The sequence below is a fragment of the Flavobacterium pectinovorum genome, assembly GCF_022802975.1.
Classification (GTDB): domain Bacteria; phylum Bacteroidota; class Bacteroidia; order Flavobacteriales; family Flavobacteriaceae; genus Flavobacterium; species Flavobacterium pectinovorum_B.
In genome coordinates, this window is the sequence record NZ_JAFEVZ010000005.1 from 57,672 (window position 1) to 115,342 (window position 57,671).

Annotated in this window: 55 protein-coding genes and 1 pseudogene (1 of these 56 only partly in view); 33 read left to right on the forward strand and 23 right to left on the reverse strand. The window is 33.6% G+C overall.

The features are described from left to right. Positions 1-303: the final stretch of a polysaccharide deacetylase family protein gene (locus FLV_RS08715; protein ID WP_243232959.1), read on the forward strand. It extends 474 nt beyond the left edge of the window; 303 of the gene's 777 nt are visible here — the last part of the coding sequence; its start codon lies off the left edge, out of view; the stop codon is at positions 301-303. Positions 304-605: 302 nt separating this feature from the next. Here the strand turns inward: FLV_RS08715 and FLV_RS08720 are convergent, their stop codons facing one another. Next, positions 606-1,061: a hypothetical protein gene (locus tag FLV_RS08720; RefSeq protein ID WP_243232960.1), complete on the reverse strand. Its 456-nt coding sequence runs from the start codon at positions 1,059-1,061 to the stop codon at positions 606-608. A 501-nt stretch (positions 1,062-1,562) separates the two neighbouring features. Continuing rightward, a complete protein-coding gene (locus tag FLV_RS08725; protein WP_243232961.1) occupies positions 1,563-2,477 on the reverse strand; it encodes a hypothetical protein in 915 nt (304 codons plus the stop codon). A gap of 603 nt (positions 2,478-3,080) precedes the next feature. Here FLV_RS08725 and FLV_RS08730 point away from each other — a divergent pair. From FLV_RS08730 to FLV_RS08755, 5 genes are all read left to right on the forward strand, one after another. Continuing rightward, positions 3,081-4,079 (forward strand): T9SS type A sorting domain-containing protein, encoded by a 999-nt coding sequence (locus FLV_RS08730; protein WP_243232962.1) that lies wholly within the window; start codon positions 3,081-3,083, stop codon positions 4,077-4,079. A gap of 322 nt (positions 4,080-4,401) precedes the next feature. Beyond that, positions 4,402-5,085, forward strand: a complete 684-nt coding sequence (locus FLV_RS08740; protein ID WP_243232963.1) for a YiiX family permuted papain-like enzyme — start codon at positions 4,402-4,404, stop codon at positions 5,083-5,085. 229 nt (positions 5,086-5,314) lie between these two features. Further along, entirely contained in the window at positions 5,315-5,650 is a 336-nt protein-coding gene (locus FLV_RS08745; protein ID WP_243232964.1) for a hypothetical protein, read from the forward strand. Beyond that, complete coding sequence (locus FLV_RS08750; RefSeq protein WP_243232966.1) at positions 5,631-6,020, forward strand: hypothetical protein; 390 nt, start codon at positions 5,631-5,633, stop codon at positions 6,018-6,020. The genes FLV_RS08745 and FLV_RS08750 overlap by 20 nt, the downstream gene beginning before the upstream one ends. Beyond that, positions 6,017-6,574 carry a hypothetical protein gene (locus FLV_RS08755; RefSeq protein ID WP_243232968.1) on the forward strand — a complete coding sequence of 186 codons (558 nt, stop codon included), beginning with the start codon at positions 6,017-6,019 and terminating at the stop codon, positions 6,572-6,574. The genes FLV_RS08750 and FLV_RS08755 overlap by 4 nt, the downstream gene beginning before the upstream one ends. Before the next feature lie 46 nt (positions 6,575-6,620). Here FLV_RS08755 and FLV_RS08760 read toward each other — a convergent pair whose 3' ends face one another. After that, positions 6,621-7,061, reverse strand: a complete 441-nt coding sequence (locus FLV_RS08760; RefSeq protein WP_243232969.1) for a cupin domain-containing protein — start codon at positions 7,059-7,061, stop codon at positions 6,621-6,623. Positions 7,062-7,370: 309 nt separating this feature from the next. Here FLV_RS08760 and FLV_RS08765 point away from each other — a divergent pair, with 309 nt between their 5' ends. The 11 genes from FLV_RS08765 (at position 7,371) to FLV_RS08815 (ending at position 22,550) form a co-directional block, all read left to right on the forward strand. Further along, entirely contained in the window at positions 7,371-7,646 is a 276-nt protein-coding gene (locus FLV_RS08765) for a GIY-YIG nuclease family protein (RefSeq protein WP_243233447.1), read from the forward strand. 385 nt (positions 7,647-8,031) lie between these two features. Beyond that, the gene (locus FLV_RS08770) at positions 8,032-8,625 is read left to right on the forward strand and encodes a TetR/AcrR family transcriptional regulator (RefSeq protein WP_243232970.1); all 594 of its coding nucleotides are present in this window, start codon (positions 8,032-8,034) and stop codon (positions 8,623-8,625) included. 316 nt (positions 8,626-8,941) lie between these two features. Next, entirely contained in the window at positions 8,942-10,084 is a 1,143-nt protein-coding gene (locus FLV_RS08775) for an efflux RND transporter periplasmic adaptor subunit (RefSeq protein WP_410745952.1), read from the forward strand. A gap of 11 nt (positions 10,085-10,095) precedes the next feature. Continuing rightward, a complete protein-coding gene (locus FLV_RS08780) occupies positions 10,096-13,260 on the forward strand; it encodes an efflux RND transporter permease subunit (RefSeq protein WP_243232972.1) in 3,165 nt (1,054 codons plus the stop codon). 130 nt (positions 13,261-13,390) lie between these two features. Continuing rightward, positions 13,391-14,809, forward strand: coding sequence for a TolC family protein (locus tag FLV_RS08785; RefSeq protein WP_243232973.1), 1,419 nt, complete (start codon positions 13,391-13,393; stop codon positions 14,807-14,809). Between the two features lie 790 nt (positions 14,810-15,599). After that, positions 15,600-17,873: a glycosyltransferase gene (locus FLV_RS08790; protein WP_243232974.1), complete on the forward strand. Its 2,274-nt coding sequence runs from the start codon at positions 15,600-15,602 to the stop codon at positions 17,871-17,873. 408 nt (positions 17,874-18,281) lie between these two features. Beyond that, positions 18,282-19,040, forward strand: coding sequence for an MlaE family ABC transporter permease (locus FLV_RS08795; protein WP_243232975.1), 759 nt, complete (start codon positions 18,282-18,284; stop codon positions 19,038-19,040). A gap of 1 nt (position 19,041) precedes the next feature. Continuing rightward, a complete protein-coding gene (locus FLV_RS08800; RefSeq protein WP_243232976.1) occupies positions 19,042-19,821 on the forward strand; it encodes an ABC transporter ATP-binding protein in 780 nt (259 codons plus the stop codon). A gap of 18 nt (positions 19,822-19,839) precedes the next feature. Further along, entirely contained in the window at positions 19,840-20,601 is a 762-nt protein-coding gene (locus FLV_RS08805; protein WP_243232978.1) for an MlaD family protein, read from the forward strand. A 38-nt stretch (positions 20,602-20,639) separates the two neighbouring features. Beyond that, positions 20,640-21,839, forward strand: a complete 1,200-nt coding sequence (locus tag FLV_RS08810) for an NAD(P)/FAD-dependent oxidoreductase (protein WP_243232979.1) — start codon at positions 20,640-20,642, stop codon at positions 21,837-21,839. A 207-nt stretch (positions 21,840-22,046) separates the two neighbouring features. Further along, a complete protein-coding gene (locus FLV_RS08815; RefSeq protein ID WP_243232980.1) occupies positions 22,047-22,550 on the forward strand; it encodes a hypothetical protein in 504 nt (167 codons plus the stop codon). Positions 22,551-22,812: 262 nt separating this feature from the next. Here the strand turns inward: FLV_RS08815 and FLV_RS08820 are convergent, their stop codons facing one another. After that, complete coding sequence (locus FLV_RS08820; RefSeq protein ID WP_243232981.1) at positions 22,813-23,433, reverse strand: NAD(P)H-dependent oxidoreductase; 621 nt, start codon at positions 23,431-23,433, stop codon at positions 22,813-22,815. 80 nt (positions 23,434-23,513) lie between these two features. Here FLV_RS08820 and FLV_RS08825 point away from each other — a divergent pair, with 80 nt between their 5' ends. Further along, positions 23,514-24,404, forward strand: coding sequence for a LysR family transcriptional regulator (locus FLV_RS08825; RefSeq protein WP_243232982.1), 891 nt, complete (start codon positions 23,514-23,516; stop codon positions 24,402-24,404). A gap of 41 nt (positions 24,405-24,445) precedes the next feature. On the opposite strand, the gene FLV_RS08830 is transcribed toward FLV_RS08825, so the two are convergent. Further along, the gene (locus FLV_RS08830) at positions 24,446-25,471 is read right to left on the reverse strand and encodes a helix-turn-helix domain-containing protein (RefSeq protein ID WP_243232983.1); all 1,026 of its coding nucleotides are present in this window, start codon (positions 25,469-25,471) and stop codon (positions 24,446-24,448) included. Positions 25,472-25,645: 174 nt separating this feature from the next. Between FLV_RS08830 and FLV_RS08835 the strand changes: the two genes are divergently transcribed. Further along, positions 25,646-26,140, forward strand: coding sequence for a DNA-deoxyinosine glycosylase (locus FLV_RS08835; RefSeq protein ID WP_243232984.1), 495 nt, complete (start codon positions 25,646-25,648; stop codon positions 26,138-26,140). 271 nt (positions 26,141-26,411) lie between these two features. Here FLV_RS08835 and FLV_RS08840 read toward each other — a convergent pair whose 3' ends face one another. The 4 genes from FLV_RS08840 to FLV_RS08855 all read right to left on the reverse strand — a co-directional run bounded on the left by FLV_RS08840 (position 26,412) and on the right by FLV_RS08855 (position 31,585). After that, complete coding sequence (locus FLV_RS08840) at positions 26,412-27,635, reverse strand: sterol desaturase family protein (RefSeq protein WP_243232985.1); 1,224 nt, start codon at positions 27,633-27,635, stop codon at positions 26,412-26,414. 325 nt (positions 27,636-27,960) lie between these two features. After that, positions 27,961-29,247: a Glu/Leu/Phe/Val family dehydrogenase gene (locus tag FLV_RS08845; RefSeq protein WP_243232986.1), complete on the reverse strand. Its 1,287-nt coding sequence runs from the start codon at positions 29,245-29,247 to the stop codon at positions 27,961-27,963. 471 nt (positions 29,248-29,718) lie between these two features. Beyond that, positions 29,719-30,573, reverse strand: a complete 855-nt coding sequence (locus FLV_RS08850; RefSeq protein WP_243232988.1) for an EamA family transporter — start codon at positions 30,571-30,573, stop codon at positions 29,719-29,721. A gap of 100 nt (positions 30,574-30,673) precedes the next feature. Further along, on the reverse strand, positions 30,674-31,585 hold the full coding sequence (locus FLV_RS08855) for an EamA family transporter (RefSeq protein WP_243233003.1): 912 nt from the start codon (positions 31,583-31,585) through the stop codon (positions 30,674-30,676). 100 nt (positions 31,586-31,685) lie between these two features. Between FLV_RS08855 and FLV_RS08860 the strand changes: the two genes are divergently transcribed. Then, a complete protein-coding gene (locus FLV_RS08860) occupies positions 31,686-33,113 on the forward strand; it encodes a PLP-dependent aminotransferase family protein (RefSeq protein WP_243233004.1) in 1,428 nt (475 codons plus the stop codon). Between the two features lie 87 nt (positions 33,114-33,200). Here the strand turns inward: FLV_RS08860 and FLV_RS08865 are convergent, their stop codons facing one another. The 11 genes from FLV_RS08865 to FLV_RS08915 all read right to left on the reverse strand — a co-directional run bounded on the left by FLV_RS08865 (position 33,201) and on the right by FLV_RS08915 (position 42,396). After that, complete coding sequence (locus FLV_RS08865) at positions 33,201-34,148, reverse strand: bestrophin family protein (protein WP_243233005.1); 948 nt, start codon at positions 34,146-34,148, stop codon at positions 33,201-33,203. A gap of 176 nt (positions 34,149-34,324) precedes the next feature. Further along, on the reverse strand, positions 34,325-35,041 hold the full coding sequence (locus FLV_RS08870; RefSeq protein ID WP_243233006.1) for a hypothetical protein: 717 nt from the start codon (positions 35,039-35,041) through the stop codon (positions 34,325-34,327). Positions 35,042-35,118: 77 nt separating this feature from the next. Then, positions 35,119-36,522 carry a sensor histidine kinase gene (locus FLV_RS08875; RefSeq protein WP_243233008.1) on the reverse strand — a complete coding sequence of 468 codons (1,404 nt, stop codon included), beginning with the start codon at positions 36,520-36,522 and terminating at the stop codon, positions 35,119-35,121. Position 36,523: 1 nt separating this feature from the next. Beyond that, the gene (locus tag FLV_RS08880) at positions 36,524-37,198 is read right to left on the reverse strand and encodes a response regulator transcription factor (RefSeq protein WP_243233010.1); all 675 of its coding nucleotides are present in this window, start codon (positions 37,196-37,198) and stop codon (positions 36,524-36,526) included. 183 nt (positions 37,199-37,381) lie between these two features. Then, positions 37,382-38,137: a hypothetical protein gene (locus FLV_RS08885; RefSeq protein WP_243233012.1), complete on the reverse strand. Its 756-nt coding sequence runs from the start codon at positions 38,135-38,137 to the stop codon at positions 37,382-37,384. A 9-nt stretch (positions 38,138-38,146) separates the two neighbouring features. Further along, positions 38,147-39,613, reverse strand: a complete 1,467-nt coding sequence (locus FLV_RS08890; protein ID WP_243233014.1) for an AAA family ATPase — start codon at positions 39,611-39,613, stop codon at positions 38,147-38,149. Positions 39,614-39,792: 179 nt separating this feature from the next. Beyond that, positions 39,793-40,911, reverse strand: a complete 1,119-nt coding sequence (locus FLV_RS08895; RefSeq protein WP_243233016.1) for a vWA domain-containing protein — start codon at positions 40,909-40,911, stop codon at positions 39,793-39,795. Between the two features lie 107 nt (positions 40,912-41,018). Then, the gene (locus FLV_RS08900) at positions 41,019-41,417 is read right to left on the reverse strand and encodes a YchJ family protein (RefSeq protein WP_243233017.1); all 399 of its coding nucleotides are present in this window, start codon (positions 41,415-41,417) and stop codon (positions 41,019-41,021) included. After that, entirely contained in the window at positions 41,389-41,622 is a 234-nt protein-coding gene (locus FLV_RS08905) for a hypothetical protein (RefSeq protein WP_243233018.1), read from the reverse strand. The genes FLV_RS08900 and FLV_RS08905 overlap by 29 nt, the downstream gene beginning before the upstream one ends. A 91-nt stretch (positions 41,623-41,713) precedes the next feature. Next, positions 41,714-41,854, reverse strand: coding sequence for a hypothetical protein (locus FLV_RS08910; RefSeq protein WP_243233019.1), 141 nt, complete (start codon positions 41,852-41,854; stop codon positions 41,714-41,716). Next, on the reverse strand, positions 41,854-42,396 hold the full coding sequence (locus FLV_RS08915) for a hypothetical protein (protein ID WP_243233020.1): 543 nt from the start codon (positions 42,394-42,396) through the stop codon (positions 41,854-41,856). Before FLV_RS08915 ends, FLV_RS08910 begins: the two co-directional genes overlap by 1 nt. Positions 42,397-42,480: 84 nt before the next feature. Between FLV_RS08915 and FLV_RS08920 the strand changes: the two genes are divergently transcribed. The 4 genes and pseudogenes from FLV_RS08920 to FLV_RS08935 form a co-directional block, all read left to right on the forward strand. Continuing rightward, positions 42,481-42,726, forward strand: a complete 246-nt coding sequence (locus tag FLV_RS08920; protein ID WP_243233022.1) for a hypothetical protein — start codon at positions 42,481-42,483, stop codon at positions 42,724-42,726. A gap of 318 nt (positions 42,727-43,044) precedes the next feature. Continuing rightward, positions 43,045-43,485, forward strand: coding sequence for a KTSC domain-containing protein (locus tag FLV_RS08925; protein ID WP_243233023.1), 441 nt, complete (start codon positions 43,045-43,047; stop codon positions 43,483-43,485). A gap of 261 nt (positions 43,486-43,746) precedes the next feature. Next, positions 43,747-44,508 (forward strand): DUF4369 domain-containing protein, encoded by a 762-nt coding sequence (locus FLV_RS08930; RefSeq protein ID WP_243233026.1) that lies wholly within the window; start codon positions 43,747-43,749, stop codon positions 44,506-44,508. Between the two features lie 18 nt (positions 44,509-44,526). Beyond that, positions 44,527-44,916: pseudogene (locus FLV_RS08935) on the forward strand (peroxiredoxin family protein); the annotation flags it as partial. A gap of 62 nt (positions 44,917-44,978) precedes the next feature. On the opposite strand, the gene FLV_RS08940 reads toward FLV_RS08935, so the two are convergent. After that, positions 44,979-46,019 carry a PLP-dependent cysteine synthase family protein gene (locus tag FLV_RS08940; protein WP_243233028.1) on the reverse strand — a complete coding sequence of 347 codons (1,041 nt, stop codon included), beginning with the start codon at positions 46,017-46,019 and terminating at the stop codon, positions 44,979-44,981. A 69-nt stretch (positions 46,020-46,088) separates the two neighbouring features. Beyond that, complete coding sequence (locus FLV_RS08945; RefSeq protein WP_410745953.1) at positions 46,089-48,224, reverse strand: S9 family peptidase; 2,136 nt, start codon at positions 48,222-48,224, stop codon at positions 46,089-46,091. Between the two features lie 65 nt (positions 48,225-48,289). On the opposite strand from FLV_RS08945, the gene FLV_RS08950 reads away from it, so the two are divergent. Beyond that, positions 48,290-48,610, forward strand: coding sequence for a YbaB/EbfC family nucleoid-associated protein (locus FLV_RS08950; protein WP_110348202.1), 321 nt, complete (start codon positions 48,290-48,292; stop codon positions 48,608-48,610). An 85-nt stretch (positions 48,611-48,695) separates the two neighbouring features. Here FLV_RS08950 and FLV_RS08955 read toward each other — a convergent pair whose 3' ends face one another. After that, the gene (locus FLV_RS08955; RefSeq protein ID WP_243233031.1) at positions 48,696-49,715 is read right to left on the reverse strand and encodes a threonine aldolase family protein; all 1,020 of its coding nucleotides are present in this window, start codon (positions 49,713-49,715) and stop codon (positions 48,696-48,698) included. Between the two features lie 151 nt (positions 49,716-49,866). On the opposite strand from FLV_RS08955, the gene prfB reads away from it, so the two are divergent. The 8 genes from prfB (at position 49,867) to hemN (ending at position 57,670) form a co-directional block, all read left to right on the forward strand. Further along, positions 49,867-50,965, forward strand: a protein-coding gene (gene prfB / locus FLV_RS08960) for a peptide chain release factor 2 (protein ID WP_110348204.1) whose coding sequence is annotated in 2 segments (ribosomal slippage) — positions 49,867-49,929 and positions 49,931-50,965 — 1,098 coding nt in all. Because the reading frame shifts where the segments join, the coding sequence is not laid out codon by codon here. Between the two features lie 103 nt (positions 50,966-51,068). Further along, positions 51,069-51,515: a peptide-methionine (R)-S-oxide reductase MsrB gene (gene msrB, locus FLV_RS08965; RefSeq protein WP_243233032.1), complete on the forward strand. Its 447-nt coding sequence runs from the start codon at positions 51,069-51,071 to the stop codon at positions 51,513-51,515. 331 nt (positions 51,516-51,846) lie between these two features. After that, on the forward strand, positions 51,847-52,845 hold the full coding sequence (lpxD, locus tag FLV_RS08970) for a UDP-3-O-(3-hydroxymyristoyl)glucosamine N-acyltransferase (RefSeq protein WP_243233033.1): 999 nt from the start codon (positions 51,847-51,849) through the stop codon (positions 52,843-52,845). 134 nt (positions 52,846-52,979) lie between these two features. Then, the gene (locus FLV_RS08975) at positions 52,980-54,608 is read left to right on the forward strand and encodes an acyl-CoA carboxylase subunit beta (protein ID WP_243233035.1); all 1,629 of its coding nucleotides are present in this window, start codon (positions 52,980-52,982) and stop codon (positions 54,606-54,608) included. A gap of 119 nt (positions 54,609-54,727) precedes the next feature. Further along, entirely contained in the window at positions 54,728-55,150 is a 423-nt protein-coding gene (locus FLV_RS08980) for a DoxX family protein (protein ID WP_243233036.1), read from the forward strand. 101 nt (positions 55,151-55,251) lie between these two features. After that, on the forward strand, positions 55,252-55,599 hold the full coding sequence (locus FLV_RS08985) for a hypothetical protein (protein WP_243233038.1): 348 nt from the start codon (positions 55,252-55,254) through the stop codon (positions 55,597-55,599). Between the two features lie 110 nt (positions 55,600-55,709). Next, entirely contained in the window at positions 55,710-56,186 is a 477-nt protein-coding gene (locus tag FLV_RS08990) for a hypothetical protein (protein ID WP_243233040.1), read from the forward strand. Positions 56,187-56,305: 119 nt separating this feature from the next. Then, complete coding sequence (gene hemN, locus FLV_RS08995; RefSeq protein WP_243233042.1) at positions 56,306-57,670, forward strand: oxygen-independent coproporphyrinogen III oxidase; 1,365 nt, start codon at positions 56,306-56,308, stop codon at positions 57,668-57,670. Position 57,671 lies beyond the last annotated feature (1 nt).

The following is a 57,671-nucleotide window of genomic DNA, read 5'->3' on the forward strand; positions in this document are numbered from 1 at the left end:
ACTTATGGCAAATCTGCTCCGTCTTCGCAAAATTGTTTTTATAATTATGACAGAATTGTGTATGGATTGGGAATTGATAAAAGTTATCCGCATTTTAGCATTCCATATTTTTTATCGCTTTTGGAATATGCAAAAAACAAAAATAAAATAGTTATTTTTTATGCTCATAAACCAGTTACTGTTTGTCAAAATAATTATGAAACAGAATATCAAACACTAGTTGAAATTTGTAAATATGTAAAAGATAACAATATGAAATTTTATACAATATCCGAATTGTATAATTTACAAAATGGCGTTTAAATGACTATTGTTAATAGCAAAAAAGTATTGAAAGTGAGGCTGGAGGAATTTGAAAATGGCTAACATAAAACCCTCTGGTGCTCGTTTGCAACGAGTACCTACATAAATTAAAAGATATATTGTAGCGTTTGTAACGCGGCTATTAAAACAAAAGTTCCTTATAAATTATTGTAGGCAATCTATCTGAAAAGCCGCGTTGCAAACGCTTTATCCTGTTTTCATAAACAATTAGGTACTCGTTGCAAACGAGCACCAGAGGGAATGTGCAGAGACATGAATTTTTCTTTACTGTTTTTTATTTATTAGCCTTTCTTAGAAACTATAAAATAACTAATATCACTGGTATAACTAGAAAGTGTTCGAATAGAATGAGTTGAATTTTCATATACTCTTTCTGTATTATCTCCATTGGGTTGTGACGAAATCAAATTGAATTTATTGGCTAAAAGAGTTTTTTTGTACTCATTATAAACTGCTTTAGTTATTGCGGCAACTGTAACTTCAATACCATAAGCCGGATCGTCTTTGTACGTGAAATAATTCTCTGCATTTCCTGAACTGTCAGGATGAAAAGCAAATGTATATTCAAAGTTTTTTTTATTGTAATCTAGAAATTCCCAACCGTTTGCTGTTAATACCTTTTTTGCATTGTTTAAATCTTTACTTTGAATATCAATCAATTGATTTAATGTCAAATTTTGAGCATACGTTGCAATACCAGTAAAAAAAATAAATAATAAAAATAATTTTTGCTTCATGTTAATTGAATTTAGGTTAATTTTTTTAAAATCTTTTGAGTCTTGCCAATGAACATCTTTTTTTTATTCAATACTACAAAAGTAATTTTTTTATTGATATTACAATTACATTGTACAGATCTACAAAACGTTAGTAAAAAATTACATTTTATATCTGTAAACTAAACATCTAAATTGTCAATACATCAATTACAGAAACATCTCTATTGAATGCGAATAATAAACTTGTTTATAATCATAAATTTCTCGCTTAGCCCCGATTGTAGTGGAAATCCTTGTTTGCCGGGGTTCGGCAAATAAGATTGCAGCGAAAAGCGGGACTGTCTGTGTTATGAAAATGAATTTTCTGCTTCTAAAAAGCACAAACATCCCTCCCGCTCTCCCTAAGAGTTCCTTATAAAAAACTGCGTAAATTTCTCTAACTCAAATCTGTAATGATGCTACACGGGCGATAGCAAATTAACGAAGCAATCAGCACTGTTTTTTTGGAGAATTTCTGTATCACAGACCTAAATTAGGCAATACAAAAGATTTAGTATTAGGATGTAATCTTATCCATAACCCCGGATTTGTATTTAATTGCTGTAAGGCTTCCTCTTTATTTGAACTCAGGTTTGTTTTAAGCACATTGGCATACGTTTGAATTTTGGCAGGGGCAGAATCGGCATCTACAACAGACTGAACGATCTTTTTGGCTTTTAATATTGCAGCCGGTCCTAAAGTGAGAATGTACTCAGCAGATCGGCATTCCTTTTCATCGCTTTCATTCACCAGGCTTCCACCGGCTTTAAACTTGCTAATGTGATGCTCCAGAATACTGCTTGATATTGGAATTATTCCTGCTATATGATGACGCTGCGCTCCGGAGAAAGGTTTAATATAGGCAAGATGTGATGCCTGATTTTCTTCCGGGCCGTGACCAATAAAAAATATATCCAGCCCCCCTAATGTTTCCAGTTTAGTCAAATATTCTACAAGTGCCAACTCCAGATCTTTTGTATCTGTTTGCATTGGTGTAAAACTTTTTATTTTTTTGAAAAAGGCATCACCTAAAATACGTTCAAAATCCCTGACAAAACTAAAGCCGTTATTCATACTCAAAGGAGCAAGCGCATCCTGAGTAAAAACATTGAGCCTCGCAAGCAGTTCATCCTGTTGCGTTGACTTTGCTAACTCTCCAAGTAAACGGTGTAACTCCTGAGCCCCTCTGCCGCCCAGAAGAGCGATATTAATATCTCCTTCTTTTGATTTCGCGGTGCTGTAAAGCTCGTTTAACATTGCCTGACCAACCTCAGCTTCACTCCTAAGAACTGTAGGTGTTACACCATAATCGGTTAAATTAAATTCCTGATTGTTTTTTTGAGACAACCAGATGTTATTGTTGTCCTCATATCTTTCAAATTGTGATTTATTCATATAGCTTTAATTACTTATACGTGTTGTGGATTTTAATTTAGTAAAACAAAAGCTACGCAAGCTATTAAACGTGTTTTTTTACACAAATAATTCAGTGCACAACTTTAAAGCAAATTACGAGAAAATTTTAAAAGTATCAGGCATGTTGGCTTCAGAAAATATTTTACCTTATCAGGGACGAACGCAATACTATTAAGTTAAGGTTTGAATATAAAATGATTGCCGAATTTTGATATACATCCAAAATATTGAAAGCAGAAGAAATGTTTCAAAAAATCATACAGTTTTAGGAAATCAATTATTAATTTCTAAATAATAACAGCAAAATCAAGAATAAAATTACAGAAAAAACATCTGTAATTTGTTCAACAAACCGTATTTTATCAGAACAAATTACTTTTATTGATTCTTTTTATGTCATAAAATCAATCATTTATTTAATTCAAAGAGTAAATCCTTGTTTGCAAAAAAAATCCTATCTAATTCATTTTCAAAAGCATAACTTATTGTAAGATATTTTTGTACAAATAGTATAAGCAATATTTTTTAATAATGGTAAATTGTATAACTTGCGCTACAAAATATAACCTTAAATCTTTTAAAATGAAAATGAAAATTACTCTTTCTACATTTCTTTTACTATTACTTACTACAATTGCACAATCACAAAACATTACGATTCCGGATACTAAATTTAAAGACTATTTAGTTGCTAACACTTCAATTAATACAAATGGTGATGCTGAAATAAGTAAAACCGAAGCTGAAGCTTTTACCGGATCCATAGGCTGTAGCTGGAAATCAATTACAAATTTATCCGGAATTGAAGCTTTTATAAATCTTACCTCACTTGATTGTGAGTATAATTCTTTAACTTCACTGGATTTGAGTGCCAATGTAAAATTGCAAAGTTTATATACTGTTGGAAATAATCTAACAGCATTAAATTTAAGCTCACTTGTAGATTTAAAAACCCTCGAATGTAATTCTAATAAAATTACCTCATTAGATCTTTCAAAAAACACTAAATTAGAAAGATTAAGAACTGCAAATAATAAATTAACAGCACTGAACGTATCTAAAAACCTGGAACTTTACGATATTGGCTGTGAAAACAATCTGATTGAACATATAGACATAAGTTTAAACGTAAAACTGACCTCTTTAGACTGCAGATTTAATAAACTTAAATCTTTGAATCTGAATAATGGAAAAACCTTATTCTTTAATTTGATGAAAGCCAGTGGAAATACAGGTTTAACTTGTATCCAGGTTGATGATATGAATAGTGTTCGTACAGGAACATGGGTTTATGACAATAGTGCAAGTTTCAGTACAAATTGTCAATATAATTTAGGTGTAAATGATGTTATCTTAGATAAAAACACTGTCAAAGTTTATCCTAACCCTGCAAATCAGGTTGTCACAATTAATTCTCCAAATCCGGTTGATTCAGTAAAAATTTATTCGATTAGCGGCGCCTTAGTAAAAACGATAACAAATCCTTCTCAAGTAGAGGTATCAAACTGGTCAAAAGGATTATACTTTTTTGTTCTCCAAATTGGAAATCAATACATTACAAAAGAAATCCTTGTAAACTAATTAATCTTAAAAAAACTCTTTTTTAATCTTGTAAACATGCCAACCTCAATTTGAAGTTGGCATGTTTGTTTATATCACATTTTTTCGGAACATTAATTTTTATGCAACAGGGTTGCAAAAAAATATAATGAATAACCCGTTAGGTGTAATTCGTTTTTGATACACATCCTAACGGATAGCTTCAAATTAAACCCTGCGGACAAAAAGATTTTGCGTTGCCTGATCCTGACAATAATCTGCTTACTTTTGGACAGCGTATATTAGGATAACACTCTTAGCGATAATTATCAATACTTTTAAGCTTTAAAAATTCAAAATGAAAATGAAAAAATACCTCCTGCCCGGAATTACCTTTTTACTAAGCTTTTGTTGTGCTCTGTATGTAACGATGCAGGTTTTTCCGAAAAATCAGAATCCGTTTTTAACATCCGGAATAAAAGATGAAATAAATTTACCGTACAAGATTCAGGATGGCGACATTATTTTTCAGACTTCAGAGTCCAGCCAGTGTGAAGCAGTACGAATTGCTACCAATTCGAAGTTTTCGCATTGCGGAATCATCTATGAAATAAACGGAAACTTATTTGTTTTTGAAGCCGTACAACCTGTAAAACTAACGCCTTTGAATGATTGGATTACTTATGGAAGAGATAAAAAATATCTTGTAAAAAGATTAAAAAATGCTGCTGAAGTATTAAATGAAAATACGCTTCAAAAAATGAAAGACTACAGCCAGCAGTTTATGGGGAAACAATACGACGCTTTTTTTGAATGGACCGATACCCGAATTTACTGCTCAGAATTAGTCTGGAAAATCTATAAAAACGGAGCCAACATCGAATTATCTAAACTACAGCAACTTAAAGATTTTAATTTAAAGGATGAAAGAGTTCAAAAAATCCTTAAAGAGAGATACGGTAATAACATTCCATTGGAAGAAAAAGTGGTTTCACCTTCCAATCTGGTTGATTCTGATTTATTGGTAACGGTTGTGGATACTTATTAAACTTAAACCCGTTGGGTAAAATTGATTAAAAAGATTGATTTGATTATAAAAAGTATAAAAATTGGGAGTGAAACATCATCTTTAACAATCTAAAAACACTTTGACACATATTGATAATGAATTAAAAATTAACGTTTTAATTCGTATTTTCGTTTAGTAAAAATATACAGCACCAATTATTAAACTCCCCAAAAATCAGGAACGCCTGATATTTATTAAAAAGACGCACATGAAAATGTACATTATCGTAAAAGACAGTATCCCTGATAAATTAGTTCCGGTAATAACTGCACACGCTTCATTGGCTTGTTACAAAAAATATGAATCGAATGAGGATATGATAAAATGGATTACTGGAATATTTAAAAAAGTGGTTTGCATAGCTAACGAAATTGAATTTGAAAGACTTAAAAGCGAAACTGACTTTGTATTGCTTACAGAATCTTCCCTTGACAACAAAGAGGTTTGCCTTGCGTTTTCTCCAAGAGAGGAGTACTCAAAAATATTTAAATTTTTAAAAATGTGGACCCCTCAAAACATTCAGCATGGAAAATCAGATTTATAATTGGTTTGTTAAGAATGGAAATATTCAAATTCAAAAAAATGGAGATTGTATTTCTCTACAAGTCAGCTATAAAAATGGAGATTGTTGTTTGTTAACCCATTCAGATGCCGATGAAATTATCGAAATATTAATCAGCATCTCAAGACAAATTTGGGAAGATCCCAATTATGTAAGAAAAGCATATTCAGGTCAGCTTTTTAAAAAAATTGAAGATAAATTTTTATGGGAAATAGGCACATCAGAACTTTTCATAAAATATAATGAGACTGAAGATGCAATAGAAATTAAATGCAATGGAAATAGCACGCTGAATTTAGAGATAAACTATATTGTAGAAATCATACAGATTTTAGAACACTTACAATTATGAAAAAAAAGATGCTTCTCGGTTTGATCATTCTCGTTACTACAGGATTAACTTATACCCTTGTATTATATATTGGAGTTCTGGGTTTTCAATTTGCATGGATTTTAAACTTTATGTTGATGATGTGCGTTTTGATGTTCACCGAAACTTTAAAATCAAAAGGTGACTCAGGTTATTATAAAACGAAAGATTGGGAAAATAAGGGAAAAATATATGAGACCTTTGGGATAAATCTTTTTAGGAAACTACTGGTTCTTGTTGGCTGGGAAAAACTTAATAAAAAAGCAAATCCTGTTAAAAATGATTTGGAAAGTTTAATTCATTTGGAGTATCGCACCAAACAATCAGAATTAGGGCATCTGATTATCTTTTTTATTGTTTTAGGCTTCACCATTTATGTTGCCTTAAAATTCACATTTGCAAAATCCTTATGGTTATTAGTTTTAAACGTAATTTTCAACCTTTATCCAATTCTTCTGCAGCGTTACAATCGGCCAAGACTTCAGAGAGCATTAAAATTATTTCGGTATAAAGCAGAACAATCAGGTACTGCATAGATTTGAAATCTGCAGATTCCGTATAGTTTTTTTTACAAAAAAGTTTTTACTTCAAATCTTTCTTAATGACCAAATATTTCAAATCTGTTTTTCCTACATTACTGATACCGTGTTCCGCATTGGGCGGGCAATAAAAACTGGTATTTGGACCTGCGACCACTGTTTTTCCGTCAAGAAAGAATTCGGCAGTGCCTTCCAGGATATAGAAGAATTCTTCTTCGGGATGATGATGTGGCGCGTGAGTTGATTTTCCGGGTTCGACGATACTCATTTTGAGCGTGTTTTCCTGAGTGAAATTTTTATCGGCAAACCAATATTGATAACCTACTTTTGTTTTTGTGGCTTTGTCTAACTCAAAATGATTGACACAGTTCTCGATTGAATATTTTATTTCAGCAGGAACTGTTTCTTTTTTTGTTTCCTGAGCTTGTGCTGATTGAATAATTAAAGTAACAATCGCAATTTTTATAATGGATACTGGCTTCATTTTTTTTTAGCAATGTTACAAAAAAATTTGATGTGTGTTAGAAATCGTGATATGAAGTTTGGTTTGTCATTTCGACCGGAGGGAGAAATCACACTAGAAACTCCGCAAAGTTAGTCGTCAATCTTTGTTAGTTTACTATTGTGTTTTTTCTCTTGATAAAGTATTGTTTCAATCTTTATCGAATCCCGCGTGTGATTTCTCGTTCCTCGAAATGACATACCCTTACATAAACAAAAAAAACACGTATATTCGTACAAAAAAAATAAAGTACTAAACCCTCAAACTGGTTTTCATAGTTACTACGTCTACATTATAACAAATGAACATCGAACCTCTTTTTACATTGGTGTTACTAACAACTTAAAACAAAGACTTGCAAAGCATAAAGAAAACATAGATTTAAATGTTAGTAGCTTTGCAGCAAAATATAATATTCAGTTTTTAGTTTACTACGAAAAATTCACCTGGATACAGGAAGCAATCTCACGGGAAAAAGAACTGAAGAAATGGCGAAGAGACAAAAAAATTGAATTGATAAGGAGTTCCAATGAAACTTTTGCGTTTCTTAATTTTCATTTTGAATAACTTTGCTAATCTTTGTCGATCTTCTAGTGTGATTTCTCCCTCCGGTCGAAATGACAAACTATGTGCAAAATAAACAAACCACAATCTATAGGAAATTATAAATATAACACCTCCTCGCCTAGCCCTGATCGAAATGGCATCCTTTTGTGGTGGGGTTCACCACAAAAGATATAATGGAGAGCGGGACAAAACGTCTTAAAAACACCAAAATCCTTCTGCTTCAAAAAAAAATAAAATCCTAAACCTCAAATAATTCAAGACCTCACAAGCTTTTTCAAGATCACTTATTGTACGATAAGAAAAAATTATGACAAAATTATGGCGTAATTCGAAAAACCGTCCTACATTTGCCTAACGGTGTTAAACAATTTAATACTTATTCAAAATGGCTAGTAAAGATCGTATTTTAAGACAAAAAGAAGAGACAAGAAACAATATTCTTGGCGCTGCTTATGATATTGTAAAAGAAGAAGGCTGGACTGGTTTGAGTATGCGTAAAATTGCTGACAGAATCGAATATACTGCTCCCATCATATATGAGTACTTTTCTAATAAAGATGCCATTCTAAGAGAGTTAACAGGTAAAGGTTTCCTTAAATTAGGTAAAGAGCTGGAAGATGCCAAAGCGAAATTTGATAAACCGGAAGACCAGATCGAAGCGATGTGGATGGCTTATTGGGATTTTGCCTTTACAGATACCGAAATGTATCAGGTAATGTTTGGTGTGCAGATGAATTGTTGCTCTGAACAATGTGATGCTGCAAAAACACCTTATAAATTATTTACTTCGGTCATTGCTGAGATTATGAAAAACAGCAACCCGACTGAAGAGGTCATTAAACAAAAATATTTTACTTTCTTTTCGGTCATTCATGGTTTGATTGCGATTAATATTATCAACAAAAGTATTTCGCTGGATACTATTAACGGACAGATTCTCAAAGATGCAATTGGAGGTATCATAAAATCAATACAATAAAAAAATTTCATTTTAACTTAACAGTGGTAAATGATTTAATAGGTAATTTAGCAAATCCTTTTTTTTACTCTTTTACTTAACAGTGATAAATAATTTAATTAACATAAAAAGAGGTTTTTTTAGCCCATTACTTAACACCGATAAATAATTTAATACCGATTTATGAAATAGAATTGGAGCCATTATTATTTGAATTTTTGCATCAATTTACTTAACAGCGTTAGAAAATTTAATACATATAGAAATGAATCTACAGCATACCGGAAATAAAAATTTTAAAAACGAGAATGTCCAACAAATTAAAACCAATATGAAAATGAAAAATGTAATTATAACCAGCTTTATTCTGGCACTAGTACTAAGCAGTTGTGCAGATAAACAACAAGCTCCTGCCCCACCACCACCTGTTTTACCAGTAGCAGCCATAACAAGCGAAAACACTACTACTGATAATGAATATCCTGCTTCGATACAAGGAACTGTAGATGTGGAAATTCGCCCACAAGTAAGCGGAAACCTTGACCGTGTTTTGGTAGATGAAGGTGCTTATGTAAGTAAAGGTCAAACTTTATTCAAAATAAACGAACGTCCTTTTCGTGAGCAATTAAACAATGCTTTAGCCAGTCTTCATGCTGCTGAAGCTGCTTTAATCAACGCTCAGTTAGAAGTTGATAAATTAACTCCTTTAGTGCAAAACAAAGTGGTTTCTGATTATCAGCTAAAAACTGCCAAAGCTTCTCAAAAAATCGCTGCTGCAAATATTGAACAGGCTAAAGCAATGGTAGCATCGGCCAGAATTAATTTAGGATACACTAATGTTACGGCTCCCGTTAGCGGTTACATCGGCAGATTGCCTAAAAAACAAGGAAGTCTGGTTTCAGCAACTGATATTGAACCCTTAACGACACTTTCTGATGTTCATGAAGTTTTTGCTTATTTCTCTTTGGGAGAAACCGATTTCATCAATTTTAAATCGCAATACGCAGGAAATTCACTGATTGATAAAATAAAACACCTGCCTCCGGTTTCTTTAATATTAGCAGATAACAACGCTTATCCGCAAACAGGAAAAATTGATATGGTTGATGGTCAATTCGATAAAACTACCGGTGCAATTACGCTTAGAGCGACTTTCCCTAACAAAAACGGAACGTTACGTTCCGGAAATACAGGAAGAATCCGATTAGGAATTCAGCATGACGATGCGATTTTGGTTCCACAATCGGCTACAATAGAAATGCAGGATAAGATTTTTGTTTTCACTGTTGGAAAAGCAAACAAAGTGAACAAAATGCCCATTACCGTTATCGGAAAAAGCGGAACAAACTACCTGATTAAAGATGGAGTACACTCCGGTGACCAAATTGTGTTAAGTGGTATTGATAAACTTCAGGAAGGTCAGGTTATTCAGCCTGAAAAATCGGCTACGAAAGTTGCCCAAATAACTAACAAAAAATAATTTTTACGAAAATGTTCAAAATATTTATACAAAGACCTGTACTGGCAACCGTTATCTCCATTTTATTGGTGATTCTGGGAGTACTTGGACTTACGAAATTGCCTTTACAACAGTTTCCTGATATTGCACCGCCATCGGTTTTGGTAACGGCGGTATATCCTGGAGCTAACGCCGAAACGGTTTTACGTTCGGTTGCACCCTCCCTGGAAGAATCTATAAATGGTGTTGAGAATATGACGTACATGAGCTCGACTGCCAGTAATGACGGAACTTTAGCGATTACTGTTTTCTTTAAATTAGGAACTGATGCAGATCAGGCTGCTGTAAACGTACAAAACAGAGTTGCTCAGGCTACAAGCCAGTTGCCTGCAGAAGTTGTTCAGCAAGGTGTTACAACTGCAAAACAGCAAAATAGTTTCATCATGGCGATTGGTATGTACACAGAAGATGAATCGAAATACGATCAGACTTTTGTTGCCAATTATGCTCAAATTAATATTATTCCGGAAATTAAACGTATTCCTGGAGTTGGTGCCGCCAGTATTTTTGGCGGAGTTAAAGATTATTCGATGAGAGTTTGGTTAAACCCAACTCAAATGTCTGCTTATCAGGTTACGCCAAACGAAGTAATGGCAGCCATTCAGGATAAAAGTTTAGAAGCTGCTCCGGGTAAATTTGGAGAAAGAAGCACTGAAGTTTTTGAATATGTAATTAAATACAAAGGAAAACTAACCAAACCGGAAGATTATCAAAATATTGCGATTCGTTCGAATGCCGATGGTTCTGTCCTTCGCTTAAAAGATGTGGCAAGAGTTGAACTTGGTGCTTATTCTTATAACAGTTTAACTCGTTTAAATGGTAAAAAAGGAATCGTAATTGGAGTTATTCAGTTAGCAGGTTCTAACTCAAATGATATTCAGGTTGCAATTAACAAACTGATGGTGAAAGCCTCTAAAGATTTTCCTCCCGGCATCAAACACAATATTTTCTACAGTACAAAAGTATCTTTAGACCAATCAATCGATCAGGTAAAACATACTCTAATTGAAGCTTTTATATTGGTATTTATAGTTGTTTTCATCTTCCTTCAAGATTTTAGATCAACCTTAATTCCGGCTATTGCTGTACCAGTAGCAATTTTAGGAACGTTCTTCTTTATGCAGCTATTTGGGTTTTCGATTAACCTTTTAACACTTTTCGCATTAATTCTGGCGATTGGTATTGTGGTAGATGACGCCATTGTGGTTGTCGAAGCTGTGCATGCGAAAATGGAGCATAAACACTTATCTCCAAAAGTAGCCACACATGAAGCAATGCACGAAATAACGGGTGCTATTATCTCGATTACGCTGGTAATGGCTGCTGTATTCCTGCCGGTTGGTTTTATGGAAGGCTCAACTGGGGTTTTCTATCGTCAGTTTGCTTTTACGATGGCCATTGCAATTGTAATTTCAGCAGTAAACGCTTTGACATTGAGTCCTGCCCTTGCCGCTTTATTCCTAAAAGATAATCACGCAGCGTACGACGGAAATACGCCTTATGTGAAACAAGGATTTAAAGAGAAATTCTTTAACGGATTCAATAAAAGTTTTGACTCATTAACAAACCGTTATGTGGGCGGATTAAAATTCTTAATTCGTAACAAATGGGTTAGTTTAGGCGGATTAGCTCTAATTACTTTTGCTACAGTTGTAATGGTTAAAACAACTCCTGCAGGATTTATCCCAACAGAAGATCAGGGATTTATCGCGATTGCAGTAAATACGCCATCAGGAACATCTCTTGACGGAACTCAGAAAGTAATGACTGAGGCCGAAAATACTTTAAGAGGTTTAGATGCTTCCCGATTTGTAACGGCAATTTCAGGTTTTAACTTGCTAACGAATTCTACAAGTCCGTCATCAGCAGTAGTTTTTGTATTGCTTAAACCAAATGAAGAGCGTGGTAATATTAAAAATATTGATGAAATCATGAGTCAGGTTCGTGGTAAATTAGGTGCGATTTCCGGCGGAAGTTTCTTTGTATTTAGTTTCCCGACTGTTCCCGGATTTAGTAACGTTGAGGCATTGGATTTGGTTCTTCAGGACAAAACCGGCGGTAAACTGGATAAGTTTAGCGGAGTCTCTCAAAACTTTATTGGAGAATTGATGAAACGCCCTGAAATAGCAGTTGCTTTTACCAGTTTCAAAGCTGATTATCCTCAATTACAATTGGATATTAATGATGCAAAAGCAGATCAGTTAGGCGTAAAAGTCAAAGATATTCTGCAAACCATGCAGGCTTATTTTGGTAGTGCTCAGGCATCAGATTTTAACCGATTTGGTAAATATTACAGAGTGGTTGTTCAGGCTGACATTGCCGACAGAGCAGATCCATCAGCAATTGATCGTGTATTTGTAAAAAACAAAAATGGCGAAATGGTTCCAATCAACACCTTGGTAAAACTAAGCCGTATTTATGGTTCTGAAACGGCTTCGAGATATAATCTATTTAACTCAATTGGTATAAATGCGATTCCGAAACCAGGGTTTAGTTCCGGAGATGCCATTAAAGCAATTGAAGAAGTGGCTGCACAACAATTACCTGCAGGCTATGGATTTGAATTTTCTGGACAAACCCGTGAAGAAATTTCTTCGGGAGGTCAATCGGCTACCATTTTCTTATTGTGCCTGATATTTATCTATTTCTTACTTGCTGCACAGTATGAAAGTTACATTTTGCCTTTAGCAGTAATTCTATCAATCCCTGCGGGTATATTTGGAGTATTTGTGGCAATCGGTTTAACCGGAATTGAAAATAACATTTATGTACAGGTTGCGCTGGTAATGCTTATTGGACTGCTCGCCAAAAACGCTATTCTGATTGTCGAATTTGCAGTCCAAAAACGAAAATCAGGTCAGGCATTGGTTAAAGCATCAATTGATGCAGCCAAATTACGTTTACGACCAATTATCATGACATCGCTGGCTTTCGTAGTAGGATTAATCCCGATGATGAGCGCAACAGGGCCATCAGCACAAGGTAACCATTCGATTAGTATTGGTGCTGCGGGAGGTATGATCTCTGGAGTAATTCTTGGACTGTTAATCATTCCGGTTTTATTTATCGTATTCCAGCATTTACAAGAAAAGGTTTCGGGAAAACCAATAGCCGTAATTCATAACGAAGAAAAATAAATATGGAAAATTATATAACGACAATTCTGGTGGCCATTCTATTGGGCATTGGCTATATATCGTACAGAATTTCAAGAGATCTTGATACTAAAAAAGATACTTGTACAGAAATTTAATGACAACTTATAAAATGAAAAAATATATAACCAAAATCGTGATGGTCGCTATTTTGATCACCACTATACTATCCTGTAAAGTTTCTAAGGATATTGAAACTCCAAAAGATGCACTTCCTGAGAATTTCAGGGGTGTGTCGGTTTCAAAAGATACGGCCAGTATTGCCGATCTGGAGTGGAAAAACTTCTTTACGGAGAAAGACATTATCAAGCTAATTGACAGCGCAGTAGTCCGAAATAACGATTTACAAATCGCTGCAAAAAACATCGAAATTGCGCAGTACCGATTTTCGCAATCAAAATGGGGAAATGTTCCTCAGGTGAATTTGGGTGTTACCGCCAGTACCAGCAATCCGTCAGACAATAGTTTTACAGGAAAAAACCTGGGTCAGGCTTTAGGTCAAAACCATATTAATGATTTCACTGCAGGTGCAACACTTTCATGGGAAGCTGATATTTGGGGGAAAATCAAAAATCAGAAAAAAGGTGCTTTTGCTGAATATCTTCAATCTGAAGAGGTAAAAAAAGCAGTACAGACCACAATTGTTGCCAATGTTTCTAAAGGTTATTACAACCTTTTGATGCTGGACGCACAATTGGACATTGCCAGACAAAATCTGAAACTGAATGACAGTACGACCAATATTATCAAACTGAAATATGATGCGGGTCAGGTGACTTCATTGGCTATTCAGCAATCTGAAGCACAGAAATTAAACTCAGCACAATTGATTCCGCTATTGGAACAAAACATCGCTATTCAGGAAAATGCTTTAAGTGTACTGACAGGATCTTTTCCGGATTCAAAAGAAAGAACTATAAAATTAAACGCTATTGAAGTAAAGCAAAATACAGCAATTGGAATTCCGTCTTCATTAATAAGCAGAAGACCGGATGTAAAAAGTGCCGAACTGGCTTTAAAAGCAGCCAATGCGAATGTCGGAATCACAAAAGCAGACCTGTATCCGGCCTTGAGAATTACAGCACAAGGTGGATTAAATTCATTTGAAACCAGCAATTGGTTCAATATTCCGGCTTCCTTATTTGGAACTGTTGCGGGAGGTTTAACCCAGCCTTTACTAAACAATAAAAAAGTAAGAACACAATATAATATTGCGGTTGCCGAAAGAGGAAAAGCCGTTATCCGTTTCAGACAATCTGTTTTAGTGGCAGTAAGTGAAGTTGCCGATGCTTTGGTTGCCGTTGAAAAATTACAGCAACAGGAAACATTTTTGCAGGAACGTGTAAAAACACTGCAGCAAGCGATTAAAAATGCTAATCTGTTATTCAAAAACGGAATGGCAGAATACCTTGAGGTACTTTCTGCTCAGGCAAGTTTATTGCAAAGCGAATTAGAATTAGCAGACATTAAAAGAGCACAGCTTTCTGCCAATACCGAATTATACCGTGCATTGGGCGGAGGCTGGAGATAATACCCGTTTTTAATTATTTATTTCTAAAAACGCTGTGAAACTTAGTTTTCATGGCGTTTTTTGATTTTCATAAAATATAAACTCTGAAAATATTTTTATGCAAATCCTGAAATAACAAATTCCTAAGAGACAATTACTATTAACCAAACTACTATGAAATGAAAGGTGGCAAGGCTAAAAGCTTAATTTTATCCACAAATTTTCACGAATTAATTTGTATCAACTTGTCTAATTATGGTTAAAAAAAGCTAGAAGCTGAAAACGAAATGCACTAACGTACCTAATTTTAAATATTAGTAAAATATAAAAAAATGAACGCATTGGTTGTAATCATTAAAAACGTCAGTTCGAGGTTTAATTTTTTTTACAAAAAAAGCAATATAAGATGACGTTACAACATCTCCTCAGTTCGAGTGAATTTTCTGAAAATGCAATAGCTTTTTCAGAAAATTTGTATCGAGAACTATTTTTAATCATAATTTTTCTGTTCTGGATACCATTTTCTATCGAAAATCATTCAGACTGACGAAAAATTATCATCAAAAACGAATTACCAACAAATAAATGGGGTAACTTTAAAACACTTTTACAAACCGGTCTCCTTATATCATTTTTATATAAATCTTTTGAGTTAATTTTTTAATGGATTGGATTAATTTTCAACGTATTAAGTTTATAATTTTAAAAAATAAATTTAAACAGCTGTCCTGTTATTAAGGTTCTGCAGATAAATAACTGCGACAACCCATTTGAGCCTAAGGATTTATTAACAAACTAAAAAATAATCCCGATGAAAACGCTACAAAAAATTAAATCAAAAATAGTTTTCCTGTCAACTTATCCACCAACACAATGTGGCATTGCTACTTATACAGAAGATACCATAAAAGGAATTATGAATGTGTATGGAAAATCCATAAGCTGTGAAATTTGCGAACTGGTAAAATCTCCAAAAGAGAATCCAACACAGGCCTTTACATTAAACACAAAAGACAAAGATGATTACGCAAGAGTTGCCGAAGAAATCAACAAAGATAATTTGATAAAACTGGTACATATTCAGCATGAATTTGGCTTGTTTGGCGGGAATTACGGTGACCATTTATTAGGTTTTTTAAATGTGATAAAAAAACCGGTAACTTTTACTTTTCATAGTGTTATTCAAAATCCTGATAAAGAATTGAAAACTTTTGTCAAATTACTTTTGAGTTACAGTAATTCAGTTTTTGTAATGACAAACCAATCTCAGGAAATCCTTATAAGAGATTACGACATTCAAAAGGAAATTATTACCTGCACAGCGCACGGAACACACGTTGTAATTTATGAAACTCCTGCTCAGGCAAAACAAAAATTTAATATTGAAGACAGAAAAGTACTTGCTACTTTCGGGCTTTTAGGCGAAGGAAAAAATATTGAAACCGGTTTACAGGCTTTATCCAAAATTGTAGAAAAAGAACCCAATGTACTTTATTTGATTATTGGCAGAACACACCCTAATCTGATTTTCAATGGTGTAGATGAATACCGCGATAAATTAGAAACACTTGTTAAGGAATTAAATTTACACAACAACGTTCATTTCATCAATGAATTTTTAGAAACAAATGAGCTGTTAGATTATCTAAAAGCAACTGATATTTATTTGTTTACTTCAAAAGACCCTAATCAGGCTGTGAGCGGCACTTTTGCGTATGCAATGAGTTGTGCGTGTCCGCTTGTAGCTTCAAAAATCCCTCATACAGTAGAAGTTTTAAGTTCAGATTGCGGTATTTTAGTCGATATTGGAAATGTTGACCAGTTTGCCGAAGCTGCCATCAAACTACTTTCTGATGACGATCTAAGAGAAGAAATGGGTAAAAATGCTTTCCGTAAAATGAGAGCATCTTCCTGGGAAAACGTAGCTATAATTCACATGAATACCTACACCGGGCTAATTGAAAATGATACTGTAATTGATTTTGATTATCCGGAAATTCAATTGTCACACGTCAAAAAAATGACTACCGAATTAGGAATGATCCAATTTAGTAATATTTCTATTCCGGATTTTTCTTCCGGTTATACTTTGGATGACAATGCCAGAGCATTGGTGGCTGTTGGTATGCACTATAAACTAACCGGAGACAAGGATGATTTGCCTTATATATTGATTTATTTGGATTTTATTATTCGCTGTCAAAAAGAGACCGGAAATTTCATTAATTATATTGATGAAAACAACAGAGAGCATATTGAACAAAATGCTGAAGTTAATCTGGAAGATTCAAATGCAAGAGGAATCTGGGCTTTAGGAAGTGTTGTTGCCTTAAAAGATATTTTACCTGAAGCCATTGTATATAAGGCCTCTGAAAGTTTTCTAAAAAGTCTGCCCTGGGCAGAAACAATACAGTCGCCTCGTTCAATAGGGTTTGCGACAAAAGGGTTGTATTTGTATAATTCGGTTACTCCAAATTTATATGTTACAGCAATTATCAATAAGCTCAATGCCAAATTGGTTTCTAATTATGAAATTCATGCTACTAAAGACTGGAAATGGTTTGAAAATTATTTAACCTACGGAAATGGTATCCTACCGGAATCTATGCTGTATGCTTATTTGGTAACCAATAAACCTATTTTTAAAAAAATTGCATTAGAATCTCTTGACTTTCTTCTTTCGAAAATGTTCACAAAAAATGGTTTCAGGGTCATTTCAAATAATGGATGGTATCATAAAAATTCACAGCCACAGGAATATGGAGAACAGCCGATAGACGTTTCATACATTATTCAGACTTTAAATTCTTTCTATACTGCTTTCAAAAATCCGCTGTACAAAGAGTATATGAAAACAGCCTTTAATTGGTTCTTAGGCAAAAACCATTTAAATCAGATCATGTACAATCCTGTTAGCGGAGGTGGTTACGATGGTCTTGAAAAAAACAACGTAAACCTGAACCAGGGAGCAGAATCAACAGTTTGTTACCTGACAGCCAGATTAATCATGGAAAATTTTAAAGAGACTGAATGTAAGGTAATCGACCTCATTAAAACTAAAGCAGATTTAATCATTACTTCCTAGAATCCTTACCTGCCTAAATCAAATCCCTTTTAACGAAAGGGATTTTTTTTAACCCTAAAGCCTGGCTTAACTTATAAAGCTTTTATTTATTGTAACCCGTTGAGTGTAATTAGTTTTTGATGATAATTTTTCGTCAGTTCGAGTGATCCCGATTTTTCATCGGGATTGTATCGAGAACAGAATAATTAGTATTAAAAACGGTTCTCGATACTTTTTTTGTTCCATTTCTCTACACAAAAAACACTCGAACTGATGTTTTTAATAATTACTCCAACCGGTTTTATGTAGTTAATTCGATGTAAATTATATAAACATACGTTAAAGTTCTGTAAGTTTTTTTGTGCATTACTGAGCTAATTTTAAAGTAGTAATAAACGATCAAAAGTAAGTAACTAAAAATTAACTGTTTTGACTCTAAACTTAAAAAATACGTTCGAAGATGTAGGAAATGCAACCCTGTTTGCTGCACGTTTTTTTAAAGAGGTTTTTATACCCCCTTATGAAACCAGACAGTTTTTAAAACAATGTTATGCCATTGGTTACAAATCTTTGCCATTGGTAGCCATAACAGGTTTTATAATGGGGTTGGTACTTACGCTGCAATCAAGACCTACATTGGTAAAATTTGGTGCCGAATCCTGGTTACCGGGAATGGTAGCTCTTTCTTTAATCAGAGAAATTGCACCTGTAATTACCGCTTTGATTTGTGCAGGAAAAGTATCCTCCGGAATTGGGGCCGAATTAGGTTCTATGAAAGTCACAGAACAAATTGATGCCATGGAAGTTTCAGCCATCAATCCATATAAGTATTTAGTCGTTACCCGAATTCTTGCTACCACGTTAATGGTACCAATTCTTGTAATTTTTGCTGATGCTATTGGAATTTTAGGCGGATATGCAGGCATTAATATTCACGGCGATGTGAGTTTCTACAGATACATCACTAAAATATTCCAGTCACTTGAATTTCTGGATATAATTCCGGCCACTATTAAGACTTTTTTCTTTGGATTTTTTATCGGAATGATAGGATGTTACAAAGGATTTAATGCTTCAAACGGAACAGAAAGTGTGGGCAAAGCCGCAAATTCAGCAGTTGTAACAGCTTCTCTTACCATTTTTATTATTGATATGCTTGCCGTTCAGATAACCGATTTATTTTTTTAAGATGCTTAACGAAAAAGAAAATACAGGAACTAAAACCAAAGCGGATAAAAAAACTGCAATTATCGAGATCAAAGATTTACATAAAACTTTTGGTAATGATAATCATGTTTTAAAAGGCGTAAATTTTACTGTAAACAAAGGCGAAGACTTAGTGGTTTTAGGACGTTCAGGATCAGGAAAATCAGTAACCATAAAATGCATTGTAGGGCTGATAACTCCTGACAAAGGCGAAATAAATGTTTTTGAAGAAAACGTACTGGAACTCAAAAAAAAGGAACTCAATGAAATGAGGGTCCGAATTGGATTTTTGTTTCAAAGTGGTGCTTTGTATGACTCAATGTCCGTAAGAGAAAATCTGGCTTTTACTTTAAGAAAACACAAACGGGATTTAAATGCTGATGAAATTGAAAGTGAAGTTCTGGAGGCCTTGGATAATGTAGGGCTGAGTGATGCAATTGACAAAATGCCGTCAGAATTATCAGGCGGTATGCGTAAAAGAATTGGTCTGGCACGCACTTTAATTTTAAAACCTGAAATTATTTTATATGATGAGCCTACTACCGGCTTAGACACTATTACGTCAAGAGAAATAAGCGAATTAATATTAGATATCAAACACAGACGCAAAACGACTTCAATCATAATTACACATGACATGGCCTGTGCCAAGTTAACTGCTGATCGAATCATTGTGCTAAAAGAAGGCACAATACAGGCTGAAGGAACTTACGGAGAATTAGAAAAAAGTGAAGACGAATGGGTACGCTCATTCTTTGAATAAAAATAAAAAACAAAGATCATGGAGAAGCAATCTGGATATACCTGGAAATTAGGAATGTTTGTAACAATAGGTTTACTGCTCTTTATATTGGCAGTCTATTTTATCGGGAAGCAGAAAAATATTTTTGGATCTACTTTCCGGCTTACATCAAGCTTTAAAACAGTAAGCGGTTTGGAGATTGGTAATAATGTGCGATTTTCCGGAATTAACATTGGGACTATAGATGAAATTCAATTAGTTAATGATTCTACTGTAGTGGTAGGAATGGTTATTAAGGATGATGTCCGTGAATTTATCAAAACCGATGCAAAAGCCAGTATAGGCTCTGACGGATTAATGGGCGATAAAGTCTTAACTATTACTCCTGGCATAAAATCTCAAAAAATAGTAGAAAATAATGCACAAATCGCCTCACTAAGCAGCATTGAAATGAGTGATATCATGAAAACTGTCAAAAAGAGTATGGATAATGTAGGAGTGATTTCAGAAGAATTAGCAATTTTTAGCCATAGCATGAACAATGGTAATGGAGCACTGGCAAAACTAATTCGTGATCCGGGCATGGCAAACGCAATGGATAAAACACTTAATAATCTTGAAAAAGGCACCAAAGGCTTTAGCGAAAATATGGAAGCTGCAAAAAGTAATTTTCTGTTAAGAGGTTACTTTAAGAAAAAAGAAAAAGAAAAGGAAGAAAAATTAGAAGAAGCTAAAGAAGCAAAAGAAAAAAAAGAAGAACAGCAGGAAAAAGCTGAAAAAGAAAAAGTTAAGACAAAATAAAGAACAATTATACAAAATCGTTGCCAAATAAACAAAACATGAAATTACGCTCAACAGAAAGTTTATGGCCCCTAAAACATGCTATGGACACGAGTTACCCGTCTATAGATTCTGATATTGATACCGAAATTTTAATCATTGGAGGCGGAATTACCGGAGCTTTAATAGCCTATCGGCTTATTAATGAAGGTAAAAAGATCGTATTGGCTGACCGCCGTGATATTTGCAACGGAAGTACCGCAGCGAGTACCGCTCTGCTGCAATATGAAATTGATGTTGCACTACATGAACTAATAAATTTAAGAGGAGCTGAATGTGCTGTTGACAGTTATCGGAATGGAAAAAAAGCCATTTTTGACCTGCGAAAGATTATTGACGATATAAAAAGTGACTGCCAGTTTGAATTTAAAAAAAGCATCTATTTCTGCTCGTTAAAAAAAGATATTCCGTTTTTAAAAAGTGAATTTAGTGCCCGAAAAGAGCATGGTTTTGATATAAACTGGCTAGAAAAATGGGATCTGGAAAAAATTGGTTTAAATGCCATTGCAGCCATAGAATCAAAAACAGCAGCCGTAATGGATCCGTACAGGCTTGCACAGGATTTATTTCTTTATTGCGAAAAAAAAGGAGTGAAGATTTTTGACCGGACCAATATTATTTCGACAGAAAAACAAAAAGAAAAAATGATTGCCCGCACTCAAAATAAATACACCATAACAGCCAATCATATTATACATTGCAGCGGTTATGAAAGTACAGAAACACTTAAAGAGAAAGTTGTCGATCTTAAAAGTACTTACGTTATCGCATCAGAAAATATTCCTGAATTACCTGCTGCATTTAAAAATTGTATTTTTTGGGATACTTCAAAGCCCTATTTATATTTTAGGTCAACTGCTGACAATAGAGTTATTATGGGAGGTGGCGATGAAAATTTTAAAGATCCTGTAAAACGTGATAAATTATTACCCCGTAAAGAGCAATTTCTTTTGCATAAATTTCAAAAAAAGTTTCCGAAAATTAATTTTAAAACAGATTATTCCTGGGCGGGTACTTTTGGTGAAACTAAAGACGGCCTCCCTTATTTTGGAAAACCAAATCCAGATGTAAACGAACATTACGTTTTAGGATTTGGAGGTAATGGAATAACTTTCAGCGTTATGGCAATGAATTCTATTTTACATTCTATAAAAAACAAACCCCACAAAGATTTAGAATATTATCGATTTGGAAGGTAATTTTAACTTGTTTAAATCTCAATTACTTCAAATTGGATAATCAAAATTTCGTTTGATTATTTGTATGGGAAAATAAATATCTTTGAGAAAATAATATGAAGTAAATATTCGCTTATATATCTAAAATTGGATAGATTGGCGAATGTTTATTTCGTATATATACACGTTGTGTGCCATTTCATGAAAACATCGGTAAAAATAACAATCTTGATAATCCTTGTAATAGTTGATTTTATTGCATTATCAATTTATACTCAAAAATTAAAACTTGATCCTAGTGTAGCAATCGGAATTATTGTTATCGCACTTTTTATTTTTATAGTAAATATTTTAATCGCAGTTTTTTTTCTAATCTTTAAAAAACCATCCCTAACTGGATTATTTGTATTAAACGCATTCTTAGCGTCAGCAATATCAGTTTATGTATTTGAAAAAGAAATGAAAAAACAAAGTAACTTACTTTCTGAAAGTTGGCAATTTCAGAAAAATGATACCGTTTTTAGTCTTACCAGATGGAAAAAGCGAAATGAATTTAGTATGAATTATAGTTTATCGCCTGGTTCATCTTCAGGATTTCTCGATGGCAAATATTTTAAAGAAAATAATTCTTGGATTTTGGTAACAGATTCAACAAAAATGAAAATTGAGAATAATGTTTTAATTGGATTTAGAAAACCAGCTGATACTATAAGAATGCTCAAAGATGAATAGAAACGGCACACAACAGCACTTATAACTTTAAAAATCAGAATCTTGATGAAAATATTCCGATATTTAAAGCGTATAAGTAGAAGTTCTAATTTTATGTAAAAAAGGATTTTATATTGGCTTTTTCAAAGTAAAAAATACTCAAAATACACGTCTCGCACAATTAGCAAATTTAGGAGATTAGCCTGTTTTATACTATTTTCGTATGGGCGAGAATATTCGTCTTCATAAGATGTTAACTGAGCGAGATGCTGGAATAGTAGTATTAATCTGGAAACCATCTATCAATCAAAGTTTTTATTTCCAGTTTCGCATTTTCAAGAATCGAATTTAATTGGTCTCTATTTTGGTCAACCCCAAAAGCCGAAATCTGTTCTGAAGAAATACCCATAAAATCAAAATTTTGTTTTATTGTAGCTGAAGCAAATTCCTTGATAGTATCGGAATTATGATAATCGAATCCACTAACTACTATTGATAAAGCTTTTTTATCTTTACAAAGACCACTAAACCCTGTTTCAGGGCTAAAAGAAAATGTCTTATCACTAACGACAATAGCATCGATCCAAGCCTTTACTGTTGCCGGCATTGTAAAATTGTAAATAGGAAAAGCCAATACAATATTATCAGCTGCAAGAACTTCATCTATAAGTTTATGATGATTAGACAGCGTTAAGAGTTCTGTTTCTGAAAAGTCTCTTTTTCCCATATTCCATTCCATTATTAAATTCAAATTTTTCTCTAATAATAATTCCGGTGGAGTTTCAGCTAAATTTAAATGTTTTATTTCTGTTTTTCCTTTTGCCAGTTCCACAAATTCATCAAATAAAATTTGGGTGTAAGAGCCTTTTCTGGGTGTGTAGTTTACAACTAATGTTTTTCTCATTTTTTCTATTTTTTTACAAATATAGAGTCAACACATTAATAATTTTAATTATTTTTGTTTGCTTATTTATAATATATGTTATGATTAATTTAGAATGGCTGAGAACTTTTAGCGCTATATATGAATGTAAAAATATAACAGAAGCTTCAAAAAAGTTGAATATGACGCAACCTGGAGTTAGTAAACATTTATTTGCTCTGGAAAGCCATATTGGAAAAAAACTATTTGAAAGAACTACACGGAAATTAGCACCTACTGAATATGGGAAATTTTTATATTCACAAATTAATAATCCATTAAGTGAATTAGAAAAAGTAGAATATTATTCAGGTCAAAGAACAAAAAAACAACGATCTGCAATAACAATTGGCTGTACCACAGACTTTTTCAGGAAAGAATTAATACATCACATTTATACTTTTGACATGTATATAGTGACCCAATTTGGAAATGAAAAAGAATTGATTGAAGCTCTTGAAATGGAAAAAATTCAATTATTGGTTGGAATAAAAAAACACGATACTTACGACCATCAATTCACATACTTAAAGAATGAAGAGTTAGAATTAATTTGCTCCAACTCTATTGTTATTCCAGAGAATATTGAAAAAAATGATACGCAATTCATCACATGGCTACAAAAACAAACCTGGTTTACCTATGACAATAACCAAAATGATATAAAAAAATTCTGGGATTCCAGATTTAATACTAATCCTAAAATAGTTCCAAGATATATTTTACCGTCTTATTTGGACATAATAGAAACTTTAAAAAATAATAGCGGATTTAGTATCGTTCCTAAACATTTATGTGATGACGAGTTAGACAAAAATTTAATTAAAGCCCCCATTAAGTCTTCTAAAATAATAGAGCAAAAACTATTTTATTCATTCAAGCTGAAGAATAATAACCTGAAAGAAATTAACCTTTTTATAGAGAAGATGAAAAAAAATAATGACTGCTTCTAGCAGGGGCTCTAAACAAATCTTAGTATCTCAAAGTTCTTAAATTATGCTGTAATAGCCAGCTGATTTTGACTGAATTTGTATTCCTTTGGGCTACAGTTAAATTTTTGTTTGAAGATTTTAGAAAAATAACTTCTACTGGTAAAACCGATACAATAGACGATTTCGGAAATATTTAATTCGGAATTTTTAATTAAAATTTCGGCTTTTAAAATTCGCCTGTGCGTGATAAAATCATTTACCGTTCGGCCATGAATCATTTTAAAACCTTCTTGTAGTTTGTTTGGTGATAAACCCGATTTCTTGCTAAGCGATTTAATGGTAAATTGCTCTTCGGGAGTTTCTTTTATAAGGTCTGAAAGCTTTTTTATTTCTTCCATTTCTTTTAGTGTAAGGCAGTTTGTTTCTTTCAAACAATTATTCATATCATCAGAATGCTGCTGAATTTCCATTGCCAGTATAATTTTCAAAATACCCTCTTTTAATAAATTACGAACAATTCCGGTTTGGGTAACGGCATTTAACTGCTCTATTTTTTCGGCTATTTTTAAATTGTAAGAACCTACATAGAAAAAATTATCTGAAAGGTTCTTTTCGAAAAAAGTTTCTTTTACTTTAAGATTGAAAAAATTATTCTCTAATGAGTCAGCATTTTGAGTTCCTACCACAATTAAAGTAACTTTGGTATTGGTATTTTTTTCAAAAAACAAAATATTATCTTCATCTTGTCTGGATGAAACAATAGCTGTCTGGAACTTTTTCAATTTTCTTTCAACTCCTGACATTCCAAAACTGTGAGATAAATTCCCTTTGGAGCAATAAGCAAAATAAACCGGCGAAATGTTTGGATTCCCAATACAGATTCTTACATCTTCAGAAAAAATCATATCAAATTGTAAACAGGAAACAGAATCACTAAACGAAGAACCAATAATGGTACCTTTTGCAAAATCACTGCTGACTTCAAGAGTATATTCATCTGAATCAAAAATTATTTCCCCTCCTAAACTTATCGTCAGTGCTTCAAATATATTCTTGATTTTATCGTTATGTATCGTTACTATTTTCATTTTTCCCTGATTTAAATTCAAAAAAATTATCTTTATAAATTAAAGAAGTAGGTTTAATTTATTTTTAATTATAATCTGAAATTCAAAATTCGCTCAAAACGCTGCCAAATGTGTTATATAATTTCTGAGATTTGTTTTATAATTACCTCCAAATGATTTTTTAGCTTATTAAATATGAAAAGTTTTTCTTTTGCCCCAATCGCTTCAAATGATGCAACTGTCTTAATTCTGGGGACGATGCCAGGTACAAAATCGCTTGAGACACAACAATATTACGGTCACGCACAAAATAATTTCTGGCGGTTTATGTTTGAAATTTTAAATGAAGATTTCACCCAGGATTACGAAAACAAAAAAACACTTTTAATTAAAAACAAAATTGCCTTATGGGATGTATTACAATTTTGTGAAAGAATTGGAAGTCTGGACAGCGCGATTAAAAATGAAGTCCCGAATGATTTCGAACAATTTTTAAGGCAGCATCCTAATATTAAAACTATTCTTTTTAACGGACAGAAAGCTGCTGCCTTTTTTAAAAAACATGTTTCCGTAAAAGATAACAAGTATCAGTTCATACTATTGCCATCTACAAGTCCGGCCAATGCGGGGAAACCATTCGAATCAAAATTAAATGAATGGAAAATCATTCGTGAATTTATAAAATACTAAATTATAATACATTAAAAACTTGAAAAAATCAGCATCCAAAACGCTTCAAAAAGACTGAATTCCAAAACATACAAAATTTAGATTTACTTTTCTGATGATTTAATTTTATTCATAGTAATAAACAAAACAAGCCCGATCTTTTAAAGATAACGGGCTTGTTTGCTCTAACTAAAACTTGACTCAAACTAACTTTTAAAATGCAGGGATTAAAAAATTTTTATATTTCTTAATCTTCGGTCAAAACAGAAATTTTCGAATGTCTTTCTATATTTCATTCCGAAATTTCCAACTGAAGCACCACATTTTGATAATATTTACTAAGCGAAAACAACTGCTCCGCAAAAATCATAACAGCCAGCGGAATAAAGAAGAATGTCGTTAAATCTTCTTCATATAAAAAATAAGTGGTTACGATAAATATTCGGCCATATTCCAGATAATACATCCATTTTCGCTGTTCTAATAAAGCGCCGCAGTTTACTAATGTAATTAGGATAAAAGCCAAAACAAAGACTTTATCAATCATGTCTAAAAGATCAAAATAATAAGTAAAAACTGTTAGTATCAGAGTACAGATTCCTAATTGGATATAAAGGTAATTTCTAAATCGCAGCCTTTGATGCGGATTGCTTTTATCCTGCAGAAAACGTTTTTCTAATATGGGCCTAATATCCTGATCCATGTGAGCCGGACTTCCAAAAACAGCTTTCCATCTGGCTTTAAAGCCTTTTGAGCGTTTCCATAATTCATAAATCTCAAAATAATAATGCGTATGCTGCCATAAAAAACTATAACTTTTTAACGGATGGGTTAAACCGTATTTTGGTTTCTCTTCTTCCTCTTGAAAAGTGCCAAAAATACGGTCCCAAAAAGTAAACATATCGCCGTAATTTTTATCCAGGTATTTTTCGTCAGATGCATGATGAACACCATGAATTGAAGGTGTTACAAAAACGTATTCGAGCCATTTTATTTTGCCTATAAGCTGTGTATGTGTAAAAAAGGAATAGGCGCCATGAACAATCAGCATTGTGATAACCATAGCCGGATGAAAGCCTACAAAAGGAAGAATACACCAAAATCCTGTTCTCACAATCGCCTGAAAGGTAGTAATTCTGGCTGCAGCGGTAAAATTAAATTCTTCACTATGATGATGTACAATATGCGCTGCCCAGAAAAAATTAACCTCGTGTCCGAGTCTGTGGTACCAATACCAGACAAAATCAGTTGCGAGAATTAAGGCAACCCAAACAAAAAAATTACCCGGAATATCTAATAATCGGTAATTATCATAAATAAAATAATACAGCTGATAAAAACTTGCTGCCACAAAAAGATTAATTAATCTTTCTGCAATACCCACACTAATGTTCGAAACAGAGCTTTCGTAATTGAAAATCTCCGGTTTTTTTCTGCGCTGTATCAATTTATATTCCAAAAATAAAAAAATGAAAAACGCAGGCATAGCGAACGCGAGAAAATTAATATGTTCCATTTTTAAAAAATCCCTTTTGACTGATAAACAACTTATTTATAATTCCATTTAATATTTATGTAAAAAGATATTTTCATTAGGTACTATTTCTAATTAAACCTTTGGGTGTAATTATTAAAAGCGTCAGAACGAGTGTTTTTTGTGTAGAGAAACGGAACAAAAAATGTATCGAGAACCGTTTTTAATGATAATTTTTCTGTTCTAGATACAATCCCGATGAAAAATCGGGATCACTCGAACTGACGAAAATTATCATCAAAAACTAATTATACCTAGCGGGTTAATACCTAATGAAAATATTCTTTTTCTTAATTAGCCTCAACTCTTAATTCTGTTTGAATTTTGGTTCGGTCAACGCCACTTCTTTTACTGATTGCGTATCGGCGACTTTTTGTAAAGCAATTACATAAGCTGCAATTCGGGGCGTAACTTTATGCTTGTCAGCAATTCTAAAAACAGTTTCAAAACCTTTTTCGAGTATATCTTCTAAACGCTTGTTTATTTGATGAATTCGCCAGGATTCTAAAAGTGAGTTTTGAAGCCACTCGAAATAAGATACTGTTACCCCTCCGGCATTTGCCAGAATATCCGGAACAACCAAAACATTGTTGTCGTGCAATATTTGATCCGCATCTGAAGAAACCGGGCCATTTGCACCTTCTACAATAACTTTTGCTTTAATCTCTCTTGCATTTCTCTGCGTAATAACATCTTCTTTTGCAGCCGGAATCAATACATCAACTTCTAAAAGCAATAATTCCTCGTGTTTGATGGCAACCGAATTTGGATATCCCTTGATACTCTTATTATTCAGATTATAATACAAAATCAATTCCGGGATGTTAAGCCCGTCCGGATTGTAAAAAGCTTCTGAAACATCACTTACAGCAACAACTTTTAATCCTTTTTCGTATAAAAATAAAGCCGAATGCAATCCTACATTTCCAAATCCCTGAATCGCAACTGTCGATTTTGCCGGACGCAGTTTTAATTTTTGAAGCGCCAGAAGTGTAATAATACTAACACCTCTTCCTGTAGCTTCTACCCTGCCCAAAGAACCTCCAGAATGCAAATGTTTTCCGGTTACAACTGCATGAATCGTTTTACCGTGAACCAAAGAAAATTCATCCATTAGCCAGCCCATTTCATCTGGACCTGTACCCATGTCCGGTGCCGGAACATCTTTTTCAGGACCAAAAATATCTGATAACCTTTTGGTATATGCTCTTGTAATTTTTTCTAATTCAGTCTTAGAATGGTTTCTTGGATCACAAATAATACCTCCTTTTGCTCCTCCAAAAGGGATTCCTGTCACCGCAGATTTCCATGTCATCCAGGCTGCCAGTGCTTTTACCTCATCAAGGTTTACAGCCGTATCATAACGAATTCCTCCTTTAGATGGCCCTAAAGCTGTATTGTGAATCACGCGATATCCTTCAAAATTCTGAGTTCTTCCGTTATCAAGTGTTATTGAAAAATTAACAACTATTTGCTTTTCAGGTCGCTGTAATTTTTGTCTGATAGATTCTTCAAGATTTAAAATATCGGCTGCGATATTAAAACGATCAATCATAGATTGAAAGGGATTCTGTTTAACTATTTCCAGGCTCATAATTTTTTAGTTTTAAGATTTTTATTCAATTAATTTTGAAATTTTATTTTTTACCATCTTCTGCTTATTACAAAAGAGTTCTTTATATTTTCCTGCGCCAAATTGCTGTAATTGCAACATGGAATTTTCATAAGGCAGCATTGCATCTGCATAATGGTGTATTTATTAGATCTCATATCTATGGTTTTAAATAAATTCTAAAAAAAGCCTTTCATGTTGTATGAAAGGCTAAAAAAAAAAAAATAACTAACAAGTATTTCTCTATTAACGCCAATTCAAGACATGTTTCATCATGCAGCACATCGTGAAGCTGCAATTGAAAGACATCATATTTAGACTATAGTTTCTCATTGTTATGGCAAATTTATAAATATATTTTATAAATTCTATAGAATTGGTAGAGTTATTTTTTAAAAAAAAGAAAATATTTACAAACCTATTGTAAATTAAGGCTTTAAGAAAAAATAATTTTTAATTAATTTGAGAAAAAACAATGAAAACAATTGCAATTAAAGCCAAAATAACTCCCAAAAAGTTCGTTTTTGATAATTTCTCATTGAAAAAGAACACCCCAACAAGGCTTCCTAAAACAATAACACCCATATTCATTCCGGCAAAAACAGTGGATGGATTTTCAGAAAACGCTTTATGTGCTTTAAGGTAAAACAATATATTTCCGAAATTAAAAAGTCCAACCAATGATCCGAAAAAGATATTTTTAAGTTCCAATTTTACTTTTTTCAGAACTGTATTATAAATCATAATAAGTAAGGAGACGGCCAAAGCAATATCAAATACTACAAATAAAGAAGTTGTATAAGGCAAAGTACTGTAAAGTGCTATTTGTTTAAACAGAATATCGATTACACCAAATCCAAGTAAAACAATCGCAGGATATAGCCTTTTATTTTGCTCATTTTCGGAAGGTTTTCTCAAGAGGAACAAAAGTGCCCAAAAGCCAATCACAAGCCCGATTACTTTATAGGAATTAAATTCTTCCTTAAAAATAAACCATGCTGCCAATATTGGTATAAAAAGAGATAATCGCTGGGCGGCGTCTGTTTTTACAATTCCCATATACTTAATTGATGCCGCTAAAAAAAGAAAAACAACGGGTAAAAGAACTCCTATGCTCAGATAAATATTCCACGGAGCACTTGCTGTAACCTCATCCAGATTTGGACTAAAAGTAAAATAGCAAAATAAGATTGCAAATACATAATTAAACGTAATTATCTGAACCGGATTACAATTATAATGGCGGGTTATTTTAAAAATCACACCTACTGTTACACTGCAAACAATACTTAAAATCAGAAACAACATATAAATAATTTTAATGTAAAAATAGTGTTTAAAATCATTCAAAAAAAAGCCCGGACAGATTAAGGAAAATCTTCCGGGCAAATTTATATTCTTAACTTTTTTAATTCTTTGCTGATAATATTCGTTTTTGCCTCATTGCAAAAAGATGATGTGAATTAAAAACCAGTACAGCCATAAAAATAATACTGTACGCCAGAATTTGTAATGGACTAATTTTTTCTTTGTAAACAACATTTGCCAATATAAAAGCAATCATCGGATTGATATTTAATAACATTCCAACCGTTGAAGAATTGATTCCGGACAGTGCATATAAATTTAAAAACAGCGGTATAATCGTAAAAAATACTGCAATCATTTCAATACAAAAATAAAACGTAAATTCTGTTGGAACCGAACCGCTATATACAGGATAAAACGGTAATAAAAACAAGGCAGCTAATGTAATATGAAATGTTAGAACAATAAACGTATCAAAGCCTTTGTTAACCCGCTGGCTAACCAAATAAGAAGCATAAGTCAATCCGATAATAATACTAAAAAACATATCCATAATATCTGCATACGATAATAGCAAACAGCCCGAAATACTTAATCCTACTGCCAGCCATTGTGTTTTCTTTAATTTTTCATGCAAAATAAAATAAGCCAGCAAAGTCGTTAAAATAGGACAAACCAAATACGCCAGAGAAGTTGCTTTTACGCTTACATGATTCATTACATAAATAAACGTAAACCAATTCGACATCAGAAAAAAGCTTCCTCCGATGTTCAGGAAAATTGTTTTTCTTTTTCCGGAAGCTGATAAAGCCCTGAAATTTTTAATTGTTTCCTGTACTTTTTTTCTTTTGAAAGCAAAAACAATCAGCAACATTAAAATGCTACAGCTAAAAACGCGAAAGAACAGAATATCCAGTGAAGCATATTCATGTATTGGTTTTAACACAAGACTAAAAAATCCCCAAATGGTATAAGCCGTAATAGCCGCTATGTAATATTTTGTAGTTTTCATGGGATTTCTTTTTGTTTGATATTTAATGAAGCAAATTTCTTAAAAATAAAACAGCAATACAGATACAGTTTTTGTAAATTGCACCATAACAGTTTTTTTTATGAAAAATTCAAATTACTTGTATTTACAGTTTGCCAATGTTATAGAAAAACAAATAAAATCGGGTCTTTTAAATGTTGGCGATAAATTGCCTTCAATTCGTGAAGTCTGTGCAGAAACAGGCTACAGCATGAGTACCGTAAGCAAAGCTTATTATGAAATTGAAAGCCGGTCGTTAATTGAATCAAGACCGCAATCGGGTTATTATGTGAGTAATATTTCGGCAAGAATTGCTCCTGAACCAACTTCCAGCTCACCTATTCTGACCACTCAAAATATTGAAAGAGAAGATTTGATTGATTTGGTTTATGGTAATATGACAGATCAAAATGTTACGATGCTTTCTCTGGGGTTTCCGTCAAACGAGCTTCTTCCTATTGCCAAATTAAACAAAGGGATGGTTCAGGCGATGCGTCAACTACCAAATAGCGGAACCAGTTATGAAGAAATACAGGGAAATGTTAATCTTAGAAGAGAAATTGCCCGCTGGTCTTTTTCCTGGGGAGGTTCTTTAACTGAAGATGATATTATTACAACCCCGGGCTGTGTAAGCGCAATTTCGTATTGCCTTATGGCTGTCACAAAACCGGGAGATACGATCATTACAGAAAGCCCTGTTTATTTTGGTGTTTTACAACTGGCGAAATCATTAGGTTTATATGTAATGGAATTGCCTACCAATATGACTACCGGAATAGAATTAGAAGCCTTAAAAAAAGCCATTTCAACCAAGAAAGTAAAGGCTTGTGTATTAATGAGCAATTTCAGCAATCCATCAGGCAGTATGATGCCTAATGAGCATAAAAAAGAAACCGTTCGCTTAATGGAATTGCATAATATTCCGCTTATCGAAGATGATATTCACGGTGATTTGTATTTTGGCTCAGCCAGACCAACAAACTGCAAGACGTATGATGAAAGCGGTATTGTAATGTGCTGCAGTTCAGTATCTAAATCTTTGGCTCCGGGATATCGTGTAGGCTGGGCTATTCCCGGAAAATTCAAAAAAGAAATATTACGAACAAAATTATACCACACCATCTCCTCTCCTACCATTACACATGAAGTTGTTGGGGATTTTCTGAAACATGGCCGATACGAGAATCATCTTAGAAAAATTCGTCAGATTCTGAATCAGAACTGCAATAATTATATCAACACGATTTTAGAATCTTTCCCAAAAGGGACTAAAGTTAGCCAGCCTCAGGGCGGTTTTTTTCTATGGATTGAACTGGATAAAAAAATAGATACTGCCGAATTTTATCATTTGGCCATGAAACACAATATCAGCATTGCTCCCGGACGTATTTTTTCTTTCCAGGATCAATTTTCAAATTGCATGCGACTGAGTTTTGGTTTACCGTGGACAAATGAATTACGCCAATCTATACAAACATTAGGAAAACTGGCGGCTCAGCAAACTTTATAAAATACTGCAATTTAAACATAAAAAAAACCGGACAGCACAACTACCTACTGTCCGGTCAACAATTAAAAGACCAAGAATTAATTTAATTTACAAAACAAAATAAGCGTTGCTGTCCACTTTTTTAGACTCGTTTTCTAAATCAAACTCTTTTAGAATATCAAATTCGCTTTGATATTCATTCAGCATCTGCTTAATATTTTTTTCGATTGTATTTGCAATAGCCGTAACAGGCGTATCTGTTGCTCTGTTTTCGAAAGGATCCTGCAAATGAATCGCCATTCTTTCGATTAAAAAGAAAGCTGCCGCAATAGCCGTAATTAACGGAATCGCAAACCAACTTAAAACACTTGTTAACCCAAAAGGAAGCAGAAAAACAAATAAACACAGTGTTAATCGAATGTACAAGCTGTATGTGGTTGGGAAAATCGTATTTTTAATTCGTTCACATTTCCCCATTTCATCACACAATCTCGAAAGCGTATTGTCAATTTCTACCTGCTGATACATGTTGATACGCTTCTCATTTTTAGCATTTCTAAGATCCCTTGCATGCAGCATTAAAATAGCATTTGGTACATTTTGATGATTTTTGATATATTTTATTTCTTCTTCACTCACTAAGCCGGCAAGTGGTTTTAGAGCGTCTTTATTTCGAAGTGCCTGACCTAAACTATAGCACCATGCAATTTGTCTTTTGGCAAAATTTTCTTTAAATTCACTGGCCTCAACAGAAAAATCCGGATCTTTGTAAAACGTCAAAACCTGACGAATTAATGTTCTTGAATCATTTACAACTGCTCCCCAAACGATTCTGGCTTCCCACCATCTGTCATAAGCCTGATTAGACTTAAAAGCTAATAATAAGGAAATAATCGTCCCGATCATGGTTGGAATTGCAATCGGAATATCAACGGGCAGATTGATGAAATAATGATGAAAAATCTCAAATAATATCGTGTAAGCCAATACGAGAACAATTTCTACTTTAATTTTCCCGAGAACGTACTTCATTGGTATTCTTTTCTTTAACAACATATTTTCGGTTTTAAATTAATACTACAGCTAGTCCTTAGTAATTAGTGATTAGTCCTTAGTTTTTTATAAATAATCTTAAAATTACATTGCCTGCTGTTGTGAATTTGGGGTATTCAAAAACTTAGGACATGCAAAAGCCTAAAGACTAAGAACTAAGGACTTAGTCACTAAAACAATTAAACCAGTTCTTCGTATAATGAAAGTACCGGAAGTCCCAGTTTTTCATTAATATTTTGTTTTTTTACTTTTTTAAATTTGATTTTTTCTCCTTTGCGGGTTTCAACTAACAAATCGATCTCGTATTTTGAAATCGCTTCAGATAAAGGAGCTATATTTTCGTAATCTTCAGTTTTTGAAGCCTGACTTACAATTTCATAAGAAAAATTATTGCTCAGAAACTGCTGCACATCTTTGACATGCATATTGGCACTGCTGTTTTCAATATAAAGTGCTTTTGTAAAATCTTCTTTGAATTGTTCGTTACCTAAATGCAGAATCGGGCATTTTTGATTTCCAGCCAATTGTACCAGATACTGGTGGATACGTTTTGTTTCCTGCTTATAAGAATACGGAAGGATCACTAATTTTACAGAAAAATTTTCAATTATCCTTCTAAAAATAGGCAATGAAAGACCGTATTGATTGTGAATTTTAATTTTGCAGTTTTTGGTATGATCGATCATATACCTGCAAGTTTCCAAAACTTCTTCCTGACTTTTGGTTAGTCCAGTTCGCATTTCGCGCAAAAAGTGAGAAGATGAAAAAGAATCCGGCGTTTCAGAAACCATCATCAAAACAATTTCACATTCTGTTTTTTTCGCCTGGCTTATTGCCGATTTTACAGCTGAAATTGTATCGTCTTTTAGAGTCGTAGGTATCAGGAAATTTTTCATAAGTATAATCTTTTAGTTTATACAGACAAAATAACAACCTGATAATTAGACGGGTCTTAATTTAAGATTAGAATTTCCTAAGATTCTACATTAGAATTCTTAATGTTCTTTTTTTTATCGTTTGATTTTTTAAAAACAATGGTTACAATCGTTCCTTTATCCTGTTCCGATTGTACTTGTATTTCTCCATCGTGCATGCGAATGATTTTAGAAGCCAATGGAAGCCCCAAACCATAACCTATATATTTCGCAGCAATTTTTCCTCTAAAAAAAGGTTCGTACAAATGCGGAATATCTTCAGGCGGAATACCAATTCCGATATCATTTATCGAAATTTTAATCACCTCATTATTTGCAGAAAGCGTTACAAATACCTCATTATTATCAGAATATTTTACACCGTTGGTAATAATATTATTGATGGCAAGCTCTAAAAGCGGCTTATTACATGCAATCAACAGCATATTAGAATCTTTTGGAGCAAAATTAAGTTTGATACTGACACGGTTATCCGGAAAAATTTTATCCAAATCTGATTTTACCTCCAATAACAATTCATCGATTCGGGCGATATCCAAAACTTGTTTATTGCCATCGTAACCGGTTTGAGTAAGTTTAAGCAAACTTTCCGTTAAGTTTCCTAATTTGGATGCCTGACTGTAAATATTTTCTAAAGACTGCACATATTCTTCTTTTTCACGATCTTTCAAAAGCATGATTTCTGCCTCGGCAATTATGGTTGTAATAGGTGTTTTTAATTCATGCGATGCATTATTAATAAAATTTGCCTGAATTTCAAAAGAGGTCTCCAATCGGTCCAGCATATCATTAAAAGTTGCTGTCAAATCTGAAATTTCATCTGAGTTTTTAACTTCCGGTAATCTGTTATGAAGGTTTGAAGCACTGATTCTGTTTACTTCTTTGGTAATTCTGGCTACTGGATTAATAACGCGTTTTGCCAAAAACCGACCTAATATGAAAGCTAAAAATATAAATCCGATGCCTCCAAAAAGTAATATTTTTACAATATAAACGGTTGTCGTTTTTCCTCTTCGGTCACGTGCCCCAACAATTACAATATATTTTTGGTTTCTTTCTGTAAAAACCTGTCCCAGATAATATTTACTGTTAATTTCAAAATAGTCTTTTCCGGTCTGGAGAATATTGGAATAAAATTCATTCGGAAGATTCAGTTTTGTATTATAATCAAAACTATTGGCACTGTTTATTTTAAGAACATACTCTTCTTCTTCGATCAGTTCTTCGAGTCCGTTTTTCTTTAAGTTACTGTAATATTTTATTTTTTCAGGATCATGCTGAAAATGAATAGAAGCCACAATTTTTGACCGGTCTTCCAGCCTTTTTAAGAAATGATAGCGGTTATTCTCCCTAAACAAAACGAATACTATGATACTCAATAGCAAAGTACTAAAGGTAGAAAGTGCTACATAAGTAAAAGTTATTCTTTTTCTGATATCCATTTTATGGTTGTATAACGTAACCTAACCCTTTCATGGTGTAAATAAGTTTGGTTTTATAAGGTTTGTCTATTTTTTTTCTTAAATACGTGATATAAACATCAACAACATTGGTATTCATATCAAAATTAATGTCCCAGACATTATCCAGAATCTGATCTCTGGATACAATTCTGCCTGTATTTTTGGCCAAATAATATAATAATTTAAACTCTTTGGCAGTTAAAACAATCGATTCTCCTTCACGTTTTACTGTTTTTGCTTTACCGTTTATTTCGAGATCGCCAATTACGATCGTATCCACTTTATCTGTTTCCAGATTGGCTCTTCGGTTTAATGCGTTTACTCTTGCATCGAGTTCTCCAAACTTAAAAGGTTTAACCAAATAATCATCTGCACCTGCATTGAGTCCGGTTACAATATTTTCTGAAGTCCCCAGAGCTGTTAAAAGTAAAATCGGAACAAAGTTTTTGGCGGCACGCAATCTTCTGCAAATTTCGATTCCGTTAATATCCGGCAACATTACATCCAAAACTACTACATCAAAAGTATAATTATGAATCATTTCTAATGCCGTTTTACCATCAAGGGCCACACTTACATCGTTATTGTTTTCAGCAAATCCTTTGCGGAGAATAGAAAGCAGGTTTGGTTCGTCTTCGACTATGAGTAATTTCATTGTAATGGATTGTATCTTTAACAAAAATAAAGGATTGAAACGTAAATACAATCTAATAAAACCTGAATTGTGATTTTGTTATGAAGAAAATAAAAAAATTAAAACCGCCTTAGTACATTTGATTTCGATTCTCTACTCAAAAAAAATCAAAATTGACATTTTCAATAATTAACCGAAGGATTATTAATAATGATAAAATTCACTTATAAAATTTCCATTCTCTTTTTCAGCTTCATAATAATAAAATCCAATTATAAATTTGGTATTTTCACTCACTTCATTTTTTACTCCTGAACTGCTTTTACTTGACCATTTAGTATTCATTAAAACAGCGATAAGCTCCTCATCAACTGGGTTACCAAATCCGCTAATTTCTTTAACTTCCTTTATTTCCAAATTTGAAGCAAAAGTTATTTCATAAATACCATAACTTTTATTGAGCTGAATGCCTTTATATTTCAATAACTCAAGACTTGAATTACTGGTTTCATGATACAAGGTTTTATCTGTAAAATTAATTTTTTCAGATTTAAACTTATTTAATATTTCTAATTCAGGATTTGGTTTTACTTGTTTTTTATTTAAATAAAGAAGTCCTGAACACATGCCAACCTCATAAAAACCTTTGTCATTTTTATATGCATAGGCTACCAGCTTTGTATTCGCCGGAATAAAAATATCACAGGACGAACCTAAATCTCTGTCACTTCTTCCTCGAACGTAAATCGACTTAAGTTTGACACCTTTAAATAATTCGTTAATTTTTATATCTGCTCTATAACTATCCGAATTTTTCTGGTTTGGATAAATTTTAGTAATGGTAACAATTCCAACAAAATCAGACTGAATATATTTTTCAGTAATTGTCTGAGGGTTACAAACACATGCAAAGGAGCTAAACGTTAAAAAGCAAAACAGTATCGAATACAGATTTCTCATAAAAACCAATTATAGTTTACTGATGTAACTTCCGTACATATCTTTAAACTGATGTCCGGTTGCAAAACGGTCTTTGCTTAGTTTTTTATATTCTACCAATGCCCATAAAACAAATTCTTTCATAAAATAAAGATCATTTTTATCCAATTGTGGCTGGTATTTTTTTATCAGAATTTCCAAAGGAGTTACTCCGTCTAAAATGTTTTGATATTCTGCATCCGAAGCTTCATCTAATAATTCGAAACCGCTTTCTGCAAAAAACCATTCGATCAAATCTGAATAAGGTGTTTTTTCTCCGGGTTTTTCTAATTTCTCAATCTTCGGAAAGTAATCAGAAAACAAAGTTCTAATTGCCGAACCAATTAGATTCTGAGCTACAGCAGCTGCTCCCTCCTGTTCTCCTTCATAAACCAATTCTACTTTTCCGGTAATGGCCGGAATAATTCCAATAAAGTCTGATAAACGAAGTGTGGTTTTATCAACACCTAAAATTAAAGCACGACGTTCAGCAGTACTGATTAAATTCTCAAAAGCTGTAATACTCATTCGGGCACTTACACCGCTTTTATTATCAATGTATTCACTATCTCTCGCTTCAAAACTAATCTGCTCTAAAATATCTCTTGCCAGACCCGGGACATAAACAATATCAGTTTGATTTTGGTCTAATTTAGATTCCTGCTCTGTAATGGTTCTGGCAATCTGAATACTTTCAGGATAATGTGTTAAAATCTGCGATCCTATTCTGTCTTTCAAAGGAGTTACAATACTTCCTCGATTGGTATAATCTTCCGGATTTGCAGTGAAAATAAACTGCATATCCAGCGGCATTCTTAATTTAAAACCTCTAATCTGAATATCGCCTTCCTGCAAAATATTAAACAAAGCTACCTGAATTCTGGCTTGTAAATCTGGTAATTCATTAATCACAAAAATACTGCGGTTCGCTCTTGGAATCATTCCGAAGTGAATTACCCGGTCATCCGCATACGATAATTTTAAATTAGCAGCTTTTATAGGATCAACATCTCCTATCAAATCGGCAACTGTTACGTCTGGCGTTGCCAGTTTTTCGAAGAAACGCTCACTTCTGTGCAACCATGAAATTGGGGTATCATCGCCTTTTTCTTCAATTAAGTCTTTAGCAAAACGTGAAATCGGATTCAACGGATCATCATTAATTTCTGAACCTGTCACAAACGGAATGTATTCGTCTAACAATTCGACCATTTTACGCGCCAAACGTGTTTTTGCCTGACCGCGAAGTCCTAACAAATTTATATTATGACGGGAAAGAATTGCTCTTTCCAGTTCAGGAATTACCGTATTTTCAAATCCGTGAACCCCTTCAAAAACCGGTTTTCCCGATTTGATTTTGTCACGAAGATTATTGCGTAATTCGTCTTTTATGCTTGTACTTTTATAACCTGAGGCTTTTAATTGACCTAATGTTTTTATGTCTAGTATATTATTCATGGTATATTCAGATATCTTTTTTATAATAATATTTTTTTGCTCTCGCAGATTTTGCAGATTGAGCTGATTCATTTAATTGTGTTAACCGTACAACAACAGTGCATTTCTACGATATAGTTTACGTTTATTCATCCTCAAAAGAAACCGTTGAACCTTTGTCCCTCTGAGCCTTTGAACCTTTACTTAATCCTTTTCTTCCTATTCGTTTCGTAATCTTCGAAAATCATTTCTCCAAGACCTTTTAATCCTGTGTAAAATGCTTTTCCCTGATTGGCTTCGGTAAAATGATTCACAAAACGCTGTAAATATGGGTCGTTTGCAATCATAAAAGTCGTAATCGGAATGTGTAATTTTCGGGCTTGTTGTGCCTGTGTGTAGCATTTATCTACAATATATTCGTCAAGACCATTGCTGTTCATGTAATACGAACCATCACGTTCACGCACGCAGCTTGGTTTTCCGTCAGTAATCATGAAAATCTGCTTGTTAGTATTTCGTTTTCGACGTAAAATATCCATAGCCAGCTGTAAACCTGCAACAGTATTGGTATGATAGGGTCCAACCTGCAGATACGGCAAATCTTTTATTGGAATTGTCCAGGCATCGTTACCAAAAACCAAAATATCTAAAGTATCTTTTGGATAGCGGGTTGTGATTAATTCGGCCAAAGCCATGGCTACTTTTTTTGCAGGAGTGATTCGGTCTTCGCCGTACAAAATCATACTGTGGCTGATATCAATCATCAAAACGGTACTCATTTGCGCTTTGAATTGGGTTTCCTCGACAACCAAATCATTTTCAGTGAGCATGAAACTTTCAACGCCATTATTGATTTGAGCATTTCTTAAACTTTCTGTCAGAGAAATACGTTCTAATCCATCTCCAAAATTAAACTCACGAAATTCACCCGTATGTTCATCACCGTTTCCGGCATGTTTGGTTTTATGATTTCCGTTTCCGGCACGTTTTAAATTTCCAAAAATCTGATCTAAAGCCTGCTGACGAATTGCTCTTTCTGTTTTGGCTGTGATTCCAAAACCGGGAGTTCCATCATTTTTAACTTCATCCTTTATATATCCTTTTTTCTTGAGATCTTCGATGAAATCATCAATTGTGTAGTTTTCATCAGTCAGTTTGTATTCCTTATCCAACTCGCGAAGCCAGTCTATAGCCTCATCAAAATCACCCGAAGTATGGGTAATCAGTTCTTTGAAAATTCCAAAAAGTTTTTCAAACGGAGACTGAAAAGGTGCTTCGTACGTCTTAAAATAAAAGCCTTTTTTAAATTCGTTTTTCATAATTTTTAAAATTACGTTTTTTTAGAATTACGAAAAAAGAAACGTTTATTAATTTTTAGTTAAAGTATTTCAATAAAACAGACAGTAATTAGCGATTATACTGATAATTATTCAAACTTTCCATCAAGATAAAACCATGATTCGTTTTCGAATTTAAAAGTTGAGAATTCGTAATGTATCTGAGGTTTTTCATTAGAATCTACAAAGTAAGCTTTGAACTCTACCGTATTTTCAGTAAAACTCAAAATTTCAAGTTTCTGCCATTTATTGGAAACTGCCCATCTTAAAATTTCAGGCTTAGAATAATATCTTCTTTCTGAAAAATAAGTGGTTTCCAGAAGATAATCAGCATTATGTGTTGCATACGCCGAAAATCTGGAACGCATTAAGGTTAATGCAGAAGGAGCTTTTTGGTTATTGTTCAGATATAATCCGCAGCAATTTTCAAAAAGCTGTCCTGTATCACAAAAGCATTTTTTACTCTCCATCAACAGGTTCTTCTCCATTAATTTTCACATGAAGCTGATTCAGTAAAACCTGATAACGAGTGATTTCTCTCACTTCTTCATCTTCTTCAGCAAAGTCAATCATTTCGTCTAAAACTTCACTTACTTCTAAAAGTTTATTATTGGCTTCTCTGTTATTTTCTGCAGCAATCAAATCAATGATTTCCTGTACACTTGCTTTTAACGTTTCAAATTTTGTATTCATAATTATATGTTTGTTTTTTTTGTTTCACGTTTCATGTTTCACGTTCGGTTGCAACTTGAAACATGAAACTAAAAAGACTTGAAACTATTTTTTACTCTTTATTTTCATTAAACTTCTTCACAATTTCTTTCAGCTTTTCTTTGCGCGAAACCTCGGCTTGTTTTTTCTTAGCCTGAGCTTTGTGCAATTTGTCATTGTGAATTTTGATATTTCGTTCATTATTGCGTCCCATTATATTTCTCTTTTAATTTCTTCTAAACTTTTCTCGCTAAAAATTAATTCGTCAATAATCTGTTTTCGCAAAACATCAATATCTTTATAATCAAAATATTTAGCCCACGAGGTCAATTGCTGTAGATTTCGGACTTGCTTTAATCTTTTTGAGGTTTCAAAACTTGTTCTCAAAATTGCTTTTCCATCATACTCCGGATTGTTTCTATGCTGGTAAGTAGCAAGATTCTTTTCGAAATCTGCTTCAATATAGTACAGTTTTTCTTCGGCATTATCAGGATAAAATTCATTCCATGCAGCAAAACCAATTTTAGTTTTCGATTCGGTTTCAGGTTCACGGGCAATCAATCGCCATTTACTGTTAGCCAGTCTTCCCCAATGGTTAGAAACACGATACATTCCTGCTTCAGTATAATAATAGGTACTTCCGGCTTTGCTTTCAAACTGTTTTTTCAAACCTTCAATTTTATCCGAAAGCACTTCCTGAAATACACAAAAAGTATTTTTAAAAGAATTAGGATGTGGCTTAAAGTTTTTTTGCATACGCAAATATACTCAGATTGTCACGAACTGCCTAAAACAAACCAAAATTGATTAACTTTGCTGCTTCATTTAAAATAACAAACTATGTCTAAAGATTCACAAGAAAAAATGCCTCAAAAAGGAGTTTATACCGGCATCATCGAAAAAGATGAGAACAACAATTATTTTTGTGGTGAATACCTTTTAGATTATAAAACTGTTCAGGCGAAATTTAATATTGGTGACTGGATAACCATTAAATCAGTGATTGAAAATCCAAGCGACATCAGTTACGATAAATATCCCAAGAAATCCAGAAACTTCGACAAGGCAAATCATAAACCGGAATAAGTATTTTTGTTTCAGGTTGAATGTTTCAGGTTGAAATAAGCTGATTTAACCGCAAAGTTCGCAAAGTTTTATGTTGATATAGCTTTGCGAACTTTGCGTTTTATAAAAAGCATTTGTATATAAAAGTTTTAGCGTGCTTTGCGGTTAATTTTCCCAACATAAAACATCTCACTTCCAACATCTGACAAATAACTTTCCCGAATATTTTTTCGATCAAAACTAAAAAGTTAAAAAAAAGTGTACCTTTGCAAAAAATTTGTCCATTTGAACTAATTAATATCAATTTCAAACTAATAGACAAGTAGTTACCTTTTATTTATGAAAAAAATAGTTGAATACCGCAAGTTACTAAACGTAGAAAAAACTGCAGAGTTAAAAGATTTAAAGACAATTTATCGTAATGCGATGAAAGAATCGCACCCTGATAAATTTGTGGGAGATGACGCTGGTTTAAAAGAGGCAGAAGAAAAAAGTAAAACAATCATTGAAGCTTACCACTTTTTAGTAAGCATTCATCCTGATACTATCAAACTTAATTTACCTGAGTACACAGAAACAATTGCAGCTTGTACAATTACAGATTATAAATTTGTAGAAGGACGTTTAATTATTGATTTCTCTAACGGAAGTGTTTATGAATACATCAGTGTTCCTAAAGCAACTTACGTGAAAATGGTAAATGCTGATTCACCGGTAAGATTTGCAAAAAGACACATTTTAAACTCTTTTACCTGGAGAAAGAAAACAAATCAGGAATAAAGATTTCCATAACAATATTTTTAAAAAGCATTCTGACACCAGAATGCTTTTTTTATGCTAAAAAGTAATAAAATCATTGCTTTAATTCTGAATAATAAAATTATTAGCTATTTTCAAACAAACAAAAACAACTAAAACACTAAAAGCAAGATAGTTGCCATAAAAAAAACTATAACAAAATTTTAGGCAGTAAAATTATTGATGTTCTATATTTTTAAATACTTTTGTTGCACAAATCAATTAACTAATTAATTTTTTATAATGAAAAAAGTACTTTTTTTACTTACCGCTTCTGTAGCGATAATTTCATGCAGTAAAGTTAAAGACGGAGAATACCTTATTACCGGAACTGCAAAAGGAATTGAAAACGGAAAAACAATTATCCTTCAGGGTCAAGACCCTACAACAATGGCACCAATAGCCCTTGATACTGTTAAAGTTGAAAATGGCAAATTTGAAATAAAAGGTAAAGTTACTGAACCAGCTTTTCATATTTTACTTGTACAAGATGTACAAGGTCAGGTTCCGTTTATCTTAGAAACTGGTGAAATTAAAATTGAAGTAGACAAAGATAGCATTCACAAATCTAAAATTGCAGGAACATACAGCAACGATGAATATGTTAAATTCAACGAAGATCTTGTTAAAGTTCAAAAGAGATTGATGGATTTTCAGAAAAAAAACACACAAACTATGCAGGCTGCTCAGCAAAAACAAGACACAGCTGCCATCAATAGTTTAATGAAAGAATACACTGTTATTCAAACTGAAGTTCAGGCAGAATCTAAAAAGAAATATACTGCTTATGCTGAAACACACCCTAAATCATTTATTTCTGCTTTAATCATCCAAAGCTTAATCAATGATCCAACTGCTGATTTCAAAAAGACAGAAACGCTATATAACTCTTTAGACGAGACTTTAAAAAACACAAAACCTGGAAAAGCAATCAAAGAAAAAATCGGTCAAATGAAATTGCCTGCAGTTGGTGCATCAGCTCCACCGGTTGGCAGCGCTAAATGAAGATCAGATTTTTCAGCTCCTAATCCAGAAGGCAAAACAATATCTCTTAAAGAAAGTTTAGGAAAAGTAACGATTGTAGACTTTTGGGCTTCATGGTGCGGACCATGCCGAAAAGAAAACCCTAATGTTGTAGCAATTTACAAAGAGCTTCATTCAAAAGGATTAAATATAATTGGTGTTTCTTTAGACAAAGAAGCATCAGCATGGAAAGAAGCCATTGCAAAAGACAATTTAAGCTGGACACAAGTTTCTAACTTGAAATTTTGGGATGAGCCAATTGCAAAACAATACGGCGTAGAATCTATTCCTGCAACCTTTATTCTTGATTCATCAGGAAAAGTGGTTGCTCAGAATTTAAGAGGCCCCGAATTAAGAGCAAAAGTTTTAGAGCTTTTAGCAAAAAAATAATCCAAACAAAAAACTCCAGATTTTCATCTGGAGTTTTTTTTATATCTAAAAGTAAATTTTGATTACTTTACAAATTCAATTTTTTGAACCTCTTCTTCATTAACAGTATCAAAAAATCCTTGCTCATTCATCCAGTCATCACTAAACACCTTACTCATATATCTTGATCCATGATCTGGAAAAATAGCTATAATATTACTGTCTTTAGTAAACTCTCCTTCTTCTGCGTATTGCTTAATTGCCTGCATTACCGCACCGGATGTGTACCCAACAAATAAACCTTCCTTACGTGTGATTTCTCTTGCTGTATGAGCACTTTCTTCATCCGTTACTTTCATAAACTTATCGATAATATCGAAATCAGTTGCTGACGGAATTAAGTTTTTCCCTAAACCTTCAATACGGTATGGATATATTTCTTTATTATCGAATTCTCTTGTTTCATGATATTTTTTCAATACAGATCCAAAAGCATCAACACCTAAGATTTTAATATTCGGATTTTGCTCTTTTAAGAATTTTGCAGTTCCTGAGATTGTTCCTCCTGTTCCGCTACAAGCAACAAGGTGTGTAATTTGCCCTTTGGTCTGCTGCCAGATTTCTGGTCCTGTAGTATTATAATGAGCATCAATATTAAGTTGATTAAAATACTGATTAATATAAACAGATCCTTTAGTTTCTTCATGTAGACGTTTCGCAACGTTGTAGTATGATCTTTCATCATCTGCTGAAACATGAGCCGGACAAACATAAACTTTTGCTCCTAAACTCCTTAACATGTCAATTTTATCTTTTGAAGATTTTGAACTTACTGCCAATATACAATTATAGCCTTTTATAATGCTTACCATAGCCAAACTAAAACCGGTATTCCCGGATGTAGTTTCAATTATGGTGTCACCAGGAGACAAAATTCCCCTTTTCTCTGCTTCTTCAATGATATATAATGCTATTCTGTCTTTTGAAGAATGTCCGGGATTAAAAGCTTCTACCTTTGCGTAGAAATTCCCTTCTAACCCTTCAGTGACTTTATTTAGCTTAATAAGCGGAGTATTACCTATCAACTCTAAAACATTATTATAAGCATTTATTTCTTCTTTCATAAAAAAATAGTTAATCAAGGTATTTTTTAATCACCCTGATAGGTTGCAAATTTAACAAAAAATTTCTAATTAGCTTTTAATTTTCTCTAAATCTAATAAAAAACTAAATTCCTTTGCTAAGTCTTTTAAAGCCTGAAAACGACCTGAAGCCCCGCCATGACCTGCATCCATATTAGTATCTAAAAACAGCACCGTATCATTTGTTTTTAATTTTCTAAGCTTGGCTACCCATTTAGCCGGCTCCCAATATTGAACCTGCGAATCATGCAATCCGGTAGAAACATACATATTAGGATATTTTTGCTTTTGTACATTATCATATGGTGAATACGATAACATATAATCATAATATTTTTTATTATTTGGGTTCCCCCATTCGTCATACTCTCCTGTTGTTAGCGGAATACTATCATCCAACATTGTTGTAATAACATCAACAAAAGGAACCTGGGCAATAACGCCGTTATACAAATGTGGGGCTTCATTTATAATAACTCCCATCAAAAGTCCTCCGGCAGATCCACCCTCTGCATATAAATGTTTAGCAGAAGTATATTTCTCGTTTATTACAAATTTAGAGCAATCGATGAAATCTGTAAAGGTATTTTTCTTTTTTAACAGTTTTCCATCTTCATACCATTGTCTTCCTAAATCCTCACCTCCTCTGATGTGGGCAATTGCGAATATAAATCCTCTATCTAATAAAGAAAGTCTGGTAGATGAAAAATAAGTATCCATCGTGATTCCGTACGAACCATATGCATAAAGTAACAAGGGATTTTTACCATCTTTCTCTAATCCTTTACAATAAACCATCGAAATTGGCACTTTTTCTCCATCTCTGGCCGTTACCCAAACTCTTTCTTCGATATAATTGTTTTTATCAAATTTCCCTCCGAGAACCTCTTGCTCTTTTAAGATTTCTTTGGTTTTTGTTTTCATATTAAAATCAATTACAGACGATGGTGTCGAGAGTGATTGAAAACTGTAACGTAAAACATCGGTATCAAAATCAATATTGGTTGTTATATACGCATTATAGGTCTCGCTTCCAAAAGGCAAATAATAGTCCGGTTCGCCATTCCATGGCATGATTCGAATATGATTTAACCCATTTGAGCGCTCTTCAACAACTAAGTAATTTTTGAATATTTCAATATCTTCCAACAAAACATCTTCACGATGCGGTATAAGATCTTTCCAGAATTTTTTCTCAGTTCTGTTCTCAGGCGTTTTCATCAACTTAAAGTTCGTAGCCTTATCTTTATTTGTTAAAATATAAAACGAATCTTCGTAATGTGAAATACTGTATTCTAAACCCCGAACGCGCGTTTGAAACACTTCAAATTCTCCATCAGGATTATCCGAATTTAAAATCCTATATTCTGTTGTTAATGTGCTTCCTGAACCAATAACAATATATTTTCTTGATTTTTCTTTACTTACCGAAACATTAAAAGTATCATCGGTTTCATTAAAAACCAAAACATCAGTAGCTGAATCTGAATTTAATTTATGCCGAAATACTTTATCAGACCGTAGCGTAACCTCGTCTTGTGTGACATAAAAAATGGTATTGTTATCATTTGCCCAAACTGATTCTCCCGTTACATTTTCGATTTTATCCGGCAAAATTTCTCCTGTTTGTAAATTTTTAATCTGAATAGTGTAAATTCTTCTTCCCACAACATCAACAGCAAAGCTGGCAAATTTGTTATCAGGACTAACACTTAATCCTCCTAATTTAAAGTAGGCATGATCTTTTGCCAATTCATTGCAATTGAACATAATTTCTTCTTCAGCAGAAAGGCTTCCTTTTTTTCTGGAAAAAATGGGATAATCCTGTCCTGTTTCAAAACGGGTAATATAGTAATAACCATTATAAAAATAAGGAACAGACGAATCATCTTCCTTAATTCTTCCTTTCATTTCCTCATACAAAGATTCCTGCAAACCTTTAGTATGTTCAGTCATTTTCTGATAATACTCATTTTCCTTATTCAGGTAATCAATAACTTCCGGATTTTCTCTGTCATTCAGCCAAAAATAATTATCGATTCGGGTTTCTTTATGTTTTTTTAGGGATTTTGGAATTATTTTGGCCTGTGGAGCCGGTATATGATTTTGCATTGATTGAGCGTTTGTTTTTATATAAGACAAGGCAAAAATAAGATATAGTGAGTAGAACAGAATTAATTTTTTCATAAAATATTACTTTATTATACACCGTAATAAACTAATTTTGTTGAAATAATTTAAAATCAACGAAAATGGATTTAATGGGAATGATGGGCAAACTTAAAGAAACCCAACAAAAAATTGAAGATACAAAAAAACGCCTTGATACTGTTTTAATAGATGAAGAAAGTGCTGACGGATTATTGAAAATTACAATTACAGCCAGCCGAAAAGTAAAATCAGTTTCTATTGATGATTCTTTATTAGAAGATAAAGAGCAACTTGAAGATTATTTAATTGTAACCCTAAACAAAGCTATCGAAAAAGCAACTAGTGTTAACGAAAGAGAATTGGATGCTGTAGCCAAAATGGATATGCCAATGATTCCCGGAATGGATAATCTTTTTAAGTAAAACTTTAAAATTGTTTCAAGTTTCAGGTTTCAAGTTATCGCGATACAAACCTGAAACCTGAAATAAAAATAATCTGAAGCAAAACTTAGAACTTTTGAAGCGTTTCAATCACATAGGTATGCATAACTTCTTTATAATCTAAGTGCGTAACAACTCTTAGTTTATTATGCCCAAGCGAACTTATCAAAATATTTTTCTGCTTCAATTTTTCAATTAACAGCTGATCACTATAACCTTCTGCTAAAGAAAAAATCAAAATATTGGTTTCTACAGGTTCAATAGCTGCTACCCATGGTTTTGTTTTTAAAACTGCTGCAATTTCCTTTACTCTTCTATGATCTTCAGCCATACGCTCAATATTATGCGCTAAAGCATATAAGCCTGCTGCTGCCAAATAACCAACCTGACGCATTCCGCCCCCAAGTATCTTCCTGATTCTTAACGCTCTGTGAATATCCGCTTTGGTTCCCAGCAAAATAGAACCTATAGGAGCTCCTAATCCTTTTGACAAACAAACAGAAATAGTATCGAAAATAGCTCCAAATTCTTTCGGATTTTGTCTTTTTGCGACCAAGGCATTCCAAATTCTGGCTCCATCCAAATGGAATTTCAAATTATTGGCATCACAAACTTTTTTTATTTCTCTTAAATCTTCCAGCTCATAACAGGCTCCACCACCTTTATTAGTTGTATTTTCTACACAAACTAAACTCGTTAACGGACTGTGATAAAACTCCGGATCATTGATTGCCGCAGCTACCTGAGCAGCATTTATCATCCCTCTTTCACCATCTAACAAACAACATGAAACTCCACTGTTAAAAGAAACTCCGCCGCCTTCATAATGATAAATATGAGCATATTTATCAGCAATTAATTGTTCTCCGGGCTGTGTATGCAATTTAATTGCAGTTTGGTTTGCCATAGTCCCTGACGGAAAAAAAAGTCCAGCTTCCATACCAAAAAATTCAGCCACTCTGGTTTCTAACTCGATAACCGTTGGGTCTTGCCTGTACACATCATCGCCAACATGAGCGTTGAACATATACTGCAGCATTTCATAACTAGGCTTAGTAATGGTATCGCTGATTAAATTTATTTCCATATTCTAAAAACTATATCTTATTTTTGTAGTGCAAAATTACGTATAACTGATAGTTATTAACAGCTAGTTTTAATAAATTTTAACTTGCCGGTTATCATACATCCAAATTAACGTAATAATTGCAAAAAACATATAAAACTACTATTAATTTATGACAACAGCCGAACAAGTAAAAGGTATTGTGGAGCGCCTTGGTGCGTTGAGGAGGTATCTTTGACGTTGATGCCAAGCTAATCGAAATTGCAAACGAAGAAGAAAAAACTTTTGCTCCTGATTTTTGGAACAAACCAAAAGAAGCAGAAATCATTGTAAAAAACCTTCGAAACAAGAAAAAATGGATCGAAGATTACGACAAAGCTGTCGAACTTACAGACGAACTCCAGCTTGCCTATGATTTTTACAAGGAAGGAGAACTTTCTGTTGAAGAACTGGATGAAAATTACAATACAACCCAGCTTCATATTGAAAATATCGAATTTAAAAACATGCTTTCTGATGAAGGAGACAGTTTAAGCGCCGTCGTTCAGATTACTGCCGGAGCCGGCGGAACCGAAAGCTGTGACTGGGCAGGAATGCTCATGCGTATGTACATGATGTGGGGAGAAAGTTATGGTTATAAAATCAAAGAGCTTAACTTTCAGGAAGGTGATGTTGCCGGTATCAAAACCGTAACTTTAGAATTTGAAGGTGATTATTCTTTTGGTTATCTGAAAGGAGAAAATGGTGTTCACCGCTTAGTCCGAATTTCGCCTTTTGACAGTAATGCCAAACGCCATACTTCATTCGTATCGGTTTATGTTTATCCGCTTGTTGATGACAGTATCGAAATTGACATTAATCCTGCCGATATCGAAATTACAACATCCCGTTCAAGTGGTGCCGGAGGACAGAACGTAAATAAAGTTGAAACAAAAGTACAGTTGGTTCACAAACCAACCGGAATCCAGATTCAATGCTCTGAAACGAGATCTCAGCAAGACAACAGACAGCGCGCCATGCAGATGCTTCGTTCTCAATTATACGAAATTGAATTAAAGAAACAACAAGCACAGCGTGCCGATATTGAAGCCGGAAAAATGAAAATCGAATGGGGTTCGCAAATTCGTAATTACGTTATGCAGCCTTATAAATTGGTAAAAGATGTTCGTACCGGTTACGAAACCAGCGATGTCGATGGCGTTATGAACGGAAATATAGATCCGTTCCTGAAAGCATTTCTAATGATGATGGGACAAAAAGAGGAAGAATAATATTTCAGTGTTCAGATCTATAGTATTCAGTCGCAATTTGCATTCACAGTAACTTGAAACCTGAAACCTGAAACCTGAAACATTCAACTAAAAAGAAAAAGTTATGATAAAATGGGCAGACGTAATTCATTTTACAAACAAAGGAAATCCAATTCCTGAAAAACGAGTAAAAAAAACGGAGGAAGAATGGAAACAGCTTCTAACGCCTGAAGAATTTCAGGTAACCCGTTTAAAAGGTACCGAAAGATCATTCAGCTCTGAATTATGCAGTTTGTTTGATCCCGGAATCTACCAATGTAAATGTTGTAGCACTCTGCTTTTTGATGCATCTGAAAAGTTTGAATCAGGAACTGGGTGGCCTTCTTTTACGCAACCTATCAAAGAAAATGCGATTGGATATCATGCCGATAAATCATACGGAATGATTCGTGTAGAAGTGACCTGTAATGTATGCGATGCACATTTAGGACATGTTTTCCCGGATGGACCGCCTCCAACCGGATTAAGATATTGCATCAATGCTGTTTCTTTATCTAAAATCAAAGAATAATTACACTAAGCGATTCCTTTAAAAGTGAATCGCTTTTTTTTAATCTTCACTAAACAAAACAATTAACAAAACAAATGTAAGTCAGTACTTAATAATAAAACAAATACTTTACAGACCTGTAATTTTCAGGTTAATTATCCTTAAAGCACAATAAACACAACTTCAAATATTAAAAAAGACTCAGTAAATTAATAGTTAAAATGTTATTTTTTCAATATTCAAACTTCAATTTTAAACTTTTATTAATAAACTTAAAAATTTAATTAGGTAATTAAATTCTAATTTATTTTATTTGGTGAAAATTAACCCCTAAGCTCAATTAAATAATTCAATGAAATCCTATTCAATTCAAGAAATTAACGAAGTGATTAATGGCGTAATATACGGCTCTACTTCTCAAAGTATAACGGCAACCGAGCAATTAGAAAAAGCTACGACTTCTGAAATTTCATTTATAGGAAATAAAAAATACGAAAAATACTGGGCAGCATCAAATGCTTCAGTTGCTGTAGTTAATGAAGATATTTCTATTGAACCTGGAGAAAACCGTGCTTTTATTAAGGTAAAAAATGCCGATTTGGCTATGTCTCAAATTCTGGCTCTTTTTGCCCCGCCTACCCCAATATTCCACAATAATATTCATAAAACAGCAACTATCGATGAAACTGCTATCATTAGCGAAGGCACGAGAATTGGTGCCGGCTGCTATATTGGTCCAAAAGTAGAAATCGGAGCTAATGTTACTATTTATCCAAACGTTACCATTTTAGACGAATGTACTATTGGCAAAAATACAATTATCTGGTCAGGAACTGTAGTACGCGAACGTTGTCATATTGGTCAGGATTGTATTATTCACCCAAATGCAACAATTGGTGCAGATGGTTTTGGTTTTCGCCCGTGCAGTGAAAAAGGGCTGGTAAAAATTCCACAAATTGGAAATGTAATCATAGGAAATGGTGTTGAAATTGGAGCAAACTCTTGTGTTGACAGAGGAAAATTCAGCTCAACAGTTTTAGGAGACGGTTGCAAAATCGATAATTTAGTACAAATTGGACACAACAGTCAACTTGGAAAATTTTGTATTATGGCAGGAAACAGTGGTTTAGCCGGTTCTGTAACTTTAGGAAATGGCGTTATTATTGGCGGAAGCGCTTCTATAAAAGACCATACTACAATTGGTGACGGAGCTATTGTTGGAGCTGGTTCGGGAGTTACCGGAGATATTGCAGCAGGCAAAACAATGTTAGGCTATCCGGCAGTTGAAGCCCGTGATGCTTTGAAACAATGGGCTATTTTAAAACGATTGGTTTGCGATTCTAAAAAATAATTTCAAAACTTAAAAATATACAAAAAACAGAAGTCCGCTTCTGTTTTTTTTGTTTTTGGAAATTTAAAACCCTTTAAAACTAACTTCTATTTTGTAAATTAGCCAACAGTATTTTGCAAAAACATCAATATCTTATGGACTTAAACTTCAATAAAAACGAAGATCATAATAAACTATTACTTTCCGAATTAAAACAAAAATTTGCCAAAGTAAAATTAGGCGGAGGCGAAAAACGCATTCAGAAATTACATGCTGAAGGTAAAATGACAGCTCGTGAACGTATTGATTATTTGTTGGATGAAAATTCTAAAAGTATCGAAATTGGTGGTTTTGCCGGAGAAGGAATGTATGCTGAACATGGCGGTTGCCCCTCTGGCGGAGTCGTGATTAAAATAGGATATATTCGGGGAAAACAGTGTATTGTGGTTGCCAATGATGCAACCGTTAAAGCTGGCGCATGGTTTCCTATCACTGGAAAGAAAAATTTACGTGCACAGGAAATTGCCATAGAAAACAGATTGCCCATTATTTATTTGGTAGATAGTGCCGGTGTTTATTTGCCGCTTCAGGATGAAATTTTTCCGGATAAAGAACATTTCGGACGAATTTTTAGAAACAATGCCCAAATGAGCAGCATGGGAATCACTCAGATCGCTGCCGTTATGGGAAGCTGTGTTGCCGGAGGAGCCTATCTTCCTATTATGAGTGACGAAGCTTTGATTGTAGATAAAACCGGAAGTATTTTCCTTGCCGGAAGTTATCTGGTAAAGGCTGCAATTGGAGAAACTATTGATAATGAAACTTTAGGCGGAGCTACAACCCATTGTGAAATCTCAGGCGTGACAGATTATAAAGCAAAAGACGATAAAGACGCCTTAGATAAAATAAAAAATATTGTAGATAAAATTGGGGATTTTGATAAAGCCGGCTATAACCGAATCAAAACTGAGAAGCCTGCTTTAGAACCTAAGGATATTTACGGAATCCTTCCAAAAGCCAGAAACGAGCAATACGACATGATGGAAATCATCAATCGTTTAGTAGACAATTCTGAATTTGAGGCTTACAAGGACGGCTACGGACAATCTCTAATTACCGGTTATGCCAGAATTGACGGTTGGGCTGTTGGAATTATTGCCAATCAAAGAAAAGTCGTAAAAACCAAAAAAGGCGAAATGCAGTTTGGAGGCGTTATTTATTCAGACAGTGCTGATAAAGCCACCCGATTCATTGCGAATTGCAATCAAAAGAAAATTCCATTGGTTTTTCTTCAAGACGTTACAGGTTTCATGGTTGGTTCAAAATCGGAACATGGCGGCATCATAAAAGACGGCGCTAAAATGGTAAATGCGGTAAGCAACTCTGTGGTACCAAAATTTACAGTTATTGTCGGAAATTCTTATGGAGCCGGAAACTATGCTATGTGCGGAAAAGCCTATGATCCCAGACTAATATTTGCCTGGCCAAGTGCAGAACTTGCTGTTATGGGAGGAACTCAGGCTGCAAAAGTATTAGCTCAAATTGAAGCTTCTTCGCTTAAAGCTAAAGGAGAAGTTGTAGATGAAGCCAAAGAAACGGAGTTATTCAATAAAATAAAAGCACGTTACGACGAACAGACTTCACCGTACTACGCTGCTTCAAGATTGTGGACTGATGCTATTATTGATCCTTTAGACACACGTACCTGGATTTCTATGGGAATCGAAGCCGCCAACCATGCTCCTATTCAAAAACCATTTAATCTGGGTGTTATTCAAGTTTAGTATACAACATTCTCAAAATACGTTAAAAAAATAGTAAAAAACTTATTTTCAGCTACTTAAAAATAAATATTTCACTAAAAATCAGTAACTTAGTATATAATTTTTAATCACGTAGTATCATGGAAAATGTAAAAAGTTTGAATAAATGGGCAAATTCGCACACTTATTTACCAGTAGATTTAATACGTATTGTTTTGGGTGTTTTTTTATTTATGAAAGGAATTTCATTTGTAACCAATGCTCAGTATTTGCATGATTTAATTTCTCCTATTGATCAGTATGGAGGCGGAATGTTTCTTTTGCATTACATAGCGCCTGCACACATGATTGGCGGAATAATGATTGTTTTTGGCTTACTTACCCGCTGGGCAATTGCAGCACAGTTACCCATATTATTTGGTGCCGTTCTTGTAAACTTTATGGGACGTATGCACTCTGAGAGTTTAGTTTTAGCAATAGTAGTATTATTACTTTGTATTTTCTTCCTTTTTTATGGAGGAGGAAAACATTCTGCTGATTATTACTTCAAAATGCAGCAATAACATACCTTATCCTCAACTTTTATTAAGTTGAGGATAATTTTTAAGAAGTTATTAGCACTTTAAATTTCTTTAATTGTGTTTTATGAACTAAATTCGCCTCCATGAATTGGATTCGTAAAACCGTTATTTTTGTATCACTTTTGATTATGGGGCTTTTTGCTGCTCAGGCAAACGAATTTCCTGTGCAAAAAACCGAAAGTCAAAAAACGGACAGCAATTTCTCTAAAGATATTACCGATTCATCAGCATTCATTCAGCCTCAGGGCAATTATCAATTTGCTGCCAGTATCAAAACAGATTATCCGATCGTAATTAAATGGTTTGATTCGTTATTGCCTGTTCTTTCACAGCATGAAACGATTAAAGCTACCTTCGACTTAACGCATCAATTTTCAATTCAGAGCAAAAAAATAACATTATTGCTCTATGCCTTCCACTTTTTTTGGTAGATAAATCCCTGAAATTTTAAACGAAAAGAAATCTTTCCCTCTAACTTGTGAAACTGTTTCTTTTCGCAAAAACTTTTTACAATTTCATATTATTTATCAAATTTCAAAACATGGAAACAAGTATAACCTTAATTGGTATTGTGATTGCGGTCATAGTAGCCATTCCCATCTATTTTTCGGCACGATCAAGTGCTGCAAACAAATCTAAAATTCTAAATATTAAAAAGAAATTTAATCCGGTTCATCCGCAGGATTTTGATTTAACTGAATCTCAAAGCAACAAAACACTTACTATAGACCAAAAAAACAGAAAATTCATTCTGATGAATTTTAATCCAAATCAACAGGAATCAACGTTTTTAGATTTAAAAAGTGTTTCTTCCTGCAAATTAGTTTTGACTACTGATGGAAATTCAGACACTATTCTTAAAATAGATTTTGAATTTCAGGAAAAGGAAACTTCTAAAAAAATCACAATACCATTCTATGATTTTGATGACGACCGCATCAAACAAATAAGCGCTTACCAAGATCATCAGTTTGCAAAAAAATGGCTTAAAATCATTCAAGATTCTATTTCACGTTAGTTATTTAATTCAGAAAAGAGGCTCATCATGGGTCTCTTTTTATTTTAGTTCTAATATGATATTTATCATTTTAATTTCTTAGGTAATAAAGTAATTTTGATTCTCTAAATTGTTTTTTTATGGAAATTTCACTGATTCAAAAATACAATGTTCCGGGACCAAGATATACAAGTTATCCAACTGTTCCTTATTGGAATGAAAACGACTTTACCCAACAAAAATGGATTGAATCGCTCCAAAAATCATTTACAGAAAGCAACTCTAAAAACGGAATAAGTTTATACATCCATTTACCTTTCTGTGAAAGTATGTGTACCTTTTGCGGCTGCAACAAACGAATTACCAAAAACCATTCGGTTGAAGAAAAGTATATTCAGGCTGTTTTAAAAGAATGGAGTTTATATTGCGATTTACTTTCTGAAAGACCCATTATAAAAGAAATTCATTTGGGCGGTGGAACTCCTACTTTTTTCTCTGTAAATAATTTAGAAAATCTTATAAACGGTATTTTTAATTTGGCAGATAAAGCTGAAAATTACGAATTCAGTTTTGAGGGCCATCCTAATAATACTACTTACGAACAGCTAAAAAAACTATATGATTTAGGCTTTCGCAGAGTGAGTTTCGGAGTTCAGGATTATTCCGAAAAAGTGCAAAAAGCGATTCACCGTATTCAGCCATTTCATAATGTTGCCAAAGTTACTTTTTGGGCAAAAGAAATTGGTTATACTTCCATCGGGCATGATATTATATTCGGATTGCCTTTTCAGACCATAGAAAATGTTATTGACACCGTTGAAAAAACAAACTCTTTAAAACCGGACCGACTGGCTTTTTACAGCTACGCTCATGTGCCCTGGATTAAAGGAAACGGGCAGCGCGGATTTAATGACGAAGACTTGCCAAAAGATGCCGAAAAAAGAAAACTATACGAAATTGGAAAAAAAATGCTCTCTAAATATGGTTATCATGAAATTGGCATGGATCACTTTGCCTTAACCTCAGACAGTCTGTATAAAGCAGCACAGCATAAAACCCTGCATAGAAATTTTATGGGTTACAGCGCCTCCAAAACACAATTGATGATTGGGTTAGGTGTCTCCTCTATTAGTGATAGCTGGTATGGTTTTGCCCAAAACAATAAAAATCTTGAAGAATATTATCAATTGATAGACGCAGACCAGCTTCCGGTTGTGAAAGGACATATCTTAAATGACGAAGATTTAATTATTAGAAAACACATCCTAAATTTAACCTGTACTCTTGAAACTTCCTGGAATAACGAAGCTCTTTATTTTGAAGAACTTCCTTTTGTTTTATTAGATTTAAAAGAAATGGAAAGAGATCAGTTACTTGTAATTGAAGAAAATAAAATCATTATTACAGAAGCCGGAAGACCATTTGTCCGCAACATCTGTATGGCTTTTGATTTGCATTTAAAAAGAAAATCACCGGAAACTAATTTGTTTTCGATGACTGTTTAAA

Excerpts from the sequence above, each read along its gene's own strand:
- FLV_RS08900 (WP_243233017.1), bottom strand. The coding sequence starts at position 41,417 with ATGGAGAAGAACCTGTTGATGGAGAGTAAAAAATGCTTTTGTGATACA.
- FLV_RS08905 (WP_243233018.1), bottom strand. The coding sequence starts at position 41,622 with ATGAATACAAAATTTGAAACGTTAAAAGCAAGTGTACAGGAAATCATT.
- FLV_RS08755 (WP_243232968.1), top strand. The coding sequence starts at position 6,017 with ATGAAAAAAAAGATGCTTCTCGGTTTGATCATTCTCGTTACTACAGGA.
- FLV_RS08820 (WP_243232981.1), bottom strand. The coding sequence starts at position 23,433 with ATGAGAAAAACATTAGTTGTAAACTACACACCCAGAAAAGGCTCTTAC.
- FLV_RS08745 (WP_243232964.1), top strand. The coding sequence starts at position 5,315 with ATGAAAATGTACATTATCGTAAAAGACAGTATCCCTGATAAATTAGTT.
- FLV_RS08785 (WP_243232973.1), top strand. The coding sequence starts at position 13,391 with ATGAAAAAATATATAACCAAAATCGTGATGGTCGCTATTTTGATCACC.
- FLV_RS08790 (WP_243232974.1), top strand. The coding sequence starts at position 15,600 with ATGAAAACGCTACAAAAAATTAAATCAAAAATAGTTTTCCTGTCAACT.
- FLV_RS08920 (WP_243233022.1), top strand. The coding sequence starts at position 42,481 with ATGTCTAAAGATTCACAAGAAAAAATGCCTCAAAAAGGAGTTTATACC.
- FLV_RS08780 (WP_243232972.1), top strand. The coding sequence starts at position 10,096 with ATGTTCAAAATATTTATACAAAGACCTGTACTGGCAACCGTTATCTCC.
- FLV_RS08725 (WP_243232961.1), bottom strand. The coding sequence starts at position 2,477 with ATGAATAAATCACAATTTGAAAGATATGAGGACAACAATAACATCTGG.
- FLV_RS08980 (WP_243233036.1), top strand. The coding sequence starts at position 54,728 with ATGGAAAATGTAAAAAGTTTGAATAAATGGGCAAATTCGCACACTTAT.
- FLV_RS08890 (WP_243233014.1), bottom strand. The coding sequence starts at position 39,613 with ATGAATAATATACTAGACATAAAAACATTAGGTCAATTAAAAGCCTCA.
- FLV_RS08810 (WP_243232979.1), top strand. The coding sequence starts at position 20,640 with ATGAAATTACGCTCAACAGAAAGTTTATGGCCCCTAAAACATGCTATG.
- FLV_RS08830 (WP_243232983.1), bottom strand. The coding sequence starts at position 25,471 with ATGAAAATAGTAACGATACATAACGATAAAATCAAGAATATATTTGAA.
- FLV_RS08915 (WP_243233020.1), bottom strand. The coding sequence starts at position 42,396 with ATGCAAAAAAACTTTAAGCCACATCCTAATTCTTTTAAAAATACTTTT.
- FLV_RS08805 (WP_243232978.1), top strand. The coding sequence starts at position 19,840 with ATGGAGAAGCAATCTGGATATACCTGGAAATTAGGAATGTTTGTAACA.
- FLV_RS08800 (WP_243232976.1), top strand. The coding sequence starts at position 19,042 with ATGCTTAACGAAAAAGAAAATACAGGAACTAAAACCAAAGCGGATAAA.
- msrB (WP_243233032.1), top strand. The coding sequence starts at position 51,069 with ATGATAAAATGGGCAGACGTAATTCATTTTACAAACAAAGGAAATCCA.
- FLV_RS08770 (WP_243232970.1), top strand. The coding sequence starts at position 8,032 with ATGGCTAGTAAAGATCGTATTTTAAGACAAAAAGAAGAGACAAGAAAC.
- FLV_RS08720 (WP_243232960.1), bottom strand. The coding sequence starts at position 1,061 with ATGAAGCAAAAATTATTTTTATTATTTATTTTTTTTACTGGTATTGCA.
- FLV_RS08955 (WP_243233031.1), bottom strand. The coding sequence starts at position 49,715 with ATGGAAATAAATTTAATCAGCGATACCATTACTAAGCCTAGTTATGAA.
- FLV_RS08860 (WP_243233004.1), top strand. The coding sequence starts at position 31,686 with ATGAAAAATTCAAATTACTTGTATTTACAGTTTGCCAATGTTATAGAA.
- FLV_RS08845 (WP_243232986.1), bottom strand. The coding sequence starts at position 29,247 with ATGAGCCTGGAAATAGTTAAACAGAATCCCTTTCAATCTATGATTGAT.
- FLV_RS08865 (WP_243233005.1), bottom strand. The coding sequence starts at position 34,148 with ATGTTGTTAAAGAAAAGAATACCAATGAAGTACGTTCTCGGGAAAATT.
- FLV_RS08945 (WP_410745953.1), bottom strand. The coding sequence starts at position 48,224 with ATGAAAAAATTAATTCTGTTCTACTCACTATATCTTATTTTTGCCTTG.
- FLV_RS08895 (WP_243233016.1), bottom strand. The coding sequence starts at position 40,911 with ATGAAAAACGAATTTAAAAAAGGCTTTTATTTTAAGACGTACGAAGCA.
- FLV_RS08910 (WP_243233019.1), bottom strand. The coding sequence starts at position 41,854 with ATGGGACGCAATAATGAACGAAATATCAAAATTCACAATGACAAATTG.
- FLV_RS08990 (WP_243233040.1), top strand. The coding sequence starts at position 55,710 with ATGGAAACAAGTATAACCTTAATTGGTATTGTGATTGCGGTCATAGTA.
- FLV_RS08925 (WP_243233023.1), top strand. The coding sequence starts at position 43,045 with ATGAAAAAAATAGTTGAATACCGCAAGTTACTAAACGTAGAAAAAACT.
- FLV_RS08850 (WP_243232988.1), bottom strand. The coding sequence starts at position 30,573 with ATGTTGTTTCTGATTTTAAGTATTGTTTGCAGTGTAACAGTAGGTGTG.
- FLV_RS08825 (WP_243232982.1), top strand. The coding sequence starts at position 23,514 with ATGATTAATTTAGAATGGCTGAGAACTTTTAGCGCTATATATGAATGT.
- FLV_RS08885 (WP_243233012.1), bottom strand. The coding sequence starts at position 38,137 with ATGAGAAATCTGTATTCGATACTGTTTTGCTTTTTAACGTTTAGCTCC.
- FLV_RS08875 (WP_243233008.1), bottom strand. The coding sequence starts at position 36,522 with ATGGATATCAGAAAAAGAATAACTTTTACTTATGTAGCACTTTCTACC.
- FLV_RS08880 (WP_243233010.1), bottom strand. The coding sequence starts at position 37,198 with ATGAAATTACTCATAGTCGAAGACGAACCAAACCTGCTTTCTATTCTC.
- FLV_RS08870 (WP_243233006.1), bottom strand. The coding sequence starts at position 35,041 with ATGAAAAATTTCCTGATACCTACGACTCTAAAAGACGATACAATTTCA.
- FLV_RS08750 (WP_243232966.1), top strand. The coding sequence starts at position 5,631 with ATGGAAAATCAGATTTATAATTGGTTTGTTAAGAATGGAAATATTCAA.
- FLV_RS08930 (WP_243233026.1), top strand. The coding sequence starts at position 43,747 with ATGAAAAAAGTACTTTTTTTACTTACCGCTTCTGTAGCGATAATTTCA.
- hemN (WP_243233042.1), top strand. The coding sequence starts at position 56,306 with ATGGAAATTTCACTGATTCAAAAATACAATGTTCCGGGACCAAGATAT.
- FLV_RS08775 (WP_410745952.1), top strand. The coding sequence starts at position 8,942 with ATGAAAAATGTAATTATAACCAGCTTTATTCTGGCACTAGTACTAAGC.
- FLV_RS08855 (WP_243233003.1), bottom strand. The coding sequence starts at position 31,585 with ATGAAAACTACAAAATATTACATAGCGGCTATTACGGCTTATACCATT.
- FLV_RS08940 (WP_243233028.1), bottom strand. The coding sequence starts at position 46,019 with ATGAAAGAAGAAATAAATGCTTATAATAATGTTTTAGAGTTGATAGGT.
- FLV_RS08835 (WP_243232984.1), top strand. The coding sequence starts at position 25,646 with ATGAAAAGTTTTTCTTTTGCCCCAATCGCTTCAAATGATGCAACTGTC.
- FLV_RS08840 (WP_243232985.1), bottom strand. The coding sequence starts at position 27,635 with ATGGAACATATTAATTTTCTCGCGTTCGCTATGCCTGCGTTTTTCATT.
- FLV_RS08975 (WP_243233035.1), top strand. The coding sequence starts at position 52,980 with ATGGACTTAAACTTCAATAAAAACGAAGATCATAATAAACTATTACTT.
- FLV_RS08730 (WP_243232962.1), top strand. The coding sequence starts at position 3,081 with ATGAAAATGAAAATTACTCTTTCTACATTTCTTTTACTATTACTTACT.
- FLV_RS08760 (WP_243232969.1), bottom strand. The coding sequence starts at position 7,061 with ATGAAGCCAGTATCCATTATAAAAATTGCGATTGTTACTTTAATTATT.
- FLV_RS08985 (WP_243233038.1), top strand. The coding sequence starts at position 55,252 with ATGAATTGGATTCGTAAAACCGTTATTTTTGTATCACTTTTGATTATG.
- FLV_RS08950 (WP_110348202.1), top strand. The coding sequence starts at position 48,290 with ATGGATTTAATGGGAATGATGGGCAAACTTAAAGAAACCCAACAAAAA.
- lpxD (WP_243233033.1), top strand. The coding sequence starts at position 51,847 with ATGAAATCCTATTCAATTCAAGAAATTAACGAAGTGATTAATGGCGTA.
- FLV_RS08740 (WP_243232963.1), top strand. The coding sequence starts at position 4,402 with ATGAAAAAATACCTCCTGCCCGGAATTACCTTTTTACTAAGCTTTTGT.